42 protein-coding genes are annotated in these 43951 nt (G+C 61.9%); 26 read left to right on the top strand and 16 right to left on the bottom strand.

The window, feature by feature from the left end:
* Positions 1 to 133: 133 nt before the first annotated feature.
* Entirely contained in the window at positions 134 to 655 is a 522-nt protein-coding gene (locus tag M2400_RS29800) for a DUF3087 family protein (RefSeq protein ID WP_177122014.1), read from the bottom strand.
* A 152-nt stretch (positions 656 to 807) separates the two neighbouring features.
* Here M2400_RS29800 and M2400_RS29805 point away from each other — a divergent pair, with 152 nt between their 5' ends.
* Entirely contained in the window at positions 808 to 981 is a 174-nt protein-coding gene (locus M2400_RS29805; RefSeq protein ID WP_177045863.1) for a hypothetical protein, read from the top strand.
* A gap of 24 nt (positions 982 to 1005) precedes the next feature.
* Entirely contained in the window at positions 1006 to 1200 is a 195-nt protein-coding gene (locus M2400_RS29810; RefSeq protein ID WP_177045864.1) for a DUF6021 family protein, read from the top strand.
* 34 nt (positions 1201 to 1234) lie between these two features.
* Here M2400_RS29810 and M2400_RS29815 read toward each other — a convergent pair whose 3' ends face one another.
* Positions 1235 to 1480, bottom strand: coding sequence for a DUF6555 family protein (locus tag M2400_RS29815; protein WP_177045865.1), 246 nt, complete (start codon positions 1478 to 1480; stop codon positions 1235 to 1237).
* A 216-nt stretch (positions 1481 to 1696) separates the two neighbouring features.
* On the opposite strand from M2400_RS29815, the gene M2400_RS29820 reads away from it, so the two are divergent.
* Together M2400_RS29820 and M2400_RS29825 are read left to right on the top strand one after the other, a co-directional pair.
* On the top strand, positions 1697 to 1927 hold the full coding sequence (locus M2400_RS29820) for a DUF4160 domain-containing protein (RefSeq protein WP_259201050.1): 231 nt from the start codon (positions 1697 to 1699) through the stop codon (positions 1925 to 1927).
* A complete protein-coding gene (locus M2400_RS29825; protein ID WP_259201048.1) occupies positions 1915 to 2379 on the top strand; it encodes a DUF2442 domain-containing protein in 465 nt (154 codons plus the stop codon). The genes M2400_RS29820 and M2400_RS29825 overlap by 13 nt, the downstream gene beginning before the upstream one ends.
* Positions 2380 to 2535: 156 nt before the next feature.
* On the opposite strand, the gene M2400_RS29830 is transcribed toward M2400_RS29825, so the two are convergent.
* Complete coding sequence (locus tag M2400_RS29830) at positions 2536 to 2826, bottom strand: DUF3077 domain-containing protein (RefSeq protein WP_259201046.1); 291 nt, start codon at positions 2824 to 2826, stop codon at positions 2536 to 2538.
* A gap of 429 nt (positions 2827 to 3255) precedes the next feature.
* Between M2400_RS29830 and M2400_RS29835 the strand changes: the two genes are divergently transcribed.
* From M2400_RS29835 to M2400_RS29855, 5 genes are all read left to right on the top strand, one after another.
* Positions 3256 to 4086 (top strand): arylamine N-acetyltransferase, encoded by an 831-nt coding sequence (locus M2400_RS29835; protein WP_259201042.1) that lies wholly within the window; start codon positions 3256 to 3258, stop codon positions 4084 to 4086.
* Positions 4087 to 4210: 124 nt separating this feature from the next.
* Positions 4211 to 4963, top strand: a complete 753-nt coding sequence (locus M2400_RS29840; protein WP_177045869.1) for an outer membrane beta-barrel protein — start codon at positions 4211 to 4213, stop codon at positions 4961 to 4963.
* A 142-nt stretch (positions 4964 to 5105) separates the two neighbouring features.
* Positions 5106 to 5474, top strand: coding sequence for a cytochrome c5 family protein (locus M2400_RS29845; RefSeq protein ID WP_259201038.1), 369 nt, complete (start codon positions 5106 to 5108; stop codon positions 5472 to 5474).
* Between the two features lie 77 nt (positions 5475 to 5551).
* Positions 5552 to 6880: a D-arabinono-1,4-lactone oxidase gene (locus tag M2400_RS29850; RefSeq protein ID WP_259201053.1), complete on the top strand. Its 1329-nt coding sequence runs from the start codon at positions 5552 to 5554 to the stop codon at positions 6878 to 6880.
* 59 nt (positions 6881 to 6939) lie between these two features.
* Positions 6940 to 8148, top strand: coding sequence for a DSD1 family PLP-dependent enzyme (locus tag M2400_RS29855; RefSeq protein ID WP_259201051.1), 1209 nt, complete (start codon positions 6940 to 6942; stop codon positions 8146 to 8148).
* A gap of 116 nt (positions 8149 to 8264) precedes the next feature.
* Here M2400_RS29855 and M2400_RS29860 read toward each other — a convergent pair whose 3' ends face one another.
* Positions 8265 to 9206 (bottom strand): transporter, encoded by a 942-nt coding sequence (locus M2400_RS29860; protein WP_259201036.1) that lies wholly within the window; start codon positions 9204 to 9206, stop codon positions 8265 to 8267.
* Positions 9207 to 9409: 203 nt separating this feature from the next.
* On the opposite strand from M2400_RS29860, the gene M2400_RS29865 reads away from it, so the two are divergent.
* Both M2400_RS29865 and M2400_RS29870 read left to right on the top strand, forming a co-directional pair.
* Positions 9410 to 10447, top strand: coding sequence for an AraC family transcriptional regulator (locus M2400_RS29865; protein ID WP_259201035.1), 1038 nt, complete (start codon positions 9410 to 9412; stop codon positions 10445 to 10447).
* Between the two features lie 111 nt (positions 10448 to 10558).
* Positions 10559 to 10996 (top strand): carboxymuconolactone decarboxylase family protein, encoded by a 438-nt coding sequence (locus tag M2400_RS29870; RefSeq protein WP_177045877.1) that lies wholly within the window; start codon positions 10559 to 10561, stop codon positions 10994 to 10996.
* Positions 10997 to 11123: 127 nt separating this feature from the next.
* On the opposite strand, the gene M2400_RS29875 is transcribed toward M2400_RS29870, so the two are convergent.
* Complete coding sequence (locus M2400_RS29875; protein WP_259201033.1) at positions 11124 to 13268, bottom strand: TonB-dependent siderophore receptor; 2145 nt, start codon at positions 13266 to 13268, stop codon at positions 11124 to 11126.
* 190 nt (positions 13269 to 13458) lie between these two features.
* Between M2400_RS29875 and M2400_RS29880 the strand changes: the two genes are divergently transcribed.
* The gene (locus M2400_RS29880; RefSeq protein ID WP_177116118.1) at positions 13459 to 14238 is read left to right on the top strand and encodes an acetoin reductase; all 780 of its coding nucleotides are present in this window, start codon (positions 13459 to 13461) and stop codon (positions 14236 to 14238) included.
* 111 nt (positions 14239 to 14349) lie between these two features.
* Here M2400_RS29880 and M2400_RS29885 read toward each other — a convergent pair whose 3' ends face one another.
* Entirely contained in the window at positions 14350 to 16215 is a 1866-nt protein-coding gene (locus tag M2400_RS29885) for a sigma-54-dependent Fis family transcriptional regulator (protein WP_259201031.1), read from the bottom strand.
* A 310-nt stretch (positions 16216 to 16525) separates the two neighbouring features.
* On the opposite strand from M2400_RS29885, the gene M2400_RS29890 reads away from it, so the two are divergent.
* The 3 genes from M2400_RS29890 to M2400_RS29900 are packed head-to-tail and all read left to right on the top strand — an operon-like array spanning position 16526 to position 19662.
* The gene (locus M2400_RS29890) at positions 16526 to 17503 is read left to right on the top strand and encodes a thiamine pyrophosphate-dependent dehydrogenase E1 component subunit alpha (RefSeq protein ID WP_259201030.1); all 978 of its coding nucleotides are present in this window, start codon (positions 16526 to 16528) and stop codon (positions 17501 to 17503) included.
* A 39-nt stretch (positions 17504 to 17542) separates the two neighbouring features.
* Positions 17543 to 18562, top strand: a complete 1020-nt coding sequence (locus M2400_RS29895; protein WP_177079920.1) for an alpha-ketoacid dehydrogenase subunit beta — start codon at positions 17543 to 17545, stop codon at positions 18560 to 18562.
* A complete protein-coding gene (locus M2400_RS29900; protein WP_259201027.1) occupies positions 18559 to 19662 on the top strand; it encodes an acetoin dehydrogenase dihydrolipoyllysine-residue acetyltransferase subunit in 1104 nt (367 codons plus the stop codon). Before M2400_RS29895 ends, M2400_RS29900 begins: the two co-directional genes overlap by 4 nt.
* Before the next feature lie 93 nt (positions 19663 to 19755).
* Here the strand turns inward: M2400_RS29900 and M2400_RS29905 are convergent, their stop codons facing one another.
* Positions 19756 to 20664, bottom strand: a complete 909-nt coding sequence (locus tag M2400_RS29905) for a helix-turn-helix domain-containing protein (RefSeq protein WP_177045898.1) — start codon at positions 20662 to 20664, stop codon at positions 19756 to 19758.
* Between the two features lie 141 nt (positions 20665 to 20805).
* Between M2400_RS29905 and M2400_RS29910 the strand changes: the two genes are divergently transcribed.
* The 5 genes from M2400_RS29910 (at position 20806) to M2400_RS29930 (ending at position 26393) form a co-directional block, all read left to right on the top strand.
* A complete protein-coding gene (locus M2400_RS29910; RefSeq protein ID WP_177116114.1) occupies positions 20806 to 22164 on the top strand; it encodes a glutamine synthetase family protein in 1359 nt (452 codons plus the stop codon).
* 161 nt (positions 22165 to 22325) lie between these two features.
* Positions 22326 to 23414 carry a polyamine ABC transporter substrate-binding protein gene (locus tag M2400_RS29915; RefSeq protein ID WP_177045901.1) on the top strand — a complete coding sequence of 363 codons (1089 nt, stop codon included), beginning with the start codon at positions 22326 to 22328 and terminating at the stop codon, positions 23412 to 23414.
* Positions 23411 to 24706 (top strand): FAD-binding oxidoreductase, encoded by a 1296-nt coding sequence (locus M2400_RS29920; protein ID WP_259201024.1) that lies wholly within the window; start codon positions 23411 to 23413, stop codon positions 24704 to 24706. Before M2400_RS29915 ends, M2400_RS29920 begins: the two co-directional genes overlap by 4 nt.
* A 110-nt stretch (positions 24707 to 24816) precedes the next feature.
* Positions 24817 to 25509 carry a hypothetical protein gene (locus M2400_RS29925; protein ID WP_259201023.1) on the top strand — a complete coding sequence of 231 codons (693 nt, stop codon included), beginning with the start codon at positions 24817 to 24819 and terminating at the stop codon, positions 25507 to 25509.
* Positions 25506 to 26393, top strand: coding sequence for an EamA family transporter (locus M2400_RS29930; RefSeq protein WP_177116112.1), 888 nt, complete (start codon positions 25506 to 25508; stop codon positions 26391 to 26393). Before M2400_RS29925 ends, M2400_RS29930 begins: the two co-directional genes overlap by 4 nt.
* Positions 26394 to 26501: 108 nt before the next feature.
* On the opposite strand, the gene M2400_RS29935 is transcribed toward M2400_RS29930, so the two are convergent.
* The 7 genes from M2400_RS29935 to M2400_RS29965 are packed head-to-tail and all read right to left on the bottom strand — an operon-like array spanning position 26502 to position 32950.
* Complete coding sequence (locus tag M2400_RS29935) at positions 26502 to 27533, bottom strand: ABC transporter substrate-binding protein (protein ID WP_177045909.1); 1032 nt, start codon at positions 27531 to 27533, stop codon at positions 26502 to 26504.
* 17 nt (positions 27534 to 27550) lie between these two features.
* Entirely contained in the window at positions 27551 to 28654 is a 1104-nt protein-coding gene (locus M2400_RS29940; protein WP_177045911.1) for an FAD-binding oxidoreductase, read from the bottom strand.
* Positions 28651 to 29994: an NAD(P)/FAD-dependent oxidoreductase gene (locus M2400_RS29945; RefSeq protein ID WP_259201022.1), complete on the bottom strand. Its 1344-nt coding sequence runs from the start codon at positions 29992 to 29994 to the stop codon at positions 28651 to 28653. Before M2400_RS29945 ends, M2400_RS29940 begins: the two co-directional genes overlap by 4 nt.
* A complete protein-coding gene (locus M2400_RS29950) occupies positions 29991 to 30281 on the bottom strand; it encodes a (2Fe-2S)-binding protein (RefSeq protein ID WP_177080005.1) in 291 nt (96 codons plus the stop codon). The genes M2400_RS29945 and M2400_RS29950 overlap by 4 nt, the downstream gene beginning before the upstream one ends.
* Positions 30281 to 31075 (bottom strand): ABC transporter permease, encoded by a 795-nt coding sequence (locus tag M2400_RS29955; protein ID WP_010175265.1) that lies wholly within the window; start codon positions 31073 to 31075, stop codon positions 30281 to 30283. Before M2400_RS29955 ends, M2400_RS29950 begins: the two co-directional genes overlap by 1 nt.
* A 4-nt stretch (positions 31076 to 31079) precedes the next feature.
* Positions 31080 to 31925 (bottom strand): ABC transporter permease, encoded by an 846-nt coding sequence (locus M2400_RS29960; RefSeq protein ID WP_177045915.1) that lies wholly within the window; start codon positions 31923 to 31925, stop codon positions 31080 to 31082.
* Positions 31922 to 32950, bottom strand: coding sequence for an ABC transporter ATP-binding protein (locus M2400_RS29965; protein ID WP_259201020.1), 1029 nt, complete (start codon positions 32948 to 32950; stop codon positions 31922 to 31924). Before M2400_RS29965 ends, M2400_RS29960 begins: the two co-directional genes overlap by 4 nt.
* A gap of 242 nt (positions 32951 to 33192) precedes the next feature.
* On the opposite strand from M2400_RS29965, the gene M2400_RS29970 reads away from it, so the two are divergent.
* Entirely contained in the window at positions 33193 to 34023 is an 831-nt protein-coding gene (locus tag M2400_RS29970; protein WP_177045919.1) for an IclR family transcriptional regulator, read from the top strand.
* Positions 34024 to 34379: 356 nt separating this feature from the next.
* Here the strand turns inward: M2400_RS29970 and M2400_RS29975 are convergent, their stop codons facing one another.
* Together M2400_RS29975 and M2400_RS29980 are read right to left on the bottom strand one after the other, a co-directional pair.
* Positions 34380 to 35078: a response regulator gene (locus M2400_RS29975; RefSeq protein WP_177045921.1), complete on the bottom strand. Its 699-nt coding sequence runs from the start codon at positions 35076 to 35078 to the stop codon at positions 34380 to 34382.
* Positions 35053 to 38439, bottom strand: a complete 3387-nt coding sequence (locus M2400_RS29980; protein WP_177045923.1) for an ATP-binding protein — start codon at positions 38437 to 38439, stop codon at positions 35053 to 35055. The genes M2400_RS29975 and M2400_RS29980 overlap by 26 nt, the downstream gene beginning before the upstream one ends.
* Before the next feature lie 333 nt (positions 38440 to 38772).
* On the opposite strand from M2400_RS29980, the gene urtA reads away from it, so the two are divergent.
* The 5 genes from urtA to urtE all read left to right on the top strand — a co-directional run bounded on the left by urtA (position 38773) and on the right by urtE (position 43720).
* On the top strand, positions 38773 to 39981 hold the full coding sequence (urtA, locus tag M2400_RS29985; RefSeq protein ID WP_017475234.1) for an urea ABC transporter substrate-binding protein: 1209 nt from the start codon (positions 38773 to 38775) through the stop codon (positions 39979 to 39981).
* A gap of 192 nt (positions 39982 to 40173) precedes the next feature.
* A complete protein-coding gene (gene urtB / locus M2400_RS29990) occupies positions 40174 to 41091 on the top strand; it encodes an urea ABC transporter permease subunit UrtB (protein WP_177010127.1) in 918 nt (305 codons plus the stop codon).
* A gap of 10 nt (positions 41092 to 41101) precedes the next feature.
* Entirely contained in the window at positions 41102 to 42265 is a 1164-nt protein-coding gene (gene urtC, locus M2400_RS29995) for an urea ABC transporter permease subunit UrtC (RefSeq protein ID WP_177045925.1), read from the top strand.
* On the top strand, positions 42262 to 43020 hold the full coding sequence (gene urtD / locus M2400_RS30000) for an urea ABC transporter ATP-binding protein UrtD (protein WP_259201016.1): 759 nt from the start codon (positions 42262 to 42264) through the stop codon (positions 43018 to 43020). Before urtC ends, urtD begins: the two co-directional genes overlap by 4 nt.
* A 10-nt stretch (positions 43021 to 43030) precedes the next feature.
* Complete coding sequence (gene urtE / locus M2400_RS30005; RefSeq protein ID WP_008430563.1) at positions 43031 to 43720, top strand: urea ABC transporter ATP-binding subunit UrtE; 690 nt, start codon at positions 43031 to 43033, stop codon at positions 43718 to 43720.
* Positions 43721 to 43951: the final 231 nt, after the last annotated feature.

The raw sequence follows: 43951 nt of genomic DNA on the forward strand, positions 1-43951 counted from the left end.
GCACACCGAGCCTAAGCGAGGTGCCGAGTGGTGGGGCAAGAGCGTTTTGCTTACTTTTGCGCTTTTCAAAAGTGAGCCGCTGTAAGAGCGGAACCAATATCAGCAACAACCCAAATAACGGATATGCCCCCAATCAGCGAGCCTTCACAGCCTCAACCCACCCCGGATCCAACCGTGTCTGGTCTGGCTCAATCCCCAACCCCCGCATCTTCTCCAGGTGCTCATCAACCTCCCGCACCAACTGCGCCTGCGAGCTCGAATTGGCGTCCAACTCGTGCATCTGCATCAACCCAAGGTGATAAAACCGCAGCAACTTGATCGCCACCGGATCATTCGCCTTCACCCCGTCAGTCACCTTGTGCATCACATTCGTCACACTCATCAAACTGCGCTTGAGCTGCCACCCGTACACCGCCGGCGCGAGCCACGCCTGGCTCCAGAACGGCCCCCGCACCAGCGCCAAGGTGATCAACACCCCGGCAAACACCCCGCCGACATTAAAGCGAAAATTATCGCCCCCAGGTGTACCAAACAGCATCACCGCCAGGCTGGACAGCCCCATCGCCAGCACCACGAACAGCACCGCGACTATCAGCGTGCTGCGTCGCGTCTGCTGGCGAAAAACAATCGGGTCGCACGGTTTAAGCTCAAACATCCGGGTGCAGTCTCCATGGGCTGAGTAGGGGTATAACGCCGGCCGGCATCTTCTCATGGTTCGCCCGTCGGAGTGACGGTAATCCGGTTGAACGATGCCCCACCGTGATTTCTCTAAATCTCGTAGGCAACCGACCCCAAGCGAGGTGAACCATGACCCGGTACCAGCAACAGCCGCCCGGCACACCCAACCCCGACCGCACCCCCGGCGAAGAGGAGCGCGACAACGACGCCCTGCGCCCCAACGACCCTGCCGACCGGGAAAACGACGAAGAACAGGTCGAGGAAGACCTGGAAAACCTGCACGACAAGGCCCGCCCGCTATAAGCCCGGCGCGCCAGGGAGGTAGTCATGAGTAAGCATCCAGATGGCCCGCATTCATCGGAGCATTCCAGCGGCAAGGACGAATTGGGTTTCGACCCCGATTCCCCGGACGTCGCCGACCCACAGGTCGACCCGGTGGGCCCTGCCATTGCCCCGTTGGACAAGCCAGAAAAAACCGGCAAGAAGCCGGCCTACGATCCCCTGGGAGATCTGAAAAAGTGAAGTGAGCCCCGCCATCGTGCGGGGCTTTTGTTCCTCAGCCAAGCCGTTTCGGGGCTGTCCATGTCACCTCGGTGATGCCAAATTTCTCCGCCCAGGGCCGAGTGGTCTTTTTAACCCGCTCATGGCCCTGCCGGCCAATGCGCCCCACGTGGGCAATGTCGGCGTCAACGGCCGCCCAATGCCACGCTTCGGCGTTGTTCATGACTTCGGCACGCACCACAAAGGTTTTCGGTTCGCCGTGTAGCAAGTAGTGGATGGTGTAGATCGTCGCGGTACTCATGATGCCTCCCTGTCTTGTAGTGAATGGATATAAATCCGTTCAGAAAGGTTCAGAAAGTTTGTGCATTACAGCGCTTGTGTTTGATTCAAATCGTAATTGGCAAACAACGGCCTTCGGGGGAGCGCTCATGCTTTTGGCAAGTACGTTGGAGGTGGACGACGGCAGAGTCATCTTAAGATGATTGATGTATCGCCAATTTGGCTATACGATCCGGGCATGTCTACTAAACACAGATTCCGCGAAAAGTACCGCATAGAGCTGCGGGAAAAGGACCACCTTCCGCCGCATGTGCACTTGACTGGCGGCGGTGTTGATGTCCTGATAAGCCTTGAAACATGTGAGGCAATGCTGGGCCGCGCACCGTCAGTGGTGTTGAAAGAGGCCTTGGCATGGGTGCGTGAGCACCGAGATGAATTACTGGAGGAATGGCAGAAATGGCATCCATGAAGCGCCCCCGCCTGCGGGCTGTGCAGGCGCGTCCCGGCCATGTGCTGGAACTGACATTTATCGACGGCCAACGCTTCCTGCTGGACATGAGCAACGACGTCGCAACATATCCTGGCCTTAAGCCGCTGAAGACGGCCAAGGCTTTCGCGGGGGCTGTCGTGGGGGATGAGGGCTGGACGGTTGAGTGGCCGGAGCTGGATATTCAAATCGGCGCCGACACCTTGTACCTGGATGCGCTGGCACAGGCCGCCCCGGATGAAAACACCCGCATCTTTATTGGTTGGCGCGCCCGCAGCGGACTCAACCTGCACCAGGCGGCAGAAGCCTTGGGCGTTGGTACACGCAGCATCACGCGCTACAGCAACGGCCGTGAACTGGTTCCGCGTACCTTGGCACTGGCCTGCCTGGGCTGGGAGCGTCTGCAAGAGCAGCCGCAATTGAAGCGGGCGTGAGGCCTGAGCCCTTACGTAGTTGATCGAGTTGTCCCTGAACCCCGCCCACTGCGGGGTTTTTGTTAGCCTTTCAATTCCATGCGCTTGGCGTGTTCGTCTTCCCGCTAATGGAGGGCCAGCGCACGATAGGTGCTATCGAGCGCTGGTGATGCCTGCTTACTGCGGGTCAGGCCCGTCAGGCAATAACGCCTGGTTGATGTCGTCGACGATAGCCTTGCCCATTTCTGCGAGGTAATGCGAGGCGAACGCGTAGTGTTCGCCACCTTTATCCATGGCGGCTTCAAGGGAAAGTACTTTGGCGTAGTAGAGCAAGTGGGAGGCGTGTTCCAGCGCTTCTCGCAGCGGCACCCCTGCATTGACTCGCAGCACATGCATGTCTGATTTGTTTTCGCCGCAGTCCGCGAAGGTCTGGACGCCGATGGTTGTTACGGAGTGTAGGTCATTCATAGCTGACCTCCCGACATCGAAGGATGGGAGGTGATGCCAGCAGTAGGGGGTGAGGTCTTTTCGTACGGCATAAGCTTGCTCCTTTGGTACAACCAAAAAGAGCTGCCACTTACGATTCCAAGCGTAAAGGTGGCAGCTGTACGCAGGTTGGAATCCGAGAAGAAGCGACTCGGCAGGCACAAGGCCTCCCACGTACAGCCGCCAAAAAGCACAAAAAGCAGGCACAAAAAAAGCGCCCACTGTTTGCTAACGACGCTGCTGCGTCTTCTTCACGGGATTCCACGCCCGGTCGTTGATGAGCAACGACGTCGAAAGGGTAACGTGCCGGCCTCTGGGCTGCAACTTGCCGGGCATGTAGGATGATTCCGATTGGTGATGACCGGTCATGTACGCGAGTCCCCATTTCGCCACCGACGTCAGGATTCCAACATGCCAGAGCTGACCCACAGCCGTTTGTACCTGCAACGTTTGGGCTACGACGCGCCGCCACCGCCCACCCTGCAGACCCTGCAGGATCTGCAACTGCGCCACGTCAGCACCTTCGCGTTTGAAAGCCTGTCGACCCTGCTGCATGCCCCGGTGCCCATCGACTTGCCGAGCGTCGAGCAGAAAGTCCTGTTCGACGGGCGTGGCGGTTATTGCTACGAGCTGAACCAGATGTTCCTGGCCTTGTTGCAGGAATTGGGCTTCGACGCGCGGGGCATCACCGGCCGCGTGGTGATGGGCGGGCCGCCCGATGCACTCACGGCGCGCACCCATCGCCTGAGCCTGGTGACCCTGGACGGCGTGCGTTACATCAGCGATGTGGGCTTTGGTGGCATGGTGCCCACCAGCCCGTTGCAACTGGACACCGACGCCACCCAGGCCACCGTCCATGAACCCTATCGCCTGAGCCTGGATGAGGGCAGCTATACCTTGTGGGCACAGGTGGCGGGGGAGTGGCGTGGCTTGTATGTGTTCGACCTGCAGGTGCAGTCACGCTTCGACTACGAAATCGGTAACTGGTACGTCTCCACCCATCCTGATTCGCCGTTCCTTGGCCAACTGAAAGTCGCCCTGATCGGCCCGGGATTTCGCCGCACGCTGAACAACGGCCAGTACGCGATCCACTACCTGGACCGTGCCAGCGAAAAGCGCGCCATCAAGGACGTGGAGGAGTTGCTGGCGCTGCTGCAAGCCAGCTTCGGCATCCGCTTGCCGGAGCATCCACAGTTGCGGCCGATTCTTTGTCGTTTATTGGCGCCCGAGGGAGAAGCTTGATATAGAGCCTTCGCTGAACCGTTTTACCTCAAAAAAAGGTGCAAATTAATTCGAACCTTTCGCCAAAACGAGGGTTCGAACCGTTTCCTGAATAATTTGCCACCTGCAATGGAGACGTAAAACGATGTCCAAACTATTCGGAAAGATCCTCAAGAATTCCTCGGTCCTGGCCCTGATCGCGGCACCTGGTGTGGTGTTCGCCGCAGCGCCGACTGACCCGATTTCCACCTTCGGGATCCTCGGCAGCTACAACGACTTCAAACTCGAAGGCGGTAGCGAAAGCGACAAGGACCACATGCCTGAAGCCGGCCTGTTCTATAACTTCGGCAACAAGCTGACGGCTGAATCGGGCTTTATCTACCAGGCCGGTATCGAAGCCAAGTACGGCGAAAAGAGCGACAACAAGCTCAAGGAAGGCCAGGCCGACCTCGACCTCGGCTGGCGTGCCGCGCTGGATGCGCGCAACTTCGTCGACGTGCTGGTGGGTGGCGGCTACAGCTGGACCCGCTACGAGCCGGATTCGGGCGACTACGACATGAAGCTCACCAACAAATCGCCGTTCGCCAAGGCGGCCCTGGGTTACAACCACCAGTTCGATGACATGACCATGCGCGTTGAACTGGGTGCGCGCCACACCATCGACGGCCGTGCCAAGCTCAAGGTCGACGGCATCGGCAGCGACACCGTGGACCTCAAGGACCGCACCAACCCCTACGCCGAAGTCAGCCTGCTGATGAACCAGAAAGGCGACCTGCCGGTGATGGCGGGCCTGTACTACACCCGCACCGAGTACAAGCTCGACGGCGACTCGTACGTGGCCGACAACACCAAACTCAAGCGTGACGAGTATGGGTTCAAGGTCGGTATAGCCTTCTAAGACCTGTTGCAGGGGTGGGGGGCCAACCCCCACCTTTTACTGTCCGCCCAAGCCCCCCTTTCTGTCCCCCAATACCCTCAACGCCGCGCCCTGGCTGCCTTAGTGTGGATCACGCTTTCACACAATAAGAGAGAGGGTGGCTATGCGGGCAATCAACCCCCGTCGCCTCAGTCTGCTGCTGGCCGTGACCTGCCTGCTGACAGCCTGTGACGACACACCGAAACATCCCCCCGAACGCGCCACGGCGGCCAATGCCATGCCCGGCGACGCAGCCCTGGCCCAGGTCTACGACACCAGTTGCAAGCTGTGCCATGCCAACCCGGCTTCCGGCGCGCCGCTTACCGGTGATGCCAACGCTTGGAGCCCGCGAATCGCCCAGGGCCCGGACACCCTGCTGGACCACACCATCAACGGCTACAACGGCATGCCCCCCATGGGGATGTGCGTGCAGTGCTCCGAAGAGCAATTCCTGGGGCTGATCAGCTTTATGTCGGGTCAACACATCCAATAAGAATAACGGGGTAGGCGATGGGGCTTTCACGGCGAGAATTATTGCAGCGCGGCGCGGTAGCCGGCGCGTTCATGGCATTGACCAGCAACCCGGTGCTGGCCCAGTTGGCCCGGGCACCGCGGTTGATTCCCTGGCGCAACTGGTCGGGGGCGCAAACCTGTCTGCCCCTGGCCCGGCTGGCGCCGAAGAACCTTGATGAGTTGGTGCAGGCGATCGGCCAGGCACCGGGCAAGGTGCGGCCGGTGGGCTCGGGCCATTCGTTCAGCGCGTTGGTGCCCACCGACGGCACGCTGCTGTCCCTGAGTTACTTCAACGGCCTGCTGGATCACGATCCGCACACCTTGCAGGCCACCTTCGCCGCCGGCACGCCGATGTCGCGCATGGGCCAGGCACTGAAAGACGTGGGCCAGGCGCTGCCGAACATGGCGGATATCGACTACCAGACCCTGGCCGGGGCGATCTCCACCTCAACCCATGGCACTGGCGTGGGCTTCACCTCTTACTCCGGCTGCGTCACCGGCCTGCAATTGGTGACGGCCCAGGGGGAGGTACTGGACTGCGACGTCAACCACCACCCGGAAGTGTTCAGCGCCGCCCGTGTGTCCCTCGGTGCCCTCGGCGTGGCCACCCGGGTGCGTCTGCAAAACCGCGCGCCGTACCGCCTGCGGGAGCGCCAGTGGATCGCCAAGACCGAAGAGCTGCTGGAAGACGTGGCAAAAAACACCCGGGAAAACCAGCACTGGGAAATGCTCGTGGTCACCCATTCCGACTACGCGCTGTCCATCGCCCTGAATGAAACCACCGACCCCGAAACCCCGCCCATCGACCCTGCGGAGGCGGGCGGCAACGAGTTTGTGTCGATCATCGAAAAGCTCGACAAGTACGGCAGCGATTTCCCCGACGCCCGGCGCAGCTTGCTCAACAGCCTGCGGTTTTTTGCGAGCTTCGATGACCGCGTGGCCGAGTCTTTCCAGGTGTACGCCAACGTGCGCAACGTGCGCTTCAACGAGATGGAATATTCGGTGCCCGCCGAACACGGCCCGGCCTGCCTGCGGGAGATCCTCAAGCTGATCAACGACAAGGACCTGCGCACCTGGTTTCCCATCGAGTACCGCTACGTCAAGGCCGACGACATTCCGCTGAGCATGTTCGAGGGCCGCGACAGCTGTTCGATCTCCGTGCACCAGCACTACACCATGGACCACCACAACTTCTTCGCCGCCGTGGAGCCGATCTTCTGGAAATACGCCGGCCGGCCGCACTGGGGCAAGCTGCACACCCTCAACGCCCGCACCTTGCAGCCGTTCTATCCACGCTGGGAGGAATTCACCCGGCTGCGCCGCGAGCTGGACCCCAGCGGCAAATTCCTCAATGCGCACCTGTCATCGATCCTGGGAGTGGCCTGATGAACCGCAGACATTTCATGCTTGGCACCGGCGTGTTGCTGGCAGGCGCTGCCATCTTACTGAGACCGGGCGACCGGGGCAGTCCGTACACCGAGTACTTCCGCAGCCTCAACCAGGAGCTCAAGGCCCACGGGCCGATGCGCCCGGTGATGCTGATCGACCTGGACAAGCTGGACCACAATATCGACGTGGTAATGCAGTCGGTACAGCGAGGCGGCAAACACCTGCGGCTGGTGGAGAAATCCCTGCCGTCGCCGGGGTTGCTGGCCTATATCGCCAAGCGGGCCGGCACCCAGCGCTTGATGTCGTTTCACCAGCCGTTTCTGAACCACGATGCCCAGGTCTTTCCCGACGCCGATATCCTGCTGGGCAAGCCGTTGCCGGTGCGTTCGGCCGAGCTGTTTTATCAGACCCACAAAGGCCCGTTCGACCCGTCCCGACAGCTGCAATGGCTGCTGGATACCCCCGAGCGGCTGCAGCAATACCTGGCGCTGGCCCAGGGGCTGGGCACGAAACTGCGGGTCAATATTGAACTGGATGTGGGCCTGCATCGCGGCGGCATCCGCGACAACGCGGTGCTGGGGCAGATGCTGACGCTGATCAGCGCGCATCCGCAGCAGCTGGAATTCAGCGGCTTCATGGGCTACGACCCGTTTGTGGGCATGGGAGTGCCGGGCATTCTGGGTTCGCCCCAGGACCTGTTCGACAAGGTCATGCAGCGCTACAACGGCCATGTGGATTACACCCGCCAGCACTTTGCGCCGCTGTGGCGTGACGGGCTGACGTTGAACACGGCAGGCAGCCCGAGTTATCGCATTCATGAGCAGGAAAAACTCAGCAGCGAGGTGTCGGTGGGCACGGCGTTGCTCAAGCCCACGCACTATGATTTGCCGTCGTTGAGCGAGCACGTGCCGGCGGCCTATATCGCCACGCCCGTTTTGAAAAGCACCGGGCCGGTGGATATTCCGGCGCTGGATGGCAAGTCGCGGTTGTTCTCGTGGTGGGATGCAAACCAGCGCGCCACGTTCTTTATCTATGGGGGTAACTGGATGGCGGAGTTTGAGTCGCCCAAGGGGTTGCAGAGCAATGACCTGTACGGCCGCAGCTCCAATCAGGAGATGGTCAACGGCTCGCCCAAGGTGGGGTTGAACGTAGAAGACCAGGTGTTTTTGCGTCCGACCCAGAGCGAGTTTGTGCTGTTGCAGTTCGGCGATTTGCTGGCAGTGCGCGGCGGGAAAATTGTCGATACCTGGCCGGTCTACACCTGAAGAAACCCGATCAAAATGTGGGAGCTGGCTTGCCTGCGATAGCATCACCTCGGTATCACTGAAAAACCGAGTTGCCTGTATCGCAGGCAAGCCAGCTCCCACATTTTTAACTGTATTTACAAGGCAAACGGAATCGTCAGCTTCGCCCACAACATGTCGCCTTCCGGCCGGTTCTGCACATCAAACTCCTTGGCCCAGCGCACCTCGGCACTCGCGTACTTGAGGAAGGTGAAATACACCGCCGGGCCGATCGCAAACACCTGGCCCTTGACCCCATCGTCCACGTCTTCGCCATAGATGCTCACCACCGTATGCCCGTACTGCTTATCGTCGGTGGTCTGCTTGAGGTAGTAGCCATTAATCCCAAGGCTGAGGTTGTCCGTGACCTTGTAGCTGGCGGAATAATCGAAGTGGAAAATCTGCCCTGAACGGTAATGGGTATCGGGGTTTTCCTTGTTGAAGCTGTAGGTGGTCTTGATCGACAGCTCGGTGCGCTCGTTGGGCATCCAGGTCGCCGACACCAGCGGCTTGTAGGTGTAGAAATTGTTGCTGGTATTGGCCAGGCGCGAGGCGTCGTATTCGCCGGTGGGCAGGGTGATTTCCAGGGCGGTGCCCACGGTGAGGTTCTTGCCCAGGTCCCAGAGAATGATCGGCGCCACCGTGGTGTCGCCCATGCTCTCGCGGGTGTCGGACATGCCGAACAGCGACACCTGTTGCTTCAGGTACGGCTGGGCGATGTAACCCCCCAGGCGCCCGCCGAATACCCGCAGCGGGCTCAGGTAATCCAGGCGCGGGATGATCGCGTCGGATTTGATCTTCACATCCGGCACCTTGCCGCCCAGGGAACTGATATCGAGCTTTTTGGCTTCGTAGTGGTTGTAGTAAATGTTGAAGGCGAACATGTGGTCGGGCAGGTTGTTGACGTCCAGCGGCAGGATGTAGAAGCCGTCGGTGCCGGGGCCGATATTGTCCACGCCGCCTTCGGTGGCCAGGGCCGGCAGGCTGATGAGGGTCAACAGGGCGAGTTGCACGGGGTAAAACGCACGGGTCGGGTTCATGGCGGGGCTCATTATTATTGTTAGGACGACGCTACCTATAGAAATAAGCCCTGAGCGGCCAGCAGGGCAGGGTATTGGCGGCCACATAGGGGGACTTTGGCGGACAGCTTTCATCCAGAGTGCAGCAGTTCTTGCAAGCGCCTATGATTGTCAGGATGTTTCCAAAACAAGAACTGAAGCACTCAGTCGGGAATCGAAGATCCATGCAAAGGAAAGCCGTTGATCCGCACTATGACTTGGCCCTGGTCTCGCCATTTCTGCTGCAAACCCTCGGACAAGTGGTCGCGCAAAAAGGCGCGAGTGCCGAGCACCTGTGCCGTGGCCTGGGGTTCACCCTGGCTGACCTGGACGACCCGGCCCAGCGGATTTCCTATCGCCAGGCGGTTGCGATGATCCAGCGTGCCCTCAAGGTGTTGCCCGGCCAGGGGCTGGGCCTGTGGGTGGGCCATCAGAATGTACTCGGCACCCTGGGCCTGCTCGGGCATGTGATCTCACTGTGCAAGACGTTGCGCGATGCCTTTGCCATTGGCGAACGTCATCAGCACACCTCCGGCGGTATCGCCACCTCGCGCACCCATGAAGGCCCCCAGGAAGTATTCGTCGATATCGAGTGCCTGCTGCCGTATGCCGACGTCCAGGTATTTGCCGCAGAGGAGTTCTTCGCCAGCCTGATGGTGTATGGCCGCGCCTTGGTGGGCGAGGGTTTCATGCCGTTGCGGGTCGAATTTATCCACGCCGCGCCCACCTACGTCGCCGACTATCACCAGCTGTTTGGTGCGGATGTGCGTTTTGGCTGCCTGCATAACCGCATGGTCCTGGCCAGCCACTGGCTGGATGTGCGCCTGCCCAATCACCACGCCCTGGCCTTGCGCCAGGCCCTGGAACTGCTGGAACTGGAAAGCGCCCAGTTGCACCAGAAGATGGATTTGATCCAGGCGGTGGAGCGCGCGATTTCCCGGGACTTGCAGGGCAGCCAGCTGGAAAAGGTCGCCAGTGACTTGAACATGAGCGGCCGCACCCTGCGCCGGCGCCTGACCGAGCACGGGCTGACGTTCGAAGGCTTGCTGGAGCAGGTGCGGCGGGCGCGAACCATGGGCTTGCTGAGCAACCCGGGGTTGTCCATCGAACGGATTACCGAGGAAGTCGGCTACAGCGATGTGCGCAGTTTTCGGCGGGCATTCAAGCGCTGGACCGGGCTGAGCCCCAGTGCATTTCGCGGTGAAGCAGGAGGGCCGGGGTGATCGTCGGGCGTGGTCCCATTGGCTACCTGATCTTTCCCCGGATTGGCTATTTGTCCAATGCACCCGCCTCACTACTCTAGGCACCAATCCCCACTGCTCTGGAGTATCACCATGCAAACCCGTACCGACTTCTACACCGCCTCCCCGGACGCCATGAAAGCCATGCTCGCCCTGGAGGGCGCCGTCGGCAAACTGTCCATCGAACTGCCGCTGCTGGAGCTGATTCGCCTGCGCGTGTCGCAGATCAACGGCTGCGCCTTCTGCCTCGACATGCACACCGCCGACGCCCGCAAGGGTGGCGAAACCGAGCGCCGCCTGTACACCGTCTCGGCCTGGCGTGAAACGCCGTTCTTCACCCCCCGTGAACGTGCCGCGCTGGCCTGGGCCGAAAGCCTGACCCTGCTTAGCCAGACTCACGCACCGGATGAAGACTTCACCGAACTGGCTGCCCACTTCAGCCCGCAAGAACAAGTCGACCTGAGCGTGGCGATTGCCACCATCAACAGCTGGAACCGCCTGGCGGTAGGTTTTCGCAAGATGCCCAAGTAATCAACAAACGAAGCAGATCCAGTGTGGGAGCTGTCGAGCCCCAGCGAGGCTGCGATGGGATCGCTGTGGTGTAACAGGCAGACCGCGCTGCCTGCATCGCGGGCAAGCCCGGCTCCTACAAGCCGCTTCAGAAATTGACTGTTGCACTCAAGCGCGCCGTCAGCGGCGCGCCCTGGAACAGGTAGTCATCCCCCAGGTATTCGCCGGTATCGCGCCAGTAACGCTTGTCGAACAGGTTGTCGACACTCAGGCGAAACACCGTTTCATAGCCATCGAGCCTGGTGGTGTAGCGGCTGCCGACATTGACGATGGCGTAGTCGCCCACTTCCACATCACCGGTGCGATTGGCGTACTTGCTGGCGCTGTATTGCACGCCGCCCAGCAGCGCCAGGCCGTCGACCCAGGGCAGGGCGTAATCGGCGTACAGGCTGGCTCGCAGTCTCGGCACGTTGATCGCTTGATGGCCTTCGTATTCGGGTGTCCCGCTGCCCGTCACCCGTGCGCGAATCGCCGCGACGCTGGTGGCGATCTGCAGGCGCTCGGTGGCCCAGCCGTTGGCGGATAATTCCAGGCCGGTGTTTTTCTGTTCGCCCTGTTGTACGTAGGTGAACGTCCCCGCGTCGTCGGGCTTGGCGTATTGATAGGCTTGGCGAGTCTGGAAGATCGCCGCGGCGAAGCTGATGCGGCGCCAGTCGTATTTCACACCGGCTTCGATCTGGCGGGAGACGGTTGGGGCGAGGGTTTCATCGTTGTTCAGCGCAAACCAGGGGGCTTGCCCACCCAGGGACAAGCCTTTGCTGTAGCTGGTGTAGAGCGACAGGTTTTCGATCGGCTTGTAGATCAGCGCCGCCTGGGGCAGGAATACATACTGCTGGGTGTGGCGCGACTCGTTGCCTTGAGCATCGAAGGCCTTTTCGTCCAGACGCACTTCGCGACCGCCCACGATGGTTTGCCATTGTTCGTTGAAGCTGATGCGGTCAGTGACGAACAGGCCGTACTGGCGGCTGTCGAGGTTGCGGTGGCTGTCGTTCAACGCACCGGCGTAGCGCGGAAAATTCTCTGGCTCCTGATTGATGTTGCCAGTGCCGATCCACTCGTTGATCGACTCGCGCTTGTCGATCACCCGGCGAAACGCGCTCGTGCCAAACGTCAACTCATGCCCAAGCCCTGCGGTATTGAACAACCCGGTCATCGCCGCCTGGATTTCATCATCGCGGCGGGTGTCATCCGGGCTGCGGAAGTCATAGATTCCGTAGTCGCCTTCGGGGCTGAAGTAGTTCTCGTTGCCGGCAGTATCGCCACCCCAGGCAAACGAACTGTAATCATCAATCACCACCTTGCTGTGCGCCGCACTCACGCTGCCTTTCCACTGGTCACTGAAGCGATATTCAAACTTGCCGTTGAGGTTCAGCGAATCAATCCCCACCTGGTTCGCGCCGCTCTGATGCCCCAGCAGTTTCCTGGGCGACGCGTTGTGCGGCAGCTCGGTCCCGCCCAGCAACTGATAGCCCGGCACCGAGCGCTGTTGCTTGTTCTGATACTCCGCATCCAGTTGCAACACCGCATCGGGGCTGATGTTCCAGTCGAACGCCAGGGACAGGAAATCCCGGTGGCCATTGGCATGTTCGACATAGGAATTGAGGTCTTCATGGGCCACGTTGGCCCGCAGGCCGAACTGCTGCTCGCTGCCGAACCAGCCGCCGACGTCGGTGGCCAGGTAACCACTGCCGCGATCATCGGTGGACACCGTCACCGAACGCACATCCTCCGGGCGCTTGGTCACGTAGTTGATCACGCCGCTGGGCTCGGCAATCCCGCTTTGCAGGCCCGACAAACCCTTGAGCAACTCCACGCGCTGCTTGTTTTCCAGGGCAACGTTCTGCTCGCCGGTGATGGTGCGGCTATTGATCTTGTAGCTGCTGGCGGCATTCAGCGAGAAACCGCGCACCACGAAGTTTTCGTAGTAGCCGATGGGCGCGTAGCTGTCGCCCACCGAGGCGTCATTGCGCAGCACTTCGCTGAGCAGGCGCGCTTGCTGGTCCTTGATCAGCGATTCGTTGAACACCGCGATCGAGGCCGGCGTGTCGAGTAACGGCGCCTCGTTGAAACCGCCCACCGAGGCGGTGTCGGTGTTGTAGCCGGACTCATCCTGGCCCTGGACCTTCACCTCCGGCAGTTCAATGTCAGCCGCCTGGCTGCTGCCAATGCCTGCGCTGAGCAGCAGGCCGAGGGCGAAACGTGAAGGAACAGCGGGACGAAGACGCAAAACCATGGGGGGAGGCCTGAGAGCGCAGAGCGGAGGGCGCATAAGCTAGGCATAACGGCGGCGTTTTACAAGTTTTCGAGAAGGGTTCGCGTTGAGACATCCCGTCTCAGCCCCCACACCAATCCGCCTGCTGCTCGACAGTGGTGCCGGGCAACTGCGATAGACAAGGCTTCTCTCACCGTTGAAGGAGAACGTCATGAGTATCGCTGGAAAAGTTGCACTGGTGACCGGAGCGGGCCAAGGCATCGGCCGCGCCATCGCCCTGCGCCTGGCGCGGGACGGCGCTGACATCGCGCTGGTGGACATCAACAGCGCCAAGATTGAAACCGTGGCGGCCGAAGTCGTTGCCCTGGGGCGCAAGGCTTCGGTGTTTGTTGCCGATGTCTCGCAGCTGGAGCAAGTGGTTGCGGCGGTCGAGCATGCCCACCAGACCCTGGGCGGCTTCGACATCATCATCAACAACGCCGGTGTGGCGCAGATTGACGCACTGCTGGACGTGACCCCGGAACAGGTCGACCGCACGCTGCGCATCAACGTGCAGGGCACACTCTGGGGAATCCAGGCCGCGGGCAAGAAATTCAAGGCGCTGAAGCAGAAGGGCAAGATCATCAATGCCTGTTCGATTGCCGGCCATGAAGGTTTCGCGCTGCTGGGGGTGTATTCGGCCACCAAGTTTGCCGTGCGTGCGCTGACCCAGGCCGCGGCCAGGGAACTGGCCAGTGACGGGATTACCGTGAATGCCTATTGCCCGGGCGTGGTGGGCACGGACATGTGGGTCGAGATCGACAAGCGCATGGCCGAGATTACCGGTGCCGAGGTGGGTGCGACGTACAAGAAGTATGTGGACGGGATTGCCCTGGGCCGGGCGCAAACGCCGGAAGACGTGGCGGGGCTGGTGTCGTACCTGGCGGGGCCGGATTCGGATTACATGACCGGGCAATCGCCGTTAATTGATGGCGGGATTCTGTACCGCTGAGCCAAATGTGGGAGCTGGCTTGCCTGCGATAGCGGTGCAACAGTCGCCAGATGTTTTGACTGAAACACTGCAATCGCAGGCAAGCCAGCTCCTACATTTGAAGGTGTTGGGTCAGTGTTTTCCGGGCATGTCGATACCCAGCTGGTTAACCCGCCGATACAACGTCGCCCTGGAAATCCCCAGCGCCTGCGCCGCCGCCAACGGCTTCCACCGATGCCGAATCAATGCATCCAGCACCACCTGCCGCTCCGGGCTGACGCTTTCCTGCTCTTCAACCGCAACCGCCTCCCCACGAACCTCCACCGGCAAATCCGCCAGCTGAATCGTGCCGCCGTCGCACACTGCGCTGGCGTACGCCAACACATGCCGCAGCTGCCGCACATTCCCCGGCCAGGCGTAACCCAGCAGCACCTCCAGCGCCGCCGTCGCGAGCCCCACGGCAACACCGCTGTGCCGCGCCTCCTGCTCCAGCAGCCGGTTGATCAACGCCAGCTTGTCCGTACGCTCCCGCAACGGCGGCACGCAGAACCGCGCACAGCCCAGGCGAAAATACAGGTCCTCACGAAACTGCCCGGCACTCACCAGCGCCGCCAGATCCCGATGGCTGGCGCAGATCACCTGGATATCCACCGCGCGGGTTTTTGCCGCGCCCAGCGGCGCCACTTCACCTTCGGCCATCACCCGCAGCAGGCGCGTCTGCAAGGCCAGGGGCATGTCGCCGATCTCGTCGAGAAACAACGTGCCGCCATCGGCCTGCAACAGCAGCCCGGTCATGCCCTTGCTGGAGGCACCGGTAAACGCCCCGGCCACGTAGCCGAACAGTTCACTCTCAATCAGGTTTTCCGGGATCGCCGCGCAGTTCACCGCTACAAAAGGGCCGTCACGGCGGGCACTGTGTTCATGCAGCTGGCGGGCGAAGACTTCCTTGCCGGCGCCGGTTTCGCCTTGTACCAGCACCGGCAGGTTGCGGTCCTTGACCCGCACGGCCAGGCGCAAATGTTCTTCTACTCGCGGGTCTACCTGATGACTCGAAGACACCATCGCACGTGCAGCCTTGCGCCGTGGCGCACTGACCCGCACCTGCAACGCGCCCGGCTCGCCGAGCCAGTGCAGTTGTTGCGTGGATTGATCGGTCACGGCGCGCAGTGCGTCCAGGTCAAACACTTCGCCGATATGCTCCGGCAACTGCCCGAAGCGCAATCGCAACGCCTGTCGCGCTTTGCTGTTCAAGGCTTGCAGCCGCCCGTCCTGGTCCCACGCCAGCAGCATGTCCGGCTGGCTGTCGACATAACCGGGCGTGCTGTGGGCCTGCAACACCCAATGCTGCCGGGCGCTGTGCATGAAAAACGCGTTCTCGATGGCCCGCGCGCTTTGCGCCACCATCTGCCGCACCAGGTGCTGGCTGCGCCGGTCATCCGGCGATTTGAGGGCAGAGGCATCCATCACGCCCAGCAGGTTGCCCTGGGGATCGAAAATCGGTGCGGCAGAGCAGGTCAGGCCGATAAACGCGGCGCGAAAGTGGTCGCGCTTGTGCACCGTCACCGCCGCCTTGCTGGTCAGCACCGTGGCTACGCCGCACGTGCCTTCCTCGGCTTCCGACCAGCAGGTGCCGAGGTACAGGCCGGCCTTGCGGCAGTCGTTACGAATGCCGGCGTCCACGCGATGGTCGATGGTCTGGCCCTGGGCGTCGGTGAGCATCACGCAGTAGTCGGCGTGGCGCACCCGGTTGTGAATCTGCCCGACTTCCTCGCTGGCGATGCGCATGAACAGCTCGGCGCGTTCGCGGCATTCCTTGAGCAAGGTGCTGGTGAGGATGCGCGGTCCTTGCAGGGAACCGGGGTCGAGGTGGTGCTGCTCCATGGAGCGGCGCCAGGAATCGAAAATCAGCGACGGCACCGGAGCCTGGGGCAGGCGGTCGGCATTGCGAACCACGCGGCTGACACAGTCGACATGGTCCTTGGAGTTCACGGCGAGCATGGAAGCCTCCGGTTCTCGATCTTTGTTGTTATGCCGGCCATTAAGCGCCCAAGGGGCGGCAGGAACAAGGGCGGCCTGACCAACTGCCCGGGGTGAGACGCAGCGTCTCATCCCGGCCGAGATGCCGCGGGCAAGGTGCAACGGCGCGTCTCATTGAACGGGTCACAGTGGCATGCCTGCGACCGCGACCAGCTGCTCTGGATCAAGGTTTTCCCGGGTTTTTCGACAGATTGGCACAGGCCGTGCTGAGTGCCTTGCAGCTGGCCTGATCCAGCCTTTTGTGTGTCGAGACAACCTGGAGAACAACAAGATGTCCACTCACCTGTCCACCGATCAATTGCTCCATGCCTACACCGTGATGCGCACCATCCGTGATTTCGAAGAACGCCTGCACGTGGAATTCGCCACCGGCGAGATCCCCGGTTTCGTGCATTTGTATGCCGGCCAGGAAGCCAGCGCCGCCGGGGTCATGGCCCACCTCAACGATGAAGACTGCATCGCCTCCAACCACCGTGGCCACGGCCATTGCATCGCCAAGGGCGTGGATGTGTTCGGCATGATGGCCGAGATCTACGGCAAGAAGACCGGGGTGTGCGGCGGCAAGGGCGGCTCCATGCACATCGCCGACCAGGAGAAGGGCATGCTCGGCGCCAACGGCATTGTCGGCGCCGGTGCACCCTTGGCTGCCGGCGCGGCCCTGGCGGCCAAGCTCAAGGGCAGCGCGGGTGTGGCGGTCGCGTTTTTTGGTGACGGCGGCTCCAACGAAGGCGCGGTGTTTGAAGCGATGAACCTGGCGTCGATCATGAACCTGCCATGCCTGTTCGTGGCCGAGAACAATGGCTATGCCGAAGCCACCGGGTCCGGCTGGTCGGTGGCCTGCAAGGACATTGCCGAGCGCGCCGTGGGCTTCGGCATGCCGGGCGTGATCGTCGATGGCAACGACTTCTTTGCCGTGCACCAAGCCCTCGGCGTGGCGGTGGAGCGCGCCCGCAGCGGCAAAGGCCCGACGCTGGTTGAAGTCAAACTGAGCCGTTTCTACGGCCACTTCGAAGGCGATGCGCAAACCTATCGCGGCCCGGACGAAGTGAAAACCCTGCGGGAAACCGGCGACTGCCTGAGCCTGTTTCGCCAGCGCTGCACCGTCGAAGGCTGGCTCGACGCGGCGCAGTTCGAACGCATCGACGCCGAAGTCGCGCAACTGATTGAAGACGCCGTACGTCTGGCCAAGTCCGACCCCAAACCCCAGGCTGCCGACCTGCTCAGCGACGTCTACGTCGCCTATCGCTAACCACCACCCACTACAAAAACAATCCGTGGAGAAGTCATCATGGCTAGAAAAATCAGCTACCAGCAGGCAATCAACGAAGCCCTGGCCCAGGAAATGCGCCGCGACCAGAGCGTGTTCATCATTGGCCAGGACGTGTCCGGCGGCACCGGTTCCCCCGGTGAGCAGGACGCGTGGGGCGGCGTGCTCGGCGTGACCAAGGGCCTGTACCCGGAATTCCCCGACCGCGTGCTCGACGCGCCACTCTCCGAGGTGGGTTATGTGGGCATGGCGGTCGGCGCGGCCACCCGTGGCATGCGCCCGGTGTGCGAATTGATGTTCGTCGACTTTATCGGCTGCTGCCTCGACCAGTTGCTGAACCAGGCGGCGAAGTTTCGCTACATGTTCGGCGGCAAGACCACCACGCCGCTGGTGGTGCGTGCCATGTACGGCGCCGGCCTGCGCGCCGCGGCCCAGCATTCGCAGATGCTCACCTCGATGTGGACCCATATTCCCGGGCTCAAGGTGGTGTGCCCGGCCACGCCTTATGACGCCAAGGGCATGCTGATCCAGGCGATCCGCGACAACGACCCGGTGATTTTCCTCGAACACAAAATGCTCTACAGCCTCCAGGGCGAAGTGCCGGAAGAGCTGTATACCGTGCCCTTCGGCGAAGCCAACTATGTGCGTGAAGGCAACGACGTGACCCTGGTGACCTACGGGCGCATGGTCCACATCGCCCTGGAGGCCGCGGCCAACCTGGCCCGCCAAGGCATCGACTGCGAAGTGCTGGACCTGCGCACCACCAGCCCGCTGGACGAAGACAGCATCCTCGAAAGTGTGGAGAAAACCGGGCGCCTGGTGGTGATCGACGAGTCCAACCCGCGCTGCTCCATCGCCACGGACATCAGTGCGCTGGTGGCGCAACGGGGGTTCAGCTTCCTGCGGGCGCCAATCGAAATGGTCACCGCGCCCCACACGCCGGTGCCGTTCTCCGATGCCCTGGAAGACCTGTACATCCCCAACGCGGCGAAGATCGAAGCGGCCGTGCTGAAGATCGCCGACAAGAGGAATGCCGCATGATCCATACACTGACCATGCCCAAGTGGGGGCTGTCGATGACCGAGGGCCGGGTTGATGTCTGGCTCAAGCAGCCGGGCGATCGGGTGGAGAAGGGCGAAGAAGTACTGGATGTGGAAACCGACAAGATTTCCAGCAGCGTCGAAGCGCCGTTCAGCGGGGTGCTACGGCGGGTGTTGGCGCTGAGTGACGAGACCTTGCCAGTGGGGGCCTTGCTGGCGATCGTCGTAGAGGGCGAGGCCAGCGAGGCCGAGATTGATGCGGTGATCGAGGCGTTCCAGGCCGGGTTCGTTTCCAGTGCGGCCGAAGCTGAAGCCAGCGGGCCATCTGCACAGAAGGTCGAAGTGGGCGGGCGCCTGCTGCGCTATCTGGACCTCGGGGAGGGCGGCACGCCGCTGGTGCTGGTGCATGGTTTTGGCGGCGACCTGAACAACTGGCTGTTCAATCACCCGGTGCTTGCGGCTGAACGGCGAGTGATTGCCCTGGACCTGCCGGGGCATGGCGAGTCGGGCAAGTCCCTGCAAACCGGCGAGCTGGATGAATTGAGCCAGGCGGTATTGGCGCTGCTGGATCACCTGAAGATTGACCGCGTGCACCTCGCCGGGCATTCCATGGGCGGGCTGGTTTCGCTGAATATCGCACGACTGGCAACCCAGCGGGTGGCGTCGTTGACCCTGATCGCCAGCGCCGGTCTGGGTACGCAAATCAATGGTGATTACCTGCAAGGTTTTATCGACGCGAGCAATCGCAATGCCCTCAAGCCACAACTGGTTCAACTGTTCAGCGACCCCGCGCTGGTCACCCGGCAGATGCTGGAGGACATGCTCAAGTTCAAGCGACTGGAGGGCGTGGATCAGGCTCTGCGCCAGATCACCGGGGCGTTGTTCAGTGGTGGACGACAACTGGCGGATCTGCGCAATGTGGTGGGGCAGCAACCGAGCCTGGTGATCTGGGGCAGTGAGGATGCAATCATCCCGGCCAGCCATGCCCAGGGGCTGGAGGCCCAGGTGGAGATACTGCCGGGGCAGGGGCATATGGTGCAGTTGGAGGCGGCGGAGCGGGTGAATGAACTGATGCTGACATTCCTCAAACCCCAAGCCTGATGGAGATCAACTGTAGGAGCTGGCTTGCCAGCGATGCAGGCAACTCGGATTTTCAGATACACCGAGCTGATGCCATCGCTGGCAAGCCAGCTCCTACATTGATCGGTGGCGTTTGAGGGTCTCGCTCGGCAATTCCTGAAACAATGCCCGGTAACTCTTGGAAAACCGCCCCAAATGCCAGAATGACCAGTTCATCGCCACCTCGGCCACGGTGGTGTCCACCGACGGCGGGTTCAACAACTCCCGCCGCGCACAGTTCAACCGGCGCAACCTCAACCACTGCGCCGGACTCATCCCGGTATACGTCTTGAACCCGTGCTGCAACTGACGCAACGGCACTCCGGCAATGCGCGCCAGCTCCAGCAGGTTGACGGTTTCATCCGGCACATCCGCCGCCCATTCACCAATGCGCGCCATGATGATTCGTTCCTCGGTCCGCCGCTGCAATGAACCCTGGTCCAGGCACACACACGCGTTGTCGAGGATGAACAGGCAGTCGTCCAGCAGTTGTTGCGTCAGGGCATCGCGACTTGGCGGATCAAACGTGGCCGACAGCCGCGTCAGCGTGCCGCTGAGCCAGCGGCTGAACAACGGGTTCTGCAGGGAGTTGAGCGGGGCCATGAACAACCCCTCCAGCTTCGCCACATCCAGGCCGTGGTGCTGGACAAACTGCGGCCCGAACACCACCGCCACTTCGCGGTAGTTCTCCGGGGTGATCCAGGTGTTGCGGCTCTCGCCATTGAGCACATACAGCGCGTTGTCGCTGCCATCGAAACAGAACGCCAGGGAGCCCGGCGGCGCATTGAAGTTCTGCTCCACCCGGGTGTTCATCCGCTCTTCATACACCTCCACACCTTGCAGGTCGAGGTAGCGGATCTGCCCGGCAAAATGCCCCGGGGACATCTGCTGGTACTGCTGCACCCAACCGGGTGTCGCACTGCATTGAGCGGCCACATCACCGGTGGTGAAGGCCTGTACGCGCAAAGCTGTTGCCTGTGTCATGGGTAACCTGGGCGCACTCTATTGGTGCGTTATGGTTGGCGCAAAGTGGATAGATGCCGTTGGACGGCTGGCCCAAGATAGACCTCAATGCGCCGCGAGGGAAGCCCGTCGGCGCAGCATCCAACCCATGACGAGGTCCTTATGAACGCCCCCTTCGATCAGCTGTCCGCCTGGCTGAAAGAACACAAGATTACCGAAGTCGAATGCGTGATCAGTGATTTGACTGGCATCGCACGCGGCAAGATTTCGCCCACCAACAAGTTCCTGCATGAGCGAGGCATGCGCCTGCCGGAAAGTGTGTTGCTGCAAACGGTAACCGGGGACTTTGTCGACGACGAGATCTACTACGACCTGCTGGACCCGGCCGACATCGACATGATCTGCCGCCCGGTGTCCAACGCCACCTACGTCATACCGTGGGCCATCGAGCCCACCGCCATCGTGATTCACGACACCTTCGACAAGCAGGGCAACCCCATCGAATTGTCGCCGCGCAACGTGCTTAAAAAGGTCCTGCAGCTCTACACCGACCAGGGCTGGCAGCCGATTGTCGCGCCGGAAATGGAGTTCTACCTGACCCAGCGCTGCGAAGACCCTGATCTGCCGCTGAAGACCCCGCTGGGCCGTTCCGGCCGTGCCGAAAGTGGCCGCCAGTCGTTCTCCATCGACGCCGCCAACGAGTTCGACCCATTGTTTGAAGACGTCTACGACTGGTGCGAAGCCCAGGGCCTGGACCTCGACACCCTGATCCACGAAGACGGCCCGGCGCAGATGGAAATCAACTTCCGCCACGGCGACGCCCTGGACCTGGCCGACCAGATCACCGTGTTCAAGCGCACCCTGCGTGAGGCGGCGCTCAAGCACAATGTGGCGGCCACCTTCATGGCCAAACCCGTGGCCGACGAGCCCGGCAGCGCGATGCACCTGCACCAGAGCGTGGTGGAAATTGCCACCGGCAAGCAGGTGTTTGTCGATGAACACGGCAACAAGAGCCAGCTGTTCCTCAACCACATCGGCGGCTTGCAGAAGTACATCCCCAAGTTGCTGCCGATGTTCGCGCCCAACGTGAACTCGTTCCGCCGCTTCCTGCCGGATACCTCGGCACCGGTCAACGTCGAGTGGGGCGAAGAAAACCGCACCGTCGGCCTGCGGGTGCCGAGCTCCAGCCCCGACGCCATGCGCGTGGAAAACCGCCTGCCGGGCGCCGACGCCAACCCTTACCTGGCCATCGCCGCGAGCCTGCTGTGCGGCTACCTCGGCATGATCGAAAAGGTCGAGCCCAGTGCGCCGGTGGAAGGCCGCGCCTACGAGCGCCGCAACCTGCGCCTGCCGATCACCATCGAAGACGCCCTGGCGCGCATGGAAGAGTGCGACACCGTCAAGCAGTACCTGGGGGACAAGTTCGTGCGTGGCTACGTCGCGGTCAAGCGCGCCGAGCATGAGAATTTCAAGCGGGTCATCAGCTCCTGGGAACGTGAGTTCCTGTTGCTGAGCGTCTGACGATATCAGCGCGTTTCAACCCGCCCCGTAGCAGCTGTCGAGCTTTAGCGAGGCTGCGTCGGGTCCACCGCAGCTGTGTCAGATACACCGCTACGCAGCCTCGCTGGTGCTCGACAGCTGCTACGAATACATAAAAATCAATCAAGCAAAGGGGTGTCGATATGCGTCTGGTGAAAAAGCTTCTCCCGCTGGCCTTGGCGGCGTTGTTCAGCAGCGCGGGCCATGCCGCGCAGACGGTCAGTGTGTACAACTGGACGGACTACATCGGTGAGACCACCTTGGCCGACTTCCAGGCCAAGACCGGGATCAAGGTGATCTACGACGTGTTCGACTCCAACGAGACCCTGGAAGGCAAACTGCTCGCCGGGCGCACCGGCTATGACGTGGTGGTGCCGTCCAACCACTTCCTGGCACGCCAGGTCAAGGCCGGCGCGTTCCTGAAACTCGACCGCTCGCAACTGCCCAACTACAAGAACCTCGACCCCAAGCTGCTCAAGCTGCTGGAGAAAAACGACCCGGGCAACGCGCACTCGGTGCCGTACCTGTGGGGTACCAACGGCATCGGCTACAACGTGGACAAGGTCAAGCAGGTGCTGGGCATCGACCATATCGACTCGTGGGCCGTGCTGTTTGAACCCGAGAACATCAAGAAGCTGCACGAGTGCGGCGTAGCGTTCCTCGACTCGGCGGATGAACTGTTCCCGGCGATCCTCAACTACATGGGCAAGGACCCCCGCAGCGAGAATCCCGAAGACTACAAACAGGCCGAAGCCAAGCTGCTGACCCTGCGGCCGTACATCACCTATTTCCATTCCTCAAAGTACATCTCGGACCTGGCCAACGGTGATATCTGCGTGGCGTTCGGGTATTCCGGCGACGTGTTCCAGGCGGCCAACCGCGCCAAGGAAGCCAAGAACGGCGTGAACATCGCCTACTCGATCCCCAAGGAAGGCAGCAACCTGTGGTTCGACCTGCTGGCCATCCCGGCAGACGCCGCCAACCCGAAAGAGGCTCACGCCTTTATCAACTACCTGCTGGACCCTGAAGTGATCGCCAAGGTCAGCGCCAGCGTCGGCTACGCCAACCCGAACCCGGCGGCCAAGGCTTTCATGGCGCCGGAGTTGGTGAACAACCCCGAGATCTACCCGTCCCAGGAAGTGCTCGACAAACTCTACATTTCCACCACCCCGACGCCTGCCGTCATGCGCTTGATGACGCGGTCCTGGAGCAAAGTGAAGACCAACAAATGAACCGTTCCCCGTCCGAGCACGCCCGTTCCTATTACCTGGCTTCGGCCAACGCCATGCCACAGCGACCCGCGCTGGGGGCCGACCTGACGGCCGATGTGTGTGTGATCGGTGGTGGCTTCACCGGGGTCAACACCGCCATCGAACTGGCCCAGCGTGGCCTGTCGGTGATCCTGTTGGAGGCCCGGCGGATTGGCTGGGGCGCCAGCGGGCGCAATGGCGGGCAGTTGATTCGCGGGATTGGGCATGACGTATCGGGGTTTGCCAAATACGTAGGCGAGGAGGGCGTGCGTTACCTGCAACAGGCCGGGATTGATTCGGTGGCGCTGGTGGGCGAGCGGGTTCGCGAGCATGGCATCGATTGCGACCTGCGCTGGGGGTTTGCTGAACTGGCCAACACTGCGGCGCAGTTCGCTGCGTTTCAGGGTGAACTGGAGAGCCTGGCTGCCTTGGGCTATACGCCCGAAACTCGGTTGGTGGCGCCACAGGATATGGCGCAGGTGGTGGGTTCCGGATTGTATGCGGGCGGATTGGTGGACATGGGGTCCGGGCATTTGCACCCGTTGAACCTGGTGCTGGGGGAGGCCGCTGTAGCCGAATCCCTCGGTGTGCGGGTTTTTGAAAACAGTCCGGTGCTGGAATTGATCCACGGCGACACGGTGCAGGTGCGTTGCGCCTCCGGCACCGTGCGCGCCGACAGCCTGGTGCTGGCGTGCAATGCACACCTGGACGAACTGGAGCCGAAGCTGAGCGGCAAGGTGCTCCCGGCGGGGAGCTACATCATCGCGACCGAGCCGCTGCCGGCTGAGCTGGCCAGCCAGTTGATCCCGCAGAACCTGGCACTGTGTGACCAGAAAGTCGGGCTGGATTACTACCGGCTTTCAGCCGACCGACGCTTGTTGTTTGGTGGCGCCTGTCATTATTCGGGGCGTGATCCGGCAGACATCGCCGCGTACATGCGGCCGAAGATGCTCAAGGTTTTTCCGCAACTGGCTAATACCGCGGTTGAGTTTCAGTGGGGCGGGAAGATCGGCATTACCGCCAACCGTTTCCCCCAGGTGGGGCGGTTGAAGCAGCACCCGAATGTGTTCTATGCCCAGGGCTATTCGGGGCATGGGTTGAACGTGACCCACTGGTGCGCGCGGCTGCTGGCGGAAGGGATTCATGCCGGTCAGAGCCGGGGCCTGGACATTTTCAGTCAGGTGCCGCATATGACCTTTCCGGGTGGCAAGGCGTTGCGTTCGCCGCTGCTGGCGTTGGGAATGTTGTGGTATCGGGTGCGGGAGATGCTTTGATCCCGACCATATTTCATCCTGCATTTCAACTGGCCGTACGGTCAGTTACCCCGCCTGAAACGTTTGAGTAGATTCCTCCCCGCTGCATTTTCAATCCAGGGAGGAAAAAAATGTTCAACGTCAACCAGCATCGCCACGACTACTTCTACAACCTCGCCACCGTCATCGACGACCTGATCCCCGAAGACCTGTGTGATGCGCTCGGCGCGCGGGTCAACAGCATCATCGAGGAACAAGGCGTCGACCTGGTCAGGCACCAGAGCCTGGGCACCGATGCGGTGTCGGACCTGGGCGGTGAATACAACCACCATATCTTCAAGGGCGACGACATTCGCTGGTACCTGCCGGAACTGACCGCGATCTACCACAGCCTGGTGCCGCTGATCAGCCTGGTCACCCATACCGATGTGGTGGTGTCGCCGTATCCGCTTTCCGACATCAACATCAAGGCCTATCCACCGGGCGGCGGCACATTGGGGCTGCATTACGACACCAACGGCATCACCGTGTTGCTGTTCCTCACCACCAACCAGGAAGCACCGCTGCGCATGCAGATCGATCGTTCCCATCCGAGCAAGAAGGAGCCCTGGACCGAGCACCGGAATATCTTCGCCAAAAAAGGCTCGCTGCTGATCATGCAAGGCCGCAAGACCCTGCACGACAGCGAGCCGACGCTGACCGAGCAAAAACTCTCGGTGGTGTACAACTACTACGAGCGCCACGACACCTACCGCCACGAAGACTTCGACAATTTCGTCTACTACGGCATCCAGCCCAAGGCCCTGGAGTCGAAGCCGGCATGAAGATGAGCAAGCTGGATTTATTGGCCGGGGTGCTGGTGACGGTGATCTGGGGGGCCAACTTTTCGGTGATCGGCCTGGGGCTGCAATCCCTGGACCCGTTTTTACTGACGTTGTTGCGCTTCACGTTCTGCGCGATCCCGCTGGTGTTCTTTATTCGCAGGCCGCGCGGCGTGTCGTACTGCACGCTGGCCACTTACGGTGTGCTGTTCGGCGCCGGGCTCTGGGGCGTGGTGAACATTGCGATGTACAACGGGCTGTCGGCGGGGATGTCCTCGGTGTTCCTGCAGTTCAGCGCATTTTTCACCATCGTGCTGAGCGGGTTGTTCCTCAATGAGTCGATCAACCGGGTGCACATGGCCGGGATGGCGTTCGCGGTGGCGGGGTTGCTGTTGATCCTGTACCTGTCTAACAAGACCTCGACCACGCTGGGCATTGTGCTGGTGCTGCTGGCGGCGGTCGCGTGGTCGGTGTGCAACCTGATCGTCAAGGTGAAAAAGCCCGCAGACATGATCGCCTTTATCGTCTGGTCCAGCCTGTTTTCGTTGCCGGTGCTGTTGCTGATGACGTTGTGGTTTGAGGGGCTCAGGCCGTTTGAAAACCTGCTGGAGGACTTCACGTGGGGGGCGGGATTCTCGATCTTCTTCCAGTGCTACATCACCACGATTGGCGGTTACCTGGTGTGGAACAACCTGATGAAAAAATACCCGGCGTCGATGGTCGCACCGTTGTCGCTGATCGTGCCGGTGTCGGGGATTCTGGCGTCGTGGCTGTTTTTTGATGAGCGCTTGAGCCTGGGGCAGTTTCTCGCGATTGGGTTGGTGTTTGTGGGGATTGCGATCTTCGTGAATTCGGCGAAGATCGCTGTGGGATTAGCCAGGCGTTAGCAACAGGCCTGCTTTTCTGTGGGAGCTGGCTTGCCTGCGATGGCATCCACTCGGTGTGTCTGAAGGACCGAGTTGTTTGCATCGCAGGCAAGCCAGCTCCCACATTCCTTACCGCTCGATCGACCGACTCCACCGCGCATTCCACTCTGGCCGCGCCTGGTTCACCTGGTCCCAGTCAATCGAAATCGCCGTCTGCAGATAGCTGTTCATCGCTTCAACCCGGGCTCGGGTTTTGTCGGTAGTCGGCGTAGTAGGGTTGGACGGAATCTGATCCCCCAACTCCAAAGCCGGCGCCTGCGCTTCAGCGGTCAACAAAAACTGCGCGAGTTTCTGCGCCAACTCCGGCTGGTCATTACGCGCAATCACACACTCCGCCACGTTCAACACCACCGCCCCTTCCTTCGGCTGCGCATACTCCATCGGTACACCCAGCAACTGCTGCGTGGTCACCTGCGTCGGCGTCAGCGGGAAGATCGCCGCCTCATCCGTCTGCACCATCTCGGAGATCTTCGCCGAGCTGGCGATGTATTCCAGCACGTTGGGCCCGATGGTTTTTGGCCACGCCTTGAACCCAGGCTCCACGTTGGTTTCGCTGCCGCCCTGGATCCGGTTGAACATCAGGAACCCATGCAGCCCGAAGGTGGAGGAGGCCAGGGACTGGAACACCACCTTATCCTTGAAGCGCGGGTCGGCCAGGTCCATCCATGACGTCGGTGCCGCCCAGCCTTTTTCCTTGAACATCTTGGCGTTGTAGCCCAGGCCGGTGACGCCGAGGGTTACGGCAACCGCCTCTTCCTTGATTTTCGCCTTGGCCGGAATCTGGTCCAGCGTCGGGTTAGGCGTGAGCTTCTCGCACAGGCCCATGGAGATGGCGCGGTACATGATGCCGTCGTCGAGGAACATCACGTGCATCTGCGGGTTGTCTTTGTTGGCCTGCACCTTGGCGAGGATGTCCGACGAGGTGCCCGGCACGATCACCACTTTCACGTTATTGGCCTTCTCGAACGCGGGCAGCACCTTGTCGGCGTAGACCCGTTCCATGGTGCCGCCGTTCATGCCCAGGTACAGCGTCGGTGCGGCGTGGGCCGCTGTGCTTAACAGGGCGAGGGACAGGCAAGACAGCGCAGTACGTTTGATCATGTGCATAAATCTTCCTCTCAGACTTGGAAACGACGGATGGAAAACGCTTCGATGGGTTGCCGGCTGGCCCCCGTGCAGACGATTTCTGCCAGGGCTTCACCGACCGCAGGGCCGAGCTGGAACCCGGCGCCGGCAAAGCCGAAACCGTGGAGCAGGCCGGGTTGGGTGCTGCTGTCGCCGATCACTGGTTCGTGGTCGGGCAGATAACCTTCGGTGCCGCTCCAGGTGCGAATCGCCTGGGCACCCTTGAGGAACGGATACAACTCGCCGGCGTTGCGCAAAATCTCCAGCACTGCTGCTTGCCCCGGGCGCGCTTGTTGCGGGCCCAGGGCAAAGCCGCGACCGCCACCGAGGATGCAGTTACCCCGGGCGACTTGCCGCGCATAAATCCCGCCGCCTTCGACCCCGGTGCTGACGTCCATCACCACCGGCAATGGCTCGGTCACCAGCATCGCCGGGTGCGCCGAGGTCATCGGCACCGGCTCGCCAAACTGCGCGGCCACGGTGCCGGCCCAGGCGCCGGCGCAGTTCAGCAGCCACGGAGCTTGCAGCTGCAAACCATTGGCACAGCGCAACTGAAACCGCTGGCCGTCATGTTCAAGGTGGGTCACTTCGGTTTGCTCCATCACCCGGGCGCCGTGGCGTTGCGCGGCGCGGGCAAAGGCGGGGGAGACCAGGCGGGGATTGGCGTGACCGTCTTCGGGACATAACGAAGCGCCGACCGCCACATCGCCCACCCACGGGAAGCGGGCGCGCAGTTGAGCGTGATCCAGCATCTGCAGCCCCAGCCCAAAGCCCCGGGTGGCGTCGGCGTAAGCCTGCAACGCGGCCAGGTCGTCGTGACTGCGGGCCAGTTTCAAATGCCCGGAGCGCACATATTCGCCGTCGATCCCGATCAGCCCCGGCAGGTCGGACCACAGCTCATGGGAGCGTTGCGACAACGGCAATTGATGCAAGGGGCGACCCTGGCGGCGCACGCCGCCATAGTTCACGCCGCTGGAGTGGGAGCCGCAAAAGTCGCGCTCCACCAGCACCACACGCCGGCCTTTTTGCGCCAGCATCAAGGCTGCCGAGGCGCCGACAATCCCGCCGCCCAATACGATCACTTCGCTGTCGATCATGGCTGCACCTCCACGCCAAACGGCAACGGCTTGATCGGTGCCTGGCCACGCAGGCGGCCAACGTTTTCAATACTGCGGCCACTGCGCTCGGCAATGATTTCCGCCGCGGCCAAACCACACATCCGGCCCTGGCAACGGCCCATGCCCACCCGGCAATGGGCCTTGACCCGGTTCACTTCCCAATGGCCTTCATCCACCACCGCGCGCACCTCGCCGACGCTGACTTCTTCACAGCGGCACAGGATCAATTCATCCGGGGCTTTGGCCGCCCAGTTTTCCGGGAACGGGAAGGCGGTTTCCAGGCCGTGGCGAAAGCGCTGGATACCTGCCAGTTGCTGCTCAAGAGCGGGCCCGCGACGCTGATCGATGGCGACGCCGGTGTCTTCCAGCAATGCCAACGCCGCGCGCTCACCCGCCATCTGTGCCGCATCGGCGCCCATGATTCCAGCGCCGTCGCCCGCCAAATACACGCCCGCGACACTGCTACGCCCGGCGCTGTCACGCTGGGGCAACCAGGCACGGTTCAATGCGCTCCAGGCAAACTCACATCCGAGCAAATCCGCCAGTTGGGTCTCGCTGCGCAGGGCATGGGCGAAGGCCACGGCGTCACAGGCGATGCGCTGCTGTTCCCAGTGGATACCCGTGACCCGCTGCTCACCGTCGATGTGCGACAGCGTTGCCCCTTGATGCACCGGGATGCCATGGGCCGTGAGCCAGGCGCGGTAATACAGACCCTTGGCCAGGGTCGCCGGCTGGCCGAGCAGCGCCGGCAACGCACGGCATTGCGCGCTGAACGGTGCGCTGTCGAGCACCGCCACCACCTTGGCCCCGGCCTTGGCGTACTGATACGCCACCAGGTACAGCAACGGCCCGCTGCCGCAAAACGCCACACGCTCACCGATGGCGCAGCCTTGGTACTTCAGCGCGATTTGCGCAGCGCCCAGGCTGTATACGCCGGGCAGCGTCCAGCCCGGCACCGGCAGGATACGGTCGGTAGCGCCGGTGGCGACGATGATCTGCGCGTACTCGAGGCTTTCGGCGTGGCCGTTGTTGAGCATGTCCAGGCGGCCGTTTTCGGCGTTCCACACCAGGGTTTCCGGGCGGTAGTCGATCAGGGTTGCCAGCTCGTCCATGGTGCGATGCAGTGCCGTCGCCTTGCCCGCTTCAAACCCATATAACTGCTTGGGCGAGCGCTGGAAATTTGCCGGTTGGCGCCGATAAATCTGCCCGCCGCCGCGCAGGCTTTCGTCCACCAGCACCGGGGTTACGCCATGGTCCAGCAAGGTCCGTGCTGCGGTAATGCCCGCCGGGCCTGCGCCCACTATCACCACGTTCTTCATGCCTGGCGCCCCGGATCACGGCGAATCGCCTGGCCGTCTTCCAGCAGGGTCGAGCAGGCGCGTACGCGGCGCCCGTCCTCCAGCCGCACCCAGCAATCCTGGCAGGCGCCCATCAGGCAGAACCCGGCTCGGCGCTCGGCGCTGAAGTCGCTGCCCCGCAGGTGTTCGGCGCAGGTCAGTACGGCGGTGAGCAAGGTGTCGCCGAGCAGGCCCGTGGCGGGCTGCCCGTCGAGGGTGAATGCCAGGGTTGGCCGATTCGTCTCGGCCAGTCGCTTGAACAGAGCCATCAATGTTTCCCTACCAGCACGCGGTCCAGGCCGTAGACCCGGTCCAGCAAGATCATCGCCGCCGCCGTCAACGCAATCACCAGCGCCGACACGGCCGCCATCATCGGGTCGATGGATTCGGTGGCGTACACGTACATGCGCACCGGCAAGGTCTGGGTGGCCGGCGAGCTGACGAAAATCGACAAGGTGACCTCATCGAAACTGTTGATGAACGCCAGCAACCAGCCGCCGGCAACGCCGGGCAGAATCATCGGCAGGGTGATCTGGCGAAACAGGGTGAAGCGGCTGGCCCCGAGGGATTCGGCGGCCTGCTCGGCGCTGCGGTCGATACCGATGGCGGCGGCCAATACCAGGCGCAACACGTACGGCGTGATGATCACCACGTGGGCCAGCATCAGCCAGGTGAAACTGCCGTTGACGCCCATCATTGCGAACAGCCGCAGCATCGCCACCCCCAGCACCAGGTGCGGGATGATGATGGGCGAGAGGAACAGCGCACTGAAGAAGTTGCGGCCGGGGAACTGGTAGCGACTGATCGCCAGCGCCGCCGGTACCGCAATCAAGGTCGCCAGGGTGGCGGCGACGAAGGCCAGGACCAGGCTGTTATAGAACGCCTGGATAAAGTCGGCGCGCTCGAACACCGCGTGAAACCAGCGCAGGGAGAAGCCCGAGGTGGGCAGGCTCAAGGTGTTCTCCGGGGTGAACGCCACCAGGCACACCACCACCAGCGGCGCCATCATGAACAGCACCACCAGGCCGTGAAAGCCCAGGGCCAAAGGACCGTTTCTGGACATCGTCTTATACTCCCAGGGACTTTTTGTAGCGGCCTTCGACCATGCGGTTCCAGCTCAGCATGATCAGCAGATTGACCAACAGCAGCACCACCGCGATGGTCGCGCCCATGGGCCAGTTGAGTTCCGAGAGGTATTGGTCGTAGACCACTGTGGCAACCATCTTCAGCCGGCGCCCGCCCAGCAGGCCGGGGATCGCGAAGGAGCTGGCGGCCAGGCCGAACACGATCAGGGTGCCGGACAGCACGCCGGGCATGACCTGCGGCAACACGATCTTGCGCATCACCGTGGCCTGGCTGGCACCCAGGGACAGCGCCGCCTGTTCCGCCGACGGGTCGAGCTTTTGCAGGGAAGTCCACACCGGGATGATCATGAACGGCAGCATCACGTGCACCAGCGCGATGATCACCGCGAACGAGGTGTACAGCAGCTTCACCGGCTTGCCGCCGAGGGCCTGGATCACCTGGTTCACCAGGCCATCGGCACCCAGCAGCAGGCTCCAGCCGAACGCCCGCACCACCACTGAAATCAGCAGCGGGGTGAGGATCAGGATCAGGAAGATCGAGCGCCACGGCGTGCCCATGCGGCTGAGGATATAGGCCTCGGGCACCCCGATCACCACGCACAGCAAGGTCACCAGGGCGCTGATCCAGAAGGTGCGCCAGAAGATTTCGTAGAAGTACGAATCGCTGAACAGCGACAGGTAATGGGCGAAGGTCCACTCATCGGCCTTCACCCCGACCTGGTAATCGAACACGTTGAACGACAGCACCAGCGTCAGGCCCAGGGGCAGAATCAGCAGCCCAAAAAACAGCAGCAGCGCCGGCAACGACAACAGGTAGCCACGGCTCATGGATGCACCTCATCGGCCGCCAGCACCCGCAGCAGGTTCGACTCCCAATCCAGGCCCACCGCCGCGCCGCAACCCAGCGGCGCGCTGCCGTCGTTGCGCCGCACCACGGTCAACTCGCCGATCTCGGTGTTGATGCGGTACAGCCATTGGCTGCCGAAGAAATAGCTGTCGAGAATCTTGCCTTGCAGGCGACCGCTACCGGCGGCCACCAGATCGATCTTTTCCGGGCGCAGGCTCAGGGTCAGCTCGCCGTTGCCGGGCGCGAAGCGCACTTGCGGCGCGCCGAGTTGATCGAAGTCGCCTGTCAGCAGATTGGCCTTGCCGACAAAGTCGGAGATAAACCGCGTGCGCGGGTGTTCGTAGAGTTTGTACGGCGCGTCGATCTGCGTGACGCGCCCGGCCTGCATCACCACCACCCGGTCGCTGATGGACAGCGCTTCGGCCTGGTCGTGGGTGACCATCAAGGTGGTGATCCCGACTTCGCACTGGATGCGGCGGATTTCGAACTGCATCTCCTCGCGCAGGTTGGCGTCGAGGTTCGACAGCGGCTCGTCCAGCAGCAACACCGGCGGCTCGATCACCAGGGCGCGGGCCAGGGCTACGCGCTGGCGCTGGCCGCCGGAGAGTTCCCGCGGGTAGCGCGCGGCGTGGGGCGCCAGGCGTACCAGTTCCAGCACGGTCTTGACGCGGCTGGCGATCTCGCTGGCGGGCACTTTGCGCATCTTCAAGCCGAAGGCCACGTTGTCGGCCACGCTCATGTGGGGGAAGAGGGCGTAGCTCTGGAACACCACGCCCAGGCCACGGCTGGCGGGTTTGGCGTGGGTGATGTCGCGACCGTCGAGGAGGATCTGGCCACTGGTGACGTCGACGAAGCCGGCGATCATTTGCAAGGTGGTGGTCTTGCCACAGCCCGAGGGGCCGAGCAGGGACACGAATTCGCCTTTTTCCACCGCAAGATCAGTGGCGACCACCGCGTCGACGGCGCCGTAGCGTTTGCTCAAGGCGTTGAGTTGGAGAAAAGCCATGTCTGCGTTCCACCTTTTTTGAGTCGCGTCGAAACGCGCTTTTTTGTTTTGGGCAGATGCGAAAAGGGTGTTGCGGGTGCGTTGGCGCTCGATCTTGAGTCGGCTGCCGTTAGTTGTTCATTTCGCCCCTGTGGACGCAGATTAGGGCGAAAGACTAGGATGGCGGAAGATGGAATTTCACTGGATAGAGTACTTTTTTCAGTTTCATTCACTGATCAGAATTTGGTGTGAGATATCGGCTTATGGATTCCACTGAGCGGAATGAAAGTGTCAAAGAAGTCGGCGCCGGTGGCGTCTCACGCTTGTTCGCGCTGCTGCGCATCCTGGGGGCGGCGCCGGACGGTGGGGAGCGGGTGACGCAACTGGCGCAGCAGGTGGGGTTATCGCAACCCACCACTCACCGCTTGCTGCGCAGCCTGATGGACGAGGGCATGGTGGAGCAGGATGCGCGCAGCAAGCGTTATCGGCTGAGCCTGGAGTTCTTTGCGCTGGCAGCGAATGCGGGGAACACCGGCAACCTGCGGGACCTGGTGCGCCCGAGCATGTTGCGCCTCAGTGCGTCGTTGGGGGATTCGTTGTTCCTGCTGGCGCGTAGCGGGTTTGATGCGATCTGCCTGGACCGCAGTGAAGGGCCGTATCCGATCCGTACGTTTACGGGGGACATTGGCGGGCGCGTGGCCTTGGGCGTGGGGCAGGGCAGTTTGGCGATTTTGGCGTTCCTGCCGGAGGAGGAGCGCGAGACGGTGATTCGCTACAACTTGCCGCGGCTCAAGGATTTTCACCTGTACGACGAGGTGTTTTTGCGTTCGGAGGTGGAGAGTGTGCGGCGGTTGGGGTATGCGGCGCGTAATACCGGGGTGCTGGAGGGCATGGCCGGGTTGGCGGTGCCGATTCTGGATCGCAATGGGCATGCGGTGGCGGCGTTGAGTGTGGCGACTATCAGCGACCGGTTGGGGCCGGGGCGGTTGCCCACGGTGGTGGAGTTGTTGAAGCGTGAGGCGGCGGCGATCGGGCCGAGGATTAATCCGTTTGATCCGACGTTGCGGCGGCCTTCGCAGATCTTTGGTGGGTAGCTGAGATTAAATGGGGGGCTGAGTACATATCCGTTCCTGCGGTAACGGTTGCTTAGGGTTTCGCTCTTGGGGCAGTCAGATCAAGATCAAAATCAACAGCACGGCGGCCTGAAAGCCGACCTGAGTGTTAAAAGCAAGATCCAGAGCGAAAGCAGAGCTGCTTTTCTGTGGGAGCTGGCTTGCCTGCGATGCAGACAACTCGATACATCAGATACACCGAGGCGATGCCATCGCAGGCAAGCCAGCTCCCACAGTTGACCGTGCCCGCTGTAAGAGCGGAACCAATAGTGGCCGTTACCTAAATAATGGATATGTACTCAGCCCAGCACACCCCAACAGAGCCCTCAGCTCCCACCTTAGAGAGCCGCCATCGTTTGAGAACGCGTCGGACTCATCGCCGCCATCGCCACCGAAGTCGCCGCCGTGCGCGTCTCCACCCCCAACTTCACATACACATGCTCCAGGTGCTTGTTCACCGTCCTCGGGCTCAGTCCAAGAATGTCGCCAATATCCCGATTGGTCTTGCCACACGCCACCCAGCGCAGCACTTCCACTTCCCGTTCCGTCAGATGAAACCGCGCCGACAACAGCTTATGCGCCGGCTCATCCTCAAGGGTGATCACACTAGGCTGCGTCGCCGCCCGCGCCGACAACAAAATCCGCGATGTGCGCAAATGCGCCGCCACCCGCGCCAGCACTTCGTCGGTCTGGATCGGCTTGGTCACGTAATCACTGCCACCCACCTCAAACCCCTGCACCACATGCTTGCTGTCGGTCAGCCCGGTCATGAACACCACCGGAATGTCCGCACTGGCCGGTTGCGCCTTGAGCCGGCGGCAGGTTTCAAAACCGTCCAGCCCAGGCATCACCGCATCCAGCAGGATCAAATCCGGGCGCCGGCGTTGTACGCGGTTCAGGGCGCTGAGGCCGTCCAGCGCCACCAGCACCATGTAGCCGGCGTCGTCCAGGGCGTCGGAGAGCATCGCCAGGTTGTCCGGGGTGTCGTCCACAATCAGCACCACGCCGGGCTCAGCGCTGCGGGTCAAGGCATTCATCTTCGGCCTCCTTCAGGATTCGGTTGAGTTCTTCCAGGCGAAAGCTTTTCAGCAGCGCCCGGAGCTTGTTGATGAATGGCGCGGTGCCTGGGCTTTGCAGCAGGATCGCGTCGAGTTTTTCATGCAGGCCACGCACGTAGCCGATGGCGCTCAGTTCGGCGAGCACGGCGAGGTCTTCGGCGTTGGGCAGCACGCCCGGTGTGGCGACCGGCGCGGCAATCGGTGTGCGGCGGCGCAGCCATTGCAAATCCAGGTGCAGTTGCAGGCGCCCGAGCAATTCCGGGGTGCGCACCGGCTTGGCCAGGTAGTCGTTGCAGGCGCCGGCAATGCTGCGTTCACGGTCGTCGGTGAAGGCATTGGCCGAGATCACAATGATCGGCGCGGTGGACAGCGCGTTGCGCCGGATCATCCGGCTGGTGGCCCAGCCGTCCATGGTGGGCATCGACAGGTCCATCAGGATCAGGTCCGGCGACAGCAGCGCCACCTGGCGGATCGCTTCCTGGCCGTTGCTGGCCTGGGACACCTCGAAACCCAAAGGCGTGAGCATGCCGCTGAGTACCTTGCGATGGTCCACGTGGTCATCCACCACCAGGATGCGCCGCCGTTCGCCGTGGTAGCCGATGATGTCGTGCTCCACATGCACCACCGCCTGCGGCACCCGGACCTGGGACAGGAACAGCCGCACCTGGAAGCAGGTGCCCTTGTCCAGTTCGCTGACCACCCGCAATTCGCCGCCCATCAGCGAGGTAAGCATGCGCGTGATGGTCAGGCCGAGGCCCACGCCCTTGTCCTGGCGCATCAGGTCGCCGCGTTCGAACGGCTGGAAAATCCGCTCGATCTGCTCGGGGTCGATCCCGATGCCGGTGTCGATAATCTCGAAGTTGGCGGTCTCGCGCATGTAGCTGACCCGCAGGCGCACCTCGCCGCTGTCGGTGAAGTTGATCGCATTGCCCAGCAGGTTGATCAGGATCTGCCGCACACGCTTTTCATCACCGCGCACCACGGCGGGGATCTTGCCCACGCAGTCCAGGCGAAAGCGCAGGCCCTTGTCTTCGGCCTGGGGGGTGAACATTTGCTCCAGGTCGTGGATCAGCTCCGGGAAGGGAATTTCGGTGAGTTCCAGGCGCAACTTGCCGGCCTCGATCTTGGCCACGTCCAGCAGGCCGTCGATCAGCGACAGCAGGTGCGAACCGCTGCGCAGGATGGTCGCCAGGGCGTCCTGGTGCTGCTCGGGCATGGCGCTGTCGCGCTGCAGAATCTGGGTGAAGCCGAGGATGCTGTTAAGCGGTGTGCGCAGCTCGTGGGACAGCCCGGTGACGTAGCGACTCTTGGCCGCGTTCGCCGCTTCCGAGGCCTCCTTGGCCTGTTGCAGGGCCTGGTCGGTGAGGCTGTGGGCGGCGATCTCCTGCATCAGCAGCGAGGTTTGCCGGTCGGACTCTTCCTGGGCGACGCGGCGGCTTTCACGGGTGAGCACCACCCACCAGGCGAGCACGGCAGCCAGCACCGAGAGCGTGAGGAAGGCCTTGAAGAACGCCTGGTACAAGGTTTGCGAATGGGGCAAGCCCTGGGCCGCCTGCGTGTAGATCAGGGCCAGGGCGCCGGCGAGCATCAGTACCAGCGCCAGTAACAAGCCGAGGTAGTGCGCCAGCCGGGTATGCAGGCGCGGCACCAGCGTGGTCGGCAGCAACCAGCGCAATACGCCTTCGAACTGGCTGGCCAGGCGGGCGTGGGGTTTGCAGCGGTCGCCGCAGCGCGCGTCCAGGGAACAACAGAGCGAGCAGATTGGCGTGCTGTAGGCCGGGCAGAACGCCATGTCGGCGGTTTCAAACGGGTTGCTGCACAGCCCGCAGATCACCAGGCCGGTGCCGGGTTGCGGGTGAATCAACTGCGCCTCGCTGCTGCGCGCAATGTAGTAGCGGCCCTTGGTCAGCCACGCCAGCAGCGGCGCCATGACCAGCGCGGTGCCCAGCGCGACAAACGGCGGCGCCGCCTGGGACAGGGCGCCGAACAGGCCGAAGTGGGCGAGGATCGACAGCAGCGAGGCGATCAGCATCGAGCCGACGCCCACCGGGTTGATGTCGTAGAGGTGCGCGCGCTTGAACTCGATATGTTTGGGCGACAGGCCCAGGGGCTTGTTGATCACCAGGTCCGCCACCAGGGTGCCGATCCAGGCAATCGCGATGTTGGCGTAGAGCCCCAGCACCTGCTCGATCACATCGAACACCCCCAGCTCCATCAGCATCAGCGCGATGGCCACGTTGAACACCAGCCACACCACGCGGCCGGGGTGGCTGTGGGTCACGCGGGCGAAGAAGTTCGACCAGGCCAGGGAGCCGGCGTAGGCGTTGGTCAGGTTGATCTTCATCTGCGAGATGAACACGAACAGCACCATCGCTCCCAAGGCCCATTCGGGGGAGGAGAACACATAGCCGAACGCGACGAGGTACATCTGGGTCGGCTCGGCGGCGCGCTCCATGGGGATTTCATGTTGCAGGGCGAGGAAGGCCAGGAACGCTCCGGCAAACATCTTCAGGGCGCCCGGCACGATCCAGCCGGGCCCGGCGCATAACAGCGCGGCCCACCAGCGCTTGCGGTTGGCCGCGGTTTTTTCCGGGAGGAAGCGCAGGTAGTCCACCTGTTCGCCGATCTGCGTGACCAGCGACAGCGCCACGGTGCAGGCGGCGCAGAACGACAGCAGGTTGAAGTCGCCACCGTCGCTGCTGCGGCCGACAAAGCTGGTCCAGTCGCTGAAGGCCTCGGGGTTTTTCCACAGTACGAAGCCGTAAGGCAGCACCAGCAGCACCAGCCACAGCGGTTGGGTCCAGAGTTGCAGGCGGCTGATCAGGGTCACCCCGTACGCCACCAGCGGGATCACCAGCAGCGAGCAGATCACATAGGCGATGGCCAGCGGGATATGGAAATACAACTCCAGGGCCAGGGCCATGATCGCCGCTTCGAGGGCGAAGAACAGGAAGGTGAAGCTGGCGTAGATCAGCGAGGTGATGGTGGAGCCGATATAGCCGAAGCCTGCGCCGCGGGTCAGCAGGTCCATGTCCACGCCATAGCGGGCGGCGTAGTAGCTGATGGGCAGGCCGGTGAGGAAGATCACCAGGCTGATGGCGAGGATCGCCCAGAAGGTGTTGGTGAAGCCGTAGCTCAAGGCCAATACGCCGCCGATGGCTTCCAGCGCGAGGAACGACACGGCGCCGAGGGCGGTGTTGGCGATGCGCAGTTCCGACCATTTGCGGAAGGATTTGGGGGTGTAGCGCAGGGCGTAGTCTTCCATGGTCTCGTCGGCGACCCAGGAATTGTAGTCGCGGCGGATCTTGACGATGCGCTGGGTGCCGGGGAGGGGATGCACGGTGGGTGGCTCCAGGAAGTGGGCAATGTGGGTCAGCAAGTTCCGTGCCCCGATTCAAAATGTGGGAGCTGGCTTGTGTGTGAGCCGGGCTTGCCCGCGATGCAGGCACCTCGGTGTACCTGAAGAACCGAGTTGTCTGCATCGCGGGCAAGCCCGGCTCCCACAGAAAGCCAGCTCCTGCATTGATCGGTAGTGTTTGGGCGGGCGGGATCCTGCTCGAAAATGGTGCGCAACGGCATACGTCAAATGACGTACTCCGTTACGTCAGGCTGCGTATACCCGCCGTGGCCACCTGCCGCCATGCTGAACCCCTCATTGCAGAGGAGTCGCCCCATGGAATCACGATTGATCCGCTCCAAACCGTTGTTGGCGTTATCACTGCTGGCGGCCAGTCTGTTCAGCCATGGCGTCATGGCCGATAACGAAGGCCTGGCGGTGACGCCGACCGAAGTCACCGTCGGCCAGTTGCATTCGGCCACCGGCACCATGGCGATTTCCGAAACCGGTTCGATCCAGGCCGAACGCCTGGCCATCGAACAGATCAACGCTTCGGGCGGGATCCTCGGCCGGCAGATCAAGGTGATCCAGGAAGACGGCGCGTCCGACTGGCCGACCTTCGCCGAAAAGGCCAAGAAGCTGCTGGTCAACGACAAGGTGGCCGCCGTGTTCGGCTGCTGGACCTCCGCTTCACGCAAAGCCGTGTTGCCGATCTTCGAGAAAGAAAACGGCCTGCTCTACTACCCGACCTTCTATGAAGGCCTGGAACAGTCGAAAAACGTGATCTACACAGGGCAAGAAGCCACCCAGCAAATCCTCGCCAGCCTCGACTGGATCGCCAAGACCAAGGGCGCCAAAACCTTCTACCTGGTGGGCTCGGACTACATCTGGCCGCGCACCTCGATGAAGATCGCGCGCAAGCACATTGAAAACGTTCTGCACGGTACCGTGGTCGGCGAAGACTACTACCCGCTGGGCAACACCCAGTTCGGTTCGCTGATCAACAAGGTCAAGCTGAAAAAACCGGACGTGGTGTTCGCGGCAGTGGTGGGCGGCTCCAACGTGGCCTTCTACAAACAACTCAACGCGGCGGGTGTGAACTCGTCCAAGCAAACCCTGTTGACCCTGTCGGTGACCGAAGACGAACTGCTGGGCATCGGCGGCGAAAACATGGCCGGCTTCTACGCCTCGATGAAGTACTTCCAGAGCCTCGACAACCCGAACAACAAAGCCTTCGTGGAAGCGTTCAAGGCCAAGTACGGCAAGGACGCAGTCATCGGCGACGTGACCCAGGCGGCCTACCTCGGCCCATGGTTGTGGAAAGCGGCGGTGGAGAAGGCCGGCAGTTTCGACGTGGATAAAGTTGTCGCCGCGTCCCCAGGCATCGAGCTGAAAAACGCGCCTGAAGGCTACGTGAAGATCCACGAAAACCATCACCTGTGGAGCAAGTCGCGTATCGGTGAAGTGCAGCCAAACGGGCAGTTCAAGGTGATCTACGAGTCGGATCTGATCGAGCCGAATCCGTTCCCGAAAGGCTACCAATAACCTCGGGTCTGGCATTGAACCAAAGGCTGGAACTGTTTTTGTGTGGGAGCTGGCTTGCCTGCGATGCAGGCGACTCGGTTGTTCAGTTGTACCGAGGGGATGCCATCGCAGGCAAGCCAGCTCCCACATAAAACACAAGCAAAAGCAGATCGCATTTTTCATCCTTCACCTCCCGCTCAGGAGACCATCATCATGGAATGGCTATCGGAATTTGGAGCCATCGCGGCGATGCAGGGGTTCAACGGCTTGTCCGTGTTCTGCGTGCTGTTGCTGATGGCATTGGGACTGGCAATCATCTTCGGCCAGATGGGCGTGATCAACATGGCCCACGGTGAATTCCTGACCATTGGCGCCTACACCACCTACGTCTGTTCCAGCCTCACCGCGCACTTCGCGCCGAGCTTCCAGCCGTATTACTTTTTCGTTGCCATTGCCCTGTCATTCCTCGTCGCCGGTGCGGTTGGCTGGCTGGTGGAATGGGCGATGATCAGCCGCTTGTACAAGCGCCCCCTGGACACCTTGCTCGCCACCTGGGGCTTGTCCCTGGTAATGCAGCAAACCTTCCGCTCGGTGTTCGGCGCCCGTGAAGTGAGCGCCGAACCGCCGGCCTGGCTGATGGGTTCGGTGAACCTCAGCGACGCCATCGAGATCCCGCGCAACGGCCTGTTCATGATGGGCCTGACCGTGCTGCTGACCGGTGCGATCTTCGTCATGCTCTACCGCTCGCGCTGGGGCCTGCAGGTGCGCGCCACCGTGCAAAACCGCCTGATGAGCCGCGCGGTGGGCATCAATACGCGCAAGGTCGACCGCATGACCTTCGCCCTCGGCTGCGGCGTGGCGGGCGTGGCCGGTGCGGCGTTCACCACCATCGGCTCCACCGGGCCCACCGCCGGTTCGCAGTACATCGTCGATACCTTCCTGGTGGTGGTGTTCGGCGGCGCGCAGAGCCTGTTCGGCACCATTGCCTCGGCGTTCGTGATCGCCCAGACCCAATCGCTGTCGGAGTTTTTCCTCAGCGGCTCGATGGCCAAGGTGCTGACGCTGTCGTCGGTAATCCTGATCCTGATGCTGCGCCCGCAAGGGTTGTTCTCCATCAAAGTGCGCAAGTAGAGGCGAACCGATGAAGGCTTTAGACAAGCTGCTGGGCGGCCAGCAAAACCTGATCGGCATCGTGCTGCTCGCGTTGTTGATCCTCGTGGTGTTCCCGCTGACCCTGGATGCCTTCCGGCTGAACATGGTCGGCAAGTACCTGACCTACGCGTTCGTCGCGGTGGGCCTGGTGCTGTGCTGGGGTTATGGCGGGATTCTAAGCCTGGGGCAGGGCGTATTTTTCGGCGTCGGCGGCTACTGCATGGCGATGTTCCTGAAGCTGGAAGCGTCGGACCCGATCAGCACCAAGATCCAATCCACACCGGGCATTCCGGACTTTATGGACTGGAACCAGATCACCGAACTGCCGTGGCTCTGGCAGCCGTTCCACAGTTTCACCTTCACCTTGTTCGCGGTGATTGCCGTGCCGGTGCTGCTGGCGTTCATCATCGGCATGGCGCTGTTCAAGCGGCGGGTGGGCGATGTGTATTTCTCCATCGTCACCCAGGCGATTGCGCTGATCCTCACGGTGTTGATCGTTGGCCAGCAGGGCCTCACCGGTGGCGTCAACGGCATCACCGACCTCAAGACCCTGCTGGGCTGGGACCTGCGCGGTGACGGCGCGAAGATGATCCTGTACTTCATCAATGCCGGCCTGCTGTTCGGCTGCATTTTCATTGGCCGCTTTATCCTCGCCTCGAAGCTCGGCCGGCTGTTGATGGCCATGCGCGACAAAGAAGAGCGGGTGCGGTTTTCCGGGTATGACGTGGCCAGTTTCAAGATCTTCGTGTTTTGTGTGGCGGCGGCGTTCTCGGCGATTGGCGGCGCGATGTTTGCCTTGCAGGTGGGCTTTATGTCGCCGTCGTTCGTGGGCATCGTGCCGTCCATCGAGATGGTGATCTTTGCCGCGGTGGGCGGGCGCATGTCGCTGCTGGGGGCGGTATATGGGGCGTTGCTGGTGAACTACGGCAAGACCTACTTTTCCGAATCCTTCCCGGAGCTATGGCTGTACCTGATGGGCGGGCTGTTTATCGCCGTGGTCATGTACTTCCCCAACGGCCTGGCCGGGTTGTGGGACAGCCATGGTCGCCAGGCCCTGGCCAAGGTGTTGCGTCGTACGCCGGTGGTGAAAGCCGCCGAGCCTGAGCAGAACAAGCCCAAGGCTGAAGCCAAGATCCTGGAGACACAGCCATGACTGCCGTCGGTTTTGAAATGAAAAAACCGGTGTTGGCCATCGAAGGCCTCACCGTGTCATTCGACGGCTTCAAGGCGGTCGACAACCTCAACCTGTATATCGACCGCAATGAAGTGCGGGTGGTGATCGGCCCCAACGGCGCCGGCAAAACCACGGTGCTGGATTTGATCTGCGGCAAGACCCGCGCCACCAGCGGCAGCATCCAGTTCGACGGGCAGGAACTGACCAAGATGCGCGAATACAACATCGTGCGGGCTGGCGTGGGGCGCAAGTTCCAGAACCCGTCGATCTACGAGAACCTCACGGTGTTTGAAAACCTTGAGATGTCGTACCCGGCCGGGCGCAAGGTGTGGGGCGCGCTGTTTTTCAAGCGCAACGCCCAGGTGATTGCGCGGGTCGAGGAAGTGGCGCGGGAAATCTTCCTCGGCGATTTGTTGCAGCAGCAGGCGGATCTGCTGTCCCACGGGCAAAAGCAGTGGCTGGAGATTGGCATGCTGCTGATGCAAGACCCGGAGTTGCTGATGCTCGATGAGCCGGTGGCCGGGATGAGTGTCAACGAGCGGATGCAAACTGCCGAGTTGCTCAAGCGCATCAGCCAGGGGCGCTCGGTGCTGGTGATCGAGCATGACATGGAGTTCGTCAAGAGCATCGCCCATAAGGTCACGGTGCTGCACCAGGGCAAGGTGCTGGCCGAGGGCAGCATGGAGTCGGTGCAGAGCAATCCGAAAGTCATTGAAGTGTATTTGGGCCACTGAGGAGTCGGGCATGTTCAAGATCGACAAACTGTCGTGCGGGTACGGGCAGAGCCAGATTCTTCACGACCTGGAGCTGGATGTGGCGAAGCGTGAGATCGTCGCGGTGATGGGGCGTAACGGGATGGGTAAGACCACGCTGTTCAAGAGCCTGATGGGTATTCTGCCGCAGTGGCAGGGGCAGGTGAGTGTGGATGGGCATGATGTGTCTGCGCTGGAAACCCATGAGCGGGTGGAGCGGGGGATTGCCTATGTGCCCCAGGGGCGGATGATTTTTCCCAGCATGAGTGTGTTGGAGAATATTCAGACCGGGTTGCCGGCGGCGGCCCGGGGTAGGGTGCCTGAAGATTTGTATGCGTTGTTTCCGGTGCTGTATGACATGCGTTCGCGTAAGGGGGGCAATTTGTCGGGGGGGCAGCAACAGCAGTTGGCGATTGCCCGGGCGTTGGCGACTAATCCGAAGGTGTTGTTGCTGGATGAGCCGACTGAGGGGATTCAGCCTTCGATCATCAAGGATATTGCTCGTACGCTTAAGGAGATTCGCAATTTGCGGGATTTGACGATTGTTGTTTCTGAGCAGGTGTTGTCGTTTACGCTGGAGATTGCTGATCGGTTTTTGGTGATTGAGAAGGGGAGGTTTGTGATTGAGGAAACTCGGGATCGGGTGGATGAGGCGACTATCAGTCGGTATTTGTCGGTTTGATCTGGCGGGGTACATATCCGTTATTTAGGTAACGGCTACTTATGGTTTCGCTCTTACAGCGAGTCACTTTGCAAAAGCGGCAAAGTAACCAAAACGCTCTGCCCCGCCTGTCGGCGCCTCGCTTAGGCTCGGCGTCCCCTCACTCCGGCATTGCTCCGCGGGCCGCCGCGACGGGGCGTCCCTGCCCCGTCGCGGCTAAACCGGCGTCCTGCCGGTTTACCCGCTCCTCAA

It is taken from the genome of Pseudomonas sp. BIGb0558, assembly GCF_024807515.1.
GTDB lineage: Bacteria > Pseudomonadota > Gammaproteobacteria > Pseudomonadales > Pseudomonadaceae > Aquipseudomonas > Aquipseudomonas yamanorum_A.

Bases quoted from the DNA above. Each gene is read 5' to 3' on its own strand.
- M2400_RS29800 (WP_177122014.1), bottom strand. From the start codon at position 655: ATGTTTGAGCTTAAACCGTGCGACCCGATTGTTTTTCGCCAGCAGACG.
- M2400_RS29805 (WP_177045863.1), top strand. From the start codon at position 808: ATGACCCGGTACCAGCAACAGCCGCCCGGCACACCCAACCCCGACCGC.
- M2400_RS29810 (WP_177045864.1), top strand. From the start codon at position 1,006: ATGAGTAAGCATCCAGATGGCCCGCATTCATCGGAGCATTCCAGCGGC.
- M2400_RS29815 (WP_177045865.1), bottom strand. From the start codon at position 1,480: ATGAGTACCGCGACGATCTACACCATCCACTACTTGCTACACGGCGAA.
- M2400_RS29820 (WP_259201050.1), top strand. From the start codon at position 1,697: ATGTCTACTAAACACAGATTCCGCGAAAAGTACCGCATAGAGCTGCGG.
- M2400_RS29825 (WP_259201048.1), top strand. From the start codon at position 1,915: ATGGCATCCATGAAGCGCCCCCGCCTGCGGGCTGTGCAGGCGCGTCCC.
- M2400_RS29830 (WP_259201046.1), bottom strand. From the start codon at position 2,826: ATGAATGACCTACACTCCGTAACAACCATCGGCGTCCAGACCTTCGCG.
- M2400_RS29835 (WP_259201042.1), top strand. From the start codon at position 3,256: ATGCCAGAGCTGACCCACAGCCGTTTGTACCTGCAACGTTTGGGCTAC.
- M2400_RS29840 (WP_177045869.1), top strand. From the start codon at position 4,211: ATGTCCAAACTATTCGGAAAGATCCTCAAGAATTCCTCGGTCCTGGCC.
- M2400_RS29845 (WP_259201038.1), top strand. From the start codon at position 5,106: ATGCGGGCAATCAACCCCCGTCGCCTCAGTCTGCTGCTGGCCGTGACC.
- M2400_RS29860 (WP_259201036.1), bottom strand. From the start codon at position 9,206: ATGAACCCGACCCGTGCGTTTTACCCCGTGCAACTCGCCCTGTTGACC.
- M2400_RS29865 (WP_259201035.1), top strand. From the start codon at position 9,410: ATGCAAAGGAAAGCCGTTGATCCGCACTATGACTTGGCCCTGGTCTCG.
- M2400_RS29870 (WP_177045877.1), top strand. From the start codon at position 10,559: ATGCAAACCCGTACCGACTTCTACACCGCCTCCCCGGACGCCATGAAA.
- M2400_RS29875 (WP_259201033.1), bottom strand. From the start codon at position 13,268: ATGGTTTTGCGTCTTCGTCCCGCTGTTCCTTCACGTTTCGCCCTCGGC.
- M2400_RS29880 (WP_177116118.1), top strand. From the start codon at position 13,459: ATGAGTATCGCTGGAAAAGTTGCACTGGTGACCGGAGCGGGCCAAGGC.
- M2400_RS29885 (WP_259201031.1), bottom strand. From the start codon at position 16,215: ATGCTCGCCGTGAACTCCAAGGACCATGTCGACTGTGTCAGCCGCGTG.
- M2400_RS29890 (WP_259201030.1), top strand. From the start codon at position 16,526: ATGTCCACTCACCTGTCCACCGATCAATTGCTCCATGCCTACACCGTG.
- M2400_RS29895 (WP_177079920.1), top strand. From the start codon at position 17,543: ATGGCTAGAAAAATCAGCTACCAGCAGGCAATCAACGAAGCCCTGGCC.
- M2400_RS29900 (WP_259201027.1), top strand. From the start codon at position 18,559: ATGATCCATACACTGACCATGCCCAAGTGGGGGCTGTCGATGACCGAG.
- M2400_RS29905 (WP_177045898.1), bottom strand. From the start codon at position 20,664: ATGACACAGGCAACAGCTTTGCGCGTACAGGCCTTCACCACCGGTGAT.
- M2400_RS29910 (WP_177116114.1), top strand. From the start codon at position 20,806: ATGAACGCCCCCTTCGATCAGCTGTCCGCCTGGCTGAAAGAACACAAG.
- M2400_RS29915 (WP_177045901.1), top strand. From the start codon at position 22,326: ATGCGTCTGGTGAAAAAGCTTCTCCCGCTGGCCTTGGCGGCGTTGTTC.
- M2400_RS29920 (WP_259201024.1), top strand. From the start codon at position 23,411: ATGAACCGTTCCCCGTCCGAGCACGCCCGTTCCTATTACCTGGCTTCG.
- M2400_RS29925 (WP_259201023.1), top strand. From the start codon at position 24,817: ATGTTCAACGTCAACCAGCATCGCCACGACTACTTCTACAACCTCGCC.
- M2400_RS29930 (WP_177116112.1), top strand. From the start codon at position 25,506: ATGAAGATGAGCAAGCTGGATTTATTGGCCGGGGTGCTGGTGACGGTG.
- M2400_RS29935 (WP_177045909.1), bottom strand. From the start codon at position 27,533: ATGATCAAACGTACTGCGCTGTCTTGCCTGTCCCTCGCCCTGTTAAGC.
- M2400_RS29940 (WP_177045911.1), bottom strand. From the start codon at position 28,654: ATGATCGACAGCGAAGTGATCGTATTGGGCGGCGGGATTGTCGGCGCC.
- M2400_RS29945 (WP_259201022.1), bottom strand. From the start codon at position 29,994: ATGAAGAACGTGGTGATAGTGGGCGCAGGCCCGGCGGGCATTACCGCA.
- M2400_RS29950 (WP_177080005.1), bottom strand. From the start codon at position 30,281: ATGGCTCTGTTCAAGCGACTGGCCGAGACGAATCGGCCAACCCTGGCA.
- M2400_RS29955 (WP_010175265.1), bottom strand. From the start codon at position 31,075: ATGTCCAGAAACGGTCCTTTGGCCCTGGGCTTTCACGGCCTGGTGGTG.
- M2400_RS29960 (WP_177045915.1), bottom strand. From the start codon at position 31,925: ATGAGCCGTGGCTACCTGTTGTCGTTGCCGGCGCTGCTGCTGTTTTTT.
- M2400_RS29965 (WP_259201020.1), bottom strand. From the start codon at position 32,950: ATGGCTTTTCTCCAACTCAACGCCTTGAGCAAACGCTACGGCGCCGTC.
- M2400_RS29970 (WP_177045919.1), top strand. From the start codon at position 33,193: ATGGATTCCACTGAGCGGAATGAAAGTGTCAAAGAAGTCGGCGCCGGT.
- M2400_RS29975 (WP_177045921.1), bottom strand. From the start codon at position 35,078: ATGAATGCCTTGACCCGCAGCGCTGAGCCCGGCGTGGTGCTGATTGTG.
- urtA (WP_017475234.1), top strand. From the start codon at position 38,773: ATGGAATCACGATTGATCCGCTCCAAACCGTTGTTGGCGTTATCACTG.
- urtB (WP_177010127.1), top strand. From the start codon at position 40,174: ATGGAATGGCTATCGGAATTTGGAGCCATCGCGGCGATGCAGGGGTTC.
- urtC (WP_177045925.1), top strand. From the start codon at position 41,102: ATGAAGGCTTTAGACAAGCTGCTGGGCGGCCAGCAAAACCTGATCGGC.
- urtD (WP_259201016.1), top strand. From the start codon at position 42,262: ATGACTGCCGTCGGTTTTGAAATGAAAAAACCGGTGTTGGCCATCGAA.
- urtE (WP_008430563.1), top strand. From the start codon at position 43,031: ATGTTCAAGATCGACAAACTGTCGTGCGGGTACGGGCAGAGCCAGATT.